The 53,804-nt window shown below is 68.7% G+C and carries 63 protein-coding genes and 1 other RNA gene (2 of these 64 only partly in view); 49 read left to right on the forward strand and 15 right to left on the reverse strand.

Annotation, left to right across the window (positions count from 1 at the left end):
- The 9 genes in view from rplD to rpsQ are tightly spaced (at most 33 nt apart) and all read left to right on the forward strand, a layout consistent with a single transcriptional unit that may run on beyond the window.
- Nucleotides 1-619 carry the 3' portion of a 50S ribosomal protein L4 gene (gene rplD, locus H5399_RS07460; RefSeq protein WP_182782371.1) on the forward strand. Its footprint begins 122 nt before the window's first position, so 619 of the gene's 741 nt are visible here — the last part of the coding sequence; its start codon lies off the left edge, out of view; the stop codon is at nt 617-619.
- Nucleotides 616-927, forward strand: a complete 312-nt coding sequence (gene rplW, locus H5399_RS07465) for a 50S ribosomal protein L23 (RefSeq protein ID WP_370585710.1) — start codon at nt 616-618, stop codon at nt 925-927. The genes rplD and rplW overlap by 4 nt, the downstream gene beginning before the upstream one ends.
- 33 nt (nt 928-960) lie before the next feature.
- Nucleotides 961-1,797 carry a 50S ribosomal protein L2 gene (rplB, locus tag H5399_RS07470; protein WP_182782372.1) on the forward strand — a complete coding sequence of 279 codons (837 nt, stop codon included), beginning with the start codon at nt 961-963 and terminating at the stop codon, nt 1,795-1,797.
- Nucleotides 1,798-1,815: 18 nt separating this feature from the next.
- The gene (gene rpsS, locus H5399_RS07475; RefSeq protein WP_182782373.1) at nt 1,816-2,097 is read left to right on the forward strand and encodes a 30S ribosomal protein S19; all 282 of its coding nucleotides are present in this window, start codon (nt 1,816-1,818) and stop codon (nt 2,095-2,097) included.
- Between the two features lie 27 nt (nt 2,098-2,124).
- On the forward strand, nt 2,125-2,526 hold the full coding sequence (gene rplV, locus H5399_RS07480) for a 50S ribosomal protein L22 (RefSeq protein WP_182782374.1): 402 nt from the start codon (nt 2,125-2,127) through the stop codon (nt 2,524-2,526).
- Between the two features lie 2 nt (nt 2,527-2,528).
- On the forward strand, nt 2,529-3,344 hold the full coding sequence (gene rpsC / locus H5399_RS07485) for a 30S ribosomal protein S3 (RefSeq protein WP_182782375.1): 816 nt from the start codon (nt 2,529-2,531) through the stop codon (nt 3,342-3,344).
- 2 nt (nt 3,345-3,346) lie between these two features.
- Nucleotides 3,347-3,766 (forward strand): 50S ribosomal protein L16, encoded by a 420-nt coding sequence (gene rplP / locus H5399_RS07490; protein WP_182782376.1) that lies wholly within the window; start codon nt 3,347-3,349, stop codon nt 3,764-3,766.
- Nucleotides 3,766-3,999, forward strand: a complete 234-nt coding sequence (gene rpmC / locus H5399_RS07495) for a 50S ribosomal protein L29 (RefSeq protein ID WP_182782377.1) — start codon at nt 3,766-3,768, stop codon at nt 3,997-3,999. Before rplP ends, rpmC begins: the two co-directional genes overlap by 1 nt.
- A 2-nt stretch (nt 4,000-4,001) precedes the next feature.
- Entirely contained in the window at nt 4,002-4,280 is a 279-nt protein-coding gene (gene rpsQ / locus H5399_RS07500; RefSeq protein ID WP_182782378.1) for a 30S ribosomal protein S17, read from the forward strand.
- Nucleotides 4,281-4,354: 74 nt separating this feature from the next.
- Here rpsQ and H5399_RS07505 read toward each other — a convergent pair whose 3' ends face one another.
- Both H5399_RS07505 and H5399_RS07510 read right to left on the reverse strand, forming a co-directional pair.
- Nucleotides 4,355-6,178 (reverse strand): hypothetical protein, encoded by a 1,824-nt coding sequence (locus H5399_RS07505; protein ID WP_182782379.1) that lies wholly within the window; start codon nt 6,176-6,178, stop codon nt 4,355-4,357.
- Between the two features lie 143 nt (nt 6,179-6,321).
- Complete coding sequence (locus H5399_RS07510; RefSeq protein ID WP_182782380.1) at nt 6,322-7,089, reverse strand: NAD(P)-dependent oxidoreductase; 768 nt, start codon at nt 7,087-7,089, stop codon at nt 6,322-6,324.
- 357 nt (nt 7,090-7,446) lie between these two features.
- Between H5399_RS07510 and H5399_RS07515 the strand changes: the two genes are divergently transcribed.
- From H5399_RS07515 to H5399_RS07595, 17 genes are all read left to right on the forward strand, one after another.
- Nucleotides 7,447-8,862, forward strand: coding sequence for a DEAD/DEAH box helicase (locus H5399_RS07515; protein WP_182782381.1), 1,416 nt, complete (start codon nt 7,447-7,449; stop codon nt 8,860-8,862).
- 158 nt (nt 8,863-9,020) lie between these two features.
- Complete coding sequence (locus tag H5399_RS07520) at nt 9,021-12,686, forward strand: ABC transporter ATP-binding protein/permease (protein ID WP_182782382.1); 3,666 nt, start codon at nt 9,021-9,023, stop codon at nt 12,684-12,686.
- Between the two features lie 240 nt (nt 12,687-12,926).
- Entirely contained in the window at nt 12,927-13,295 is a 369-nt protein-coding gene (gene rplN, locus H5399_RS07525; RefSeq protein ID WP_068749476.1) for a 50S ribosomal protein L14, read from the forward strand.
- A 2-nt stretch (nt 13,296-13,297) separates the two neighbouring features.
- Nucleotides 13,298-13,669 (forward strand): 50S ribosomal protein L24, encoded by a 372-nt coding sequence (rplX, locus tag H5399_RS07530; protein WP_182782383.1) that lies wholly within the window; start codon nt 13,298-13,300, stop codon nt 13,667-13,669.
- Complete coding sequence (rplE, locus tag H5399_RS07535; RefSeq protein WP_182782384.1) at nt 13,669-14,298, forward strand: 50S ribosomal protein L5; 630 nt, start codon at nt 13,669-13,671, stop codon at nt 14,296-14,298. The genes rplX and rplE overlap by 1 nt, the downstream gene beginning before the upstream one ends.
- A gap of 8 nt (nt 14,299-14,306) precedes the next feature.
- Nucleotides 14,307-14,492, forward strand: a complete 186-nt coding sequence (locus H5399_RS07540) for a type Z 30S ribosomal protein S14 (protein WP_182782385.1) — start codon at nt 14,307-14,309, stop codon at nt 14,490-14,492.
- Nucleotides 14,493-14,575: 83 nt separating this feature from the next.
- Complete coding sequence (rpsH, locus tag H5399_RS07545) at nt 14,576-14,980, forward strand: 30S ribosomal protein S8 (protein WP_182782386.1); 405 nt, start codon at nt 14,576-14,578, stop codon at nt 14,978-14,980.
- 25 nt (nt 14,981-15,005) lie between these two features.
- Nucleotides 15,006-15,548: a 50S ribosomal protein L6 gene (gene rplF, locus H5399_RS07550; RefSeq protein WP_182782387.1), complete on the forward strand. Its 543-nt coding sequence runs from the start codon at nt 15,006-15,008 to the stop codon at nt 15,546-15,548.
- The gene (gene rplR, locus H5399_RS07555; protein ID WP_182782388.1) at nt 15,548-15,931 is read left to right on the forward strand and encodes a 50S ribosomal protein L18; all 384 of its coding nucleotides are present in this window, start codon (nt 15,548-15,550) and stop codon (nt 15,929-15,931) included. The genes rplF and rplR overlap by 1 nt, the downstream gene beginning before the upstream one ends.
- Before the next feature lie 26 nt (nt 15,932-15,957).
- The gene (gene rpsE / locus H5399_RS07560; protein ID WP_182782389.1) at nt 15,958-16,563 is read left to right on the forward strand and encodes a 30S ribosomal protein S5; all 606 of its coding nucleotides are present in this window, start codon (nt 15,958-15,960) and stop codon (nt 16,561-16,563) included.
- Nucleotides 16,563-16,745: a 50S ribosomal protein L30 gene (gene rpmD, locus H5399_RS07565; protein ID WP_182782390.1), complete on the forward strand. Its 183-nt coding sequence runs from the start codon at nt 16,563-16,565 to the stop codon at nt 16,743-16,745. Before rpsE ends, rpmD begins: the two co-directional genes overlap by 1 nt.
- A gap of 2 nt (nt 16,746-16,747) precedes the next feature.
- Nucleotides 16,748-17,188 carry a 50S ribosomal protein L15 gene (rplO, locus tag H5399_RS07570; RefSeq protein WP_182782391.1) on the forward strand — a complete coding sequence of 147 codons (441 nt, stop codon included), beginning with the start codon at nt 16,748-16,750 and terminating at the stop codon, nt 17,186-17,188.
- Nucleotides 17,189-17,381: 193 nt separating this feature from the next.
- Nucleotides 17,382-18,695: a preprotein translocase subunit SecY gene (gene secY / locus H5399_RS07575; protein ID WP_182782392.1), complete on the forward strand. Its 1,314-nt coding sequence runs from the start codon at nt 17,382-17,384 to the stop codon at nt 18,693-18,695.
- Nucleotides 18,692-19,273, forward strand: coding sequence for an adenylate kinase (locus H5399_RS07580; RefSeq protein WP_182782393.1), 582 nt, complete (start codon nt 18,692-18,694; stop codon nt 19,271-19,273). Before secY ends, H5399_RS07580 begins: the two co-directional genes overlap by 4 nt.
- A complete protein-coding gene (gene map, locus H5399_RS07585) occupies nt 19,273-20,088 on the forward strand; it encodes a type I methionyl aminopeptidase (protein WP_182782394.1) in 816 nt (271 codons plus the stop codon). The genes H5399_RS07580 and map overlap by 1 nt, the downstream gene beginning before the upstream one ends.
- 61 nt (nt 20,089-20,149) lie before the next feature.
- Nucleotides 20,150-20,512, forward strand: coding sequence for a DUF1707 domain-containing protein (locus tag H5399_RS07590; RefSeq protein WP_182782395.1), 363 nt, complete (start codon nt 20,150-20,152; stop codon nt 20,510-20,512).
- Nucleotides 20,513-20,551: 39 nt separating this feature from the next.
- Nucleotides 20,552-21,553, forward strand: coding sequence for a hypothetical protein (locus tag H5399_RS07595; RefSeq protein WP_182782396.1), 1,002 nt, complete (start codon nt 20,552-20,554; stop codon nt 21,551-21,553).
- Nucleotides 21,554-21,583: 30 nt separating this feature from the next.
- On the opposite strand, the gene H5399_RS07600 is transcribed toward H5399_RS07595, so the two are convergent.
- From H5399_RS07600 to H5399_RS07625, 6 genes are read right to left on the reverse strand one after another with little or no spacing between them, the layout of a single operon-like run.
- On the reverse strand, nt 21,584-22,009 hold the full coding sequence (locus tag H5399_RS07600; RefSeq protein ID WP_182782397.1) for a MerR family transcriptional regulator: 426 nt from the start codon (nt 22,007-22,009) through the stop codon (nt 21,584-21,586).
- A complete protein-coding gene (locus H5399_RS07605; protein ID WP_182782398.1) occupies nt 21,955-22,296 on the reverse strand; it encodes a hypothetical protein in 342 nt (113 codons plus the stop codon). Before H5399_RS07605 ends, H5399_RS07600 begins: the two co-directional genes overlap by 55 nt.
- A gap of 59 nt (nt 22,297-22,355) precedes the next feature.
- Complete coding sequence (locus H5399_RS07610; protein ID WP_182782399.1) at nt 22,356-23,516, reverse strand: carbohydrate kinase family protein; 1,161 nt, start codon at nt 23,514-23,516, stop codon at nt 22,356-22,358.
- Nucleotides 23,513-24,322, reverse strand: a complete 810-nt coding sequence (locus tag H5399_RS07615) for a carbohydrate ABC transporter permease (protein ID WP_182782400.1) — start codon at nt 24,320-24,322, stop codon at nt 23,513-23,515. Before H5399_RS07615 ends, H5399_RS07610 begins: the two co-directional genes overlap by 4 nt.
- Nucleotides 24,319-25,221: a carbohydrate ABC transporter permease gene (locus H5399_RS07620; protein WP_370585711.1), complete on the reverse strand. Its 903-nt coding sequence runs from the start codon at nt 25,219-25,221 to the stop codon at nt 24,319-24,321. Before H5399_RS07620 ends, H5399_RS07615 begins: the two co-directional genes overlap by 4 nt.
- Nucleotides 25,214-26,578, reverse strand: coding sequence for an extracellular solute-binding protein (locus H5399_RS07625; RefSeq protein WP_220490880.1), 1,365 nt, complete (start codon nt 26,576-26,578; stop codon nt 25,214-25,216). The genes H5399_RS07620 and H5399_RS07625 overlap by 8 nt, the downstream gene beginning before the upstream one ends.
- A gap of 112 nt (nt 26,579-26,690) precedes the next feature.
- Between H5399_RS07625 and H5399_RS07630 the strand changes: the two genes are divergently transcribed.
- Both H5399_RS07630 and H5399_RS07635 read left to right on the forward strand, forming a co-directional pair.
- The gene (locus H5399_RS07630; protein WP_182782402.1) at nt 26,691-27,461 is read left to right on the forward strand and encodes a DeoR/GlpR family DNA-binding transcription regulator; all 771 of its coding nucleotides are present in this window, start codon (nt 26,691-26,693) and stop codon (nt 27,459-27,461) included.
- Nucleotides 27,458-28,837 carry a 6-phospho-beta-glucosidase gene (locus tag H5399_RS07635; RefSeq protein ID WP_182782403.1) on the forward strand — a complete coding sequence of 460 codons (1,380 nt, stop codon included), beginning with the start codon at nt 27,458-27,460 and terminating at the stop codon, nt 28,835-28,837. The genes H5399_RS07630 and H5399_RS07635 overlap by 4 nt, the downstream gene beginning before the upstream one ends.
- A 13-nt stretch (nt 28,838-28,850) precedes the next feature.
- Here H5399_RS07635 and H5399_RS07640 read toward each other — a convergent pair whose 3' ends face one another.
- On the reverse strand, nt 28,851-29,132 hold the full coding sequence (locus H5399_RS07640; RefSeq protein ID WP_182782404.1) for a YciI family protein: 282 nt from the start codon (nt 29,130-29,132) through the stop codon (nt 28,851-28,853).
- A gap of 121 nt (nt 29,133-29,253) precedes the next feature.
- Between H5399_RS07640 and infA the strand changes: the two genes are divergently transcribed.
- From infA to H5399_RS07695, 11 genes are all read left to right on the forward strand, one after another.
- Nucleotides 29,254-29,475: a translation initiation factor IF-1 gene (infA, locus tag H5399_RS07645; protein ID WP_068749455.1), complete on the forward strand. Its 222-nt coding sequence runs from the start codon at nt 29,254-29,256 to the stop codon at nt 29,473-29,475.
- Between the two features lie 260 nt (nt 29,476-29,735).
- Nucleotides 29,736-29,849: a 50S ribosomal protein L36 gene (gene rpmJ, locus H5399_RS07650; RefSeq protein ID WP_020575560.1), complete on the forward strand. Its 114-nt coding sequence runs from the start codon at nt 29,736-29,738 to the stop codon at nt 29,847-29,849.
- A 250-nt stretch (nt 29,850-30,099) separates the two neighbouring features.
- Nucleotides 30,100-30,474: a 30S ribosomal protein S13 gene (gene rpsM, locus H5399_RS07655; protein ID WP_182782405.1), complete on the forward strand. Its 375-nt coding sequence runs from the start codon at nt 30,100-30,102 to the stop codon at nt 30,472-30,474.
- Nucleotides 30,475-30,510: 36 nt separating this feature from the next.
- Nucleotides 30,511-30,921: a 30S ribosomal protein S11 gene (gene rpsK / locus H5399_RS07660; RefSeq protein WP_182782406.1), complete on the forward strand. Its 411-nt coding sequence runs from the start codon at nt 30,511-30,513 to the stop codon at nt 30,919-30,921.
- Nucleotides 30,922-30,949: 28 nt separating this feature from the next.
- Nucleotides 30,950-31,555 carry a 30S ribosomal protein S4 gene (rpsD, locus tag H5399_RS07665; protein ID WP_182782407.1) on the forward strand — a complete coding sequence of 202 codons (606 nt, stop codon included), beginning with the start codon at nt 30,950-30,952 and terminating at the stop codon, nt 31,553-31,555.
- A 102-nt stretch (nt 31,556-31,657) separates the two neighbouring features.
- On the forward strand, nt 31,658-32,680 hold the full coding sequence (locus tag H5399_RS07670; RefSeq protein WP_182782408.1) for a DNA-directed RNA polymerase subunit alpha: 1,023 nt from the start codon (nt 31,658-31,660) through the stop codon (nt 32,678-32,680).
- 26 nt (nt 32,681-32,706) lie between these two features.
- Nucleotides 32,707-33,249 carry a 50S ribosomal protein L17 gene (rplQ, locus tag H5399_RS07675; RefSeq protein WP_182782409.1) on the forward strand — a complete coding sequence of 181 codons (543 nt, stop codon included), beginning with the start codon at nt 32,707-32,709 and terminating at the stop codon, nt 33,247-33,249.
- Nucleotides 33,250-33,378: 129 nt separating this feature from the next.
- The gene (locus H5399_RS07680; protein WP_182782410.1) at nt 33,379-34,395 is read left to right on the forward strand and encodes an ABC transporter substrate-binding protein; all 1,017 of its coding nucleotides are present in this window, start codon (nt 33,379-33,381) and stop codon (nt 34,393-34,395) included.
- Between the two features lie 89 nt (nt 34,396-34,484).
- Nucleotides 34,485-35,510, forward strand: coding sequence for an ABC transporter substrate-binding protein (locus H5399_RS07685; RefSeq protein WP_182782411.1), 1,026 nt, complete (start codon nt 34,485-34,487; stop codon nt 35,508-35,510).
- 20 nt (nt 35,511-35,530) lie between these two features.
- Nucleotides 35,531-36,436, forward strand: coding sequence for an ABC transporter permease (locus H5399_RS07690; RefSeq protein WP_182782412.1), 906 nt, complete (start codon nt 35,531-35,533; stop codon nt 36,434-36,436).
- On the forward strand, nt 36,436-37,227 hold the full coding sequence (locus tag H5399_RS07695; protein WP_182782413.1) for an ABC transporter ATP-binding protein: 792 nt from the start codon (nt 36,436-36,438) through the stop codon (nt 37,225-37,227). Before H5399_RS07690 ends, H5399_RS07695 begins: the two co-directional genes overlap by 1 nt.
- A gap of 60 nt (nt 37,228-37,287) precedes the next feature.
- Here the strand turns inward: H5399_RS07695 and H5399_RS07700 are convergent, their stop codons facing one another.
- The 4 genes from H5399_RS07700 to trmB all read right to left on the reverse strand — a co-directional run bounded on the left by H5399_RS07700 (nt 37,288) and on the right by trmB (nt 40,216).
- Complete coding sequence (locus H5399_RS07700) at nt 37,288-37,902, reverse strand: superoxide dismutase (protein WP_182782414.1); 615 nt, start codon at nt 37,900-37,902, stop codon at nt 37,288-37,290.
- Between the two features lie 166 nt (nt 37,903-38,068).
- Nucleotides 38,069-38,671 (reverse strand): class I SAM-dependent methyltransferase, encoded by a 603-nt coding sequence (locus tag H5399_RS07705; RefSeq protein ID WP_370585712.1) that lies wholly within the window; start codon nt 38,669-38,671, stop codon nt 38,069-38,071.
- Complete coding sequence (locus H5399_RS07710) at nt 38,668-39,501, reverse strand: tRNA pseudouridine(38-40) synthase TruA (RefSeq protein ID WP_182782415.1); 834 nt, start codon at nt 39,499-39,501, stop codon at nt 38,668-38,670. The genes H5399_RS07705 and H5399_RS07710 overlap by 4 nt, the downstream gene beginning before the upstream one ends.
- On the reverse strand, nt 39,485-40,216 hold the full coding sequence (gene trmB, locus H5399_RS07715) for a tRNA (guanosine(46)-N7)-methyltransferase TrmB (RefSeq protein ID WP_370585713.1): 732 nt from the start codon (nt 40,214-40,216) through the stop codon (nt 39,485-39,487). The genes H5399_RS07710 and trmB overlap by 17 nt, the downstream gene beginning before the upstream one ends.
- A gap of 120 nt (nt 40,217-40,336) precedes the next feature.
- On the opposite strand from trmB, the gene H5399_RS07720 reads away from it, so the two are divergent.
- The gene (locus H5399_RS07720; RefSeq protein WP_182782416.1) at nt 40,337-40,720 is read left to right on the forward strand and encodes a YccF domain-containing protein; all 384 of its coding nucleotides are present in this window, start codon (nt 40,337-40,339) and stop codon (nt 40,718-40,720) included.
- Nucleotides 40,721-40,727: 7 nt separating this feature from the next.
- Here the strand turns inward: H5399_RS07720 and H5399_RS07725 are convergent, their stop codons facing one another.
- On the reverse strand, nt 40,728-41,432 hold the full coding sequence (locus tag H5399_RS07725; RefSeq protein ID WP_182782417.1) for an NRDE family protein: 705 nt from the start codon (nt 41,430-41,432) through the stop codon (nt 40,728-40,730).
- Nucleotides 41,433-41,500: 68 nt separating this feature from the next.
- On the opposite strand from H5399_RS07725, the gene coaBC reads away from it, so the two are divergent.
- A complete protein-coding gene (coaBC, locus tag H5399_RS07730) occupies nt 41,501-42,727 on the forward strand; it encodes a bifunctional phosphopantothenoylcysteine decarboxylase/phosphopantothenate--cysteine ligase CoaBC (RefSeq protein WP_182782418.1) in 1,227 nt (408 codons plus the stop codon).
- 31 nt (nt 42,728-42,758) lie between these two features.
- Here coaBC and H5399_RS07735 read toward each other — a convergent pair whose 3' ends face one another.
- Nucleotides 42,759-44,840, reverse strand: a complete 2,082-nt coding sequence (locus H5399_RS07735; RefSeq protein ID WP_182782419.1) for an elongation factor G-like protein EF-G2 — start codon at nt 44,838-44,840, stop codon at nt 42,759-42,761.
- Nucleotides 44,841-45,087: 247 nt separating this feature from the next.
- On the opposite strand from H5399_RS07735, the gene rplM reads away from it, so the two are divergent.
- From rplM to H5399_RS07775, 8 genes are all read left to right on the forward strand, one after another.
- Nucleotides 45,088-45,531 (forward strand): 50S ribosomal protein L13, encoded by a 444-nt coding sequence (rplM, locus tag H5399_RS07740; protein ID WP_182782420.1) that lies wholly within the window; start codon nt 45,088-45,090, stop codon nt 45,529-45,531.
- Nucleotides 45,532-45,551: 20 nt separating this feature from the next.
- Nucleotides 45,552-46,079, forward strand: coding sequence for a 30S ribosomal protein S9 (gene rpsI, locus H5399_RS07745; protein ID WP_182782421.1), 528 nt, complete (start codon nt 45,552-45,554; stop codon nt 46,077-46,079).
- Between the two features lie 104 nt (nt 46,080-46,183).
- On the forward strand, nt 46,184-47,536 hold the full coding sequence (gene glmM / locus H5399_RS07750) for a phosphoglucosamine mutase (RefSeq protein WP_182782422.1): 1,353 nt from the start codon (nt 46,184-46,186) through the stop codon (nt 47,534-47,536).
- 63 nt (nt 47,537-47,599) lie between these two features.
- Nucleotides 47,600-48,340, forward strand: a complete 741-nt coding sequence (locus tag H5399_RS07755; protein ID WP_182782423.1) for a zinc ribbon domain-containing protein — start codon at nt 47,600-47,602, stop codon at nt 48,338-48,340.
- On the forward strand, nt 48,340-49,773 hold the full coding sequence (locus H5399_RS07760; protein ID WP_182782424.1) for an RNB domain-containing ribonuclease: 1,434 nt from the start codon (nt 48,340-48,342) through the stop codon (nt 49,771-49,773). The genes H5399_RS07755 and H5399_RS07760 overlap by 1 nt, the downstream gene beginning before the upstream one ends.
- 34 nt (nt 49,774-49,807) lie before the next feature.
- An RNA gene (gene rnpB, locus H5399_RS07765) (RNase P RNA component class A) lies at nt 49,808-50,175 on the forward strand.
- Nucleotides 50,176-51,170: 995 nt separating this feature from the next.
- The gene (locus H5399_RS07770) at nt 51,171-53,675 is read left to right on the forward strand and encodes a circularly permuted type 2 ATP-grasp protein (RefSeq protein WP_182782425.1); all 2,505 of its coding nucleotides are present in this window, start codon (nt 51,171-51,173) and stop codon (nt 53,673-53,675) included.
- On the forward strand, nt 53,672-53,804 hold the 5' end (the start) of the coding sequence (locus tag H5399_RS07775) for a transglutaminase family protein (RefSeq protein ID WP_182782426.1). 830 nt of this gene lie beyond the right edge of the window; only the first 133 of its 963 coding nucleotides appear in the window; its start codon is at nt 53,672-53,674; its stop codon lies off the right edge, out of view. The genes H5399_RS07770 and H5399_RS07775 overlap by 4 nt, the downstream gene beginning before the upstream one ends.

Below are 53,804 nucleotides of genomic sequence, written 5' to 3' on the forward strand. Positions count from 1 at the left end.
CCAGCTGGCCGCGGCCCGTCAGGGCACGCACTCCACCAAGACCCGCGGTGAAGTCCGCGGCGGTGGCATCAAGCCGTGGCGCCAGAAGGGCACCGGCCGCGCCCGTCAGGGTTCGCGCCGCGCCCCCCAGTGGGCCGGTGGCGGCGTCGTGCACGGCCCGCAGCCGCGCGACTACTCGCAGCGCACCCCCAAGAAGATGATCGCCGCCGCACTGCGCGGCGCGCTGTCGGACCGGGCCCGCGAGGGCGGCGTGTTCGTCATCTCCGAGATCGTGGCGGGGGAGAAGCCCTCCACCAAGTCGGCCATCGAGGCATTGACGAGCGTGGCCGGGGATCTGAGCAAGGTGCTGGTCGTGCTGGACCGCTTTGAGGACGTGGCCTGGCTGAGCCTGCGCAACGTCCCCACGGTGCACGCGCTCGCCGTCGATCAGCTCAACACCTACGACGTGCTGGTCAACGACAAGGTGGTCTTCACCTCGGCTGCACTGGCCGCGTTCTCGGCCGGTCCCGCGGTGGGCAAGTCGGCCAAGGCCGTCGCCACCGAATCCGAGGCCGCCGCCGAGGAGACCGCTGTCGAGGCCCCCAAGGCCGAGAAGAAGACTGAGGAGAAGGACAAGTGACCACTGCGCTGAAGATCCGCGATCACCGCGACGTCATCCTGCGCCCCGTGGTGAGCGAGAAGAGCTACAACCTGCTCGATGACGGCAAGTACACCTTCATCGTCTCCCCGGACGCCAACAAGACCGAGATCAAGATCGCCATTGAGGCCATCTTCGATGTCAAGGTCACCTCCGTGAACACCCTCAACCGCACGGGTAAGCGCCGCCGCACCAAGTACGGGTACGGCAAGAAGGTCGACACCAAGCGTGCGATCGTCACCGTGGCCGAGGGCCAGAGCATCGACATCTTCGGAGGCCCGGTCAACTGACCGGCGAGCCGCTGAGAGAAGGAACTTAGACTCATGGGTATCCGTAAGTACAAGCCGACCACGCCGGGCCGTCGCGGCTCCAGCGTGTCCGACTTCGTTGAACTCACGCGCTCCACGCCGGAGAAGTCGCTGCTCGCGCCGAAGTCGAAGACCGGTGGCCGCAACAACACCGGGCGCATCACGACGCGTCACATCGGTGGAGGCCACAAGCAGGCCTACCGCATCATCGACTTCAAGCGCTACGACAAGGACGGCGTGCCGGCCAAGGTCGCTCACATCGAGTACGACCCCAACCGCACCGCCCGCATCGCGCTGCTGCACTACGCCGACGGCGAGAAGCGCTACATCATCGCGCCGAACGGCCTGGCTCAGGGCACTGTGGTCACCGCCGGCGAGGGCTCGGACATCAAGCCGGGCAACAACCTCGAGCTGCGCCAGATCCCCGTCGGCACCACGGTGCACGCGGTGGAGATGCGCCCGGGCGGCGGAGCCAAGCTCGGCCGTTCGGCCGGCGCGGCCATCCAGCTGGTTGCACGCGAGGGCAAGTACGCCACGCTGCGCATGCCGTCTGGTGAAATGCGCCTGGTCGACGTCCGCTGCCGCGCCTCGATCGGCACGGTCGGCAACGCCGAGCAGTCCAACATCAACTGGGGCAAGGCCGGCCGCAACCGCTGGAAGGGCATCCGCCCGACCGTCCGCGGCGTCGTGATGAACCCCGTCGACCACCCCCACGGTGGTGGCGAGGGCCGCACGTCGGGTGGCCGCCACCCTGTGTCGCCCTGGGGCAAGCCCGAGGGACGCACCCGTGACAAGAACAAGGCGAGCAGTCGACTCATCGTCCGCCGTCGCAAGACCGGCAAGAAGCGCTGATAGGGAGCCTGAGGAAATATGCCACGCAGCCTGAAGAAGGGCCCCTTCGTCGACGACCACCTGCAGAAGAAGGTGGACGTTCAGAACGACAAGGGCACCAAGAATGTCATCAAGACCTGGTCGCGACGCTCGATGATCATCCCCGACATGCTGGGGCACACCATCGCAGTGCACGACGGCCGCAAGCACGTCCCGGTGTTCGTCACCGAGTCGATGATCGGTCACAAGTTGGGCGAGTTCGCTCCCACGCGCACCTTCAAGGGTCACGTGAAGGACGACAAAAAGGCCCGTCGCCGCTGAGGCGCGAGATAAGGAACTGAATCAACTATGAGCAACGAAAACGGCAACAGCCGTCGTCGCGAGAACCTGCTCGGTGATCGTCCTGGCTCGTTCGCCATCGCGCGCCACGTCCGGATGAGCCCCACCAAGGTCCGTCGAGTCGTCGACCTGGTCCGCGGCATGGACGTCAAGGACGCCCTTGTCGCCCTGAAGTTCGCCCCGCAGGCCGCGTCCGAGCCCGTGTACAAGGTTGTGGCCTCGGCCGTGGCCAACGCGGAGTCGGCCGAGGCCCTGCGCTCCGGCGACCTGTACATCTCCAAGGCGTTCGTCGACGAGGGCGTGACGCTGCGTCGAATCCGGCCCCGTGCGAAGGGGTCGGCCAGCCGCATCCTCAAGCGCGGCGCCCACATCACAGTGGTCGTCGAACCCCGCGAGACGAAGGGAGCCTGATTATGGGCCAAAAGATCAACCCGATTGGCTTCCGCCTCGGCATCACCACCGATCACAACTCCCGCTGGTACAGCGACAAGCAGTACTCGGAGTTCGTCGGCGAGGACGTCAAGATCCGCCAGTACCTGACCAAGACTCTTGAGCGCGCCGGCGTTTCGTCGATCGAGATCGAGCGTCGCTCGGAGCGGGTGACCATCTTCCTCCACGCCGCACGTCCGGGCATCGTCATCGGCCGCAACGGCGCCGAGGCGGAGCGCGTCCGCGCCGAGCTGGAGAAGCTGACCGGCAAGCAGGTGCAGCTGAACATCCTCGAGGTCAAGAACCCCGAGATCGATGCGCAGCTCGTGGCTCAGGGAGTCGCCGAGCAGCTCGGCGCCCGTGTCGCCTTCCGTCGCGCCATGCGCAAGGCCCAGCAGACGGCCATGCGTTCCGGCGCCGTGGGCATCAAGATCAAGTGCTCGGGTCGTCTCGGTGGCGCCGAAATGTCGCGCTCCGAGGGTTACCGCGAAGGCCGTGTGCCGCTGCACACGCTGCGCGCCGACATCGACTACGGCTTCTTCGAGGCCCGCACCACGTTCGGCCGGATCGGCGTCAAGGTGTGGATCTACAAGGGCGACGTCACCGGCACCCGCGCTGAGCGCGCTGCCCAGAAGGCCGCCCGCAACAACGCCCCCGGTGGCCGTCAGCAGCGTCCGGGCCGTCGTCCCGCCCGCGGCGAGGCTCGTGGGGATCGTCCCGAGCGCGGCGGTCGCCGTCGCGCCGACGCAGCCCAGGCTGAGGCCCCGGCTGCGCCCGCAACCGAGAACGCAGGAGCCTGATCATGCTGATTCCTCGTCGCGTGAAGTTCCGTAAGCAGCACCACCCCACGCGTGACGGTGCGGCCAAGGGCGGCACCAAGCTCGCCTTCGGTGAGTACGGCATCCAGGCGCTCGAGTCGTCCTACCTGACCAACCGTCAGATCGAGGCCGCTCGTATCGCCATGACCCGTCACATCAAGCGTGGCGGCAAGGTCTGGATCAACGTGTATCCGGACCGCCCCCTGACCAAGAAGCCGGCCGAGACCCGCATGGGCTCCGGCAAGGGTTCCCCCGAGTGGTGGATCGCCAACATCAAGCCCGGACGCGTGCTGTTCGAGCTGTCCGGCGTCCCGGAGGACGTGGCCCGCGAGGCCATGCGTCTGGCCATCCACAAGCTGCCCTTCAAGGCACGCTTCATCAAGCGCGAAGCAGGTGATATCTGATGAGTAACTCTCTCGCCGCACACGATCTTCGTGGTCTGTCGCGTGATCAGCTCAACGCCAAGGTCGTTGAGCTGAAGGAGGAACTGTTCGGCCTTCGTTTCCAGGCTGCCACCGGCCAGCTGGAGTCGAGCAGCCGCATGCGCAACGTCCGTAAGGACATTGCACGCATCTACACCGTGCTGCAGGAGCGCAACCTCGGCATCGTCGACGAGCCGGTTGTTGAGGAGAAGTGAATATGAGCGAAGACACCACCACCACTGAACAGCGCGGCGCCCGCAAGGTGCTGCAGGGCGTTGTCGTGTCCGACAAGATGGACAAGACGATCGTGGTCCTCGTCGAGGACCGCGTCAAGCACCCGCTGTACGGCAAGGTCATGACCAAGTCGTCCCGCCTCAAGGCGCACGACGAGGAGAACTCGGCCGGCATCGGCGACCGCGTTCGCGTCATGGAGACCCGTCCGCTGTCCGCGCAGAAGCGCTGGCGCCTGGTCGAGATCATCGAGCGCGCCAAGTAAGGCAGACTCACCAGCAGAAGGCCCGCACCCCCTCTTGGGGAGCGGGCTTTCTGCATGTCCGGCGACTGGCCTGGCTACCGGCCGGTGGAGGGGAGACCGGGACGGGCGAGTTCAGGCGCGGGCGCCTTGCTGGGCTTTTGCGTCGGCGTCGGCGTCGGAGCCTGAGTCGGGGTGGGCGTGGGGGAGGGGGATGGCCGTGGTTCCTCGGTGATCAACACGGTCTGCGACGGGTGGCCCAGCTCGTGGCGCGCGATGATGGGGGCACGGCTGGGGTGCTCGATGGTGACGGTAGCCTCAGCCGAGTAGCACCCCGGCAGGGCCAGCCGGGTCCGGGCCAGCCCCGTGGCCCCGAAGCCGGCGCCCGAACCAGGCAGCAACACATCGTCATAGCGCCCGACGGTTGCTCCCCCGGACCAGTCCACGCCCTCGCAGGTGGGCCCGCCGTCGGTCTGCTGCGGACTGACGGGCCCGATGATGCGTCCTGAGGCGCTCACGGCCAGCTCCGTCGAATCGGGCACCGCCACCCCGGGCACGCCGTCGAGGCTCAGTGCGTCAGAGGCCTCGACCCCGGCACGAGCCGTGCCGTGCGGGCTCAGGCGGGTGGTGATCATGGGGGCGAGCACCAGGCTTGTCTCGGGCAGCTGGGGCCAGGTGGGCGCGGCCGGGGGAGTGACGAACTCAGCCGGCGCAAGGGCCTCCACCCAGTGGTAGTACCCGGGGCCGGGGAACCTCAGCGAGGTGGACGCGGCCTCGGCCGAGCCGTCGGGGCCGTAGCGTCCGGAGAAGACCGCCTCGCCCACGGGCCGGGTGTCGGCCGCGGATGCGGCAGCGAGGTCCTCGAGGGAGGCGAAGGGACCGTAGAGGGTGGTGGTGCCGGAGAAGCGCGCTCCGGGCCTGCCGCCGACCACGGTCACCAGATCCACCGCCGGCTCGCCGGCCACGGCCACCAGGTCCCGGGTGCGCGTGGTGACGGCGGGGGTGAAGTGGGGGGCGAGCGAGGCCTCCACGGTGGCGACGACCGATCCAGGCCTGGGCGCCGCGAGCAGCCGCTGGACAGTCCGCTCGGCGGGCACGAAGACCCGGGGTGCCGATCCCGCCAGCCCAGCGAAGGTGACTGACACATTGCCGACCGAGGGTTCGGATCCTGGGCGCGCCATCGTCACGCGGATGTCGGCCACGCCGGAGGTCCCCGTCGTGGAGGGCGCCGACTCGACGGTGGAGGCCCCCGTTGGCGCGACCGAGAGCGTGACCCCTGGCACGGCGATGCCCGCCCTCGAGGTCACCGAGGCGCGAAGCTGGCCTGAGGGCGCCGCCAGGGTGGGGCGGGAGACCCACTCGAGCCGGGCCGTGTACGGCCCCGCGAATCTGGCCGCCGCGCGGGTGAGGCGGTCGAACTCCGTCCCCGTCGAAGGCTGCGCGGCGACCACGGCCGCCCATCGGGCGGACTCGCGGGCCTGCTGCTGCGCCCCGTGGACCGTCCGCAGGCGGACGAAGTGCTCGACGGCGGCGCCGGTGTCGGCTGAGGGACTCTGGCCGGTGTGCGTAAGGACCCAGGCGAGGTCCGCCGTCTCAGCCTCGGAGACGGTCGCGGTGCCGTTGCCGTGCGGGAGTGCGCCGTCGTCGGCCAGACCCGACTGCTTGACCAGTGGCGTCCCCGCGGGAACCTCCTCCCAGTCCGTGGCGCGCCTGGGCGGTGCGGACATCAGGTCCGCGCAGTACGCGGTGACCGGGCCCATCCGGTAGGCGCCGTACCAGTCCCGCCCGGTGCGAGGCATTGCCACCGTGTGCCCGGCGCCGGCCAGCGGGCCGTCCTGGGGCCGGGCGTCGGCGGGAACAGGCGCGACGAGGAGGGTCAGTATCACGGTGATGAGCAGGGCGATGGCGGGGCGTGGTCTCATGATCAGGGGCTTCCTGGTTGCGGTCGGGTTCGCACCACTCTTGGTGAGAACCCCACCGCTTTCCCAGGTCACGTGCGGCCTGTGGAGAACGTGTCAGCCGCGCCGACCTCGTGCTGTGGAGGGAAGGGCGCCGCCCGGCAGGCTCAGGAGCCCTCGGGCCAGGAGTCCGGCGTGGGTTCCGCTGTGTCCTCCTCGGCCTCGGAATGGTCGGTCCACGAGTCCTTCGGCCGGTAGCCGAGCTCCAGCATGGTGTTGGTGAGGTCCCAACGACGATTGGGGTTGTCCGAGACGGCGTAGTAGAGCCCGAACCGCACCTCCGCCTCGATGGCGCAGCGCACCACCTCGACGGTGTCGTCCTCGCTCAGCCACATCGCCCGCAGCAGGTCGAGGTCGGTGTCGTGGGTGGTCTTCGAGCTCCAGCCGATCCTCAACGCGATGAAGTCCATGCCGTGCTGGTCGTGGTAGAACCGGCCGAGCGCCTCGCCGAACACCTTTGACACCCCGTAGAGCGAATCCGGGCGGGGGAGCATGTGCGGATACACCGGCCACTGCTCGTCGCGGTCGTACATCCCCATCGCGTGATTGGAGGAGGCGAAGACGAAGCGCCGCACCCCCGCCTCGCGGGCGGCCTCCAGCGCGTTGCGCAGGCCCACGATGTTGGCGCTCAGCACGGCGTCCCACGTCGACTCGGGCGATGCCGCGCCCGCCATGTGGACGACGGTGTCCACCCCCTCCATGAGGGCGAGGGTGTCGTCGTAGTCCGTGAGGTCCGCGATGCGGATGGTGTCCGGGTCGTCATCGTCGGGGTGACGCCCCTGGAGGACGAGGTCGTACTCGTCGCGCAACCGGCGCGCCAGGAGTGCTCCGATGCCGCCTGTGGCGCCCGTGATGAGGATTCTGCGCTGTGCCATGACGCCCATCCTGCCAGCGGCGACGAGGCACGATGCGGCCTCCGTCGAACGCGTGGGGTAGAGTACCGCCCAGCACTCGGATCGTTCTGCTCTGAGTTCCTCTAGCTTCTTTCTCCGATGCCATCGCGCTGCGGACACCTAGGAGCCTGCTGAACAATCACGCCTCGGCTGCGGCGCACCGGATCGGGCGATCTGGCACCCCTCCATCTGGATATGGACGTCAAGTACACGCACCAGATGTAGTGGCACCACCTCATCCCGCCCGGCACGTCCTCGCCGGAGACAGCATTGTTCAGCACACTCCTAGTCCGCGCCGGGCAGAACCGCTGCATCACCCCCACACGGGAGTCTTTCCTCATGTCTTCACTGTCCTTCGGCGCGCTCGGCGTGCCCGCACCCCTCGCCTCCATCCTCGCTGAGCGAGACATCACCCTCCCCACGCCCATCCAGGCCGCGACGCTGCCGGACTCGCTCAGCGGCCGCGACGTGCTGGGCCGGGGCCGCACAGGCTCGGGCAAGACCTACGCCTTCCTGCTGCCGCTGGTGGCACGCCTCTCCTCCTCCGGCACCCGTCGCGCCGCCAAGCGGCCGCGCGCCATGATCCTCGCCCCCACCCGGGAGCTCGCGATCCAGATCGACGAGGCGCTCGCGCCGCTGGCGGCCTCCGCCGGGCTCACGTCGCGCACCATCTTCGGCGGCGTCAACCAGAAGCCGCAGGCGGCAGCCCTCACCAGGGGCGTTGACGTGATCGTCGCGTGCCCGGGCCGCCTGGAGGACCTGATCGCCCAGGGCGTCGCCTCCCTGGCCGGCGTCGAGATCACCATCATCGACGAGGCCGACCACATGGCGGACCTCGGGTTCCTGCCGTCCGTGCGCCGGCTGCTGTCCCAGACCCCGAAGGCCGGGCAGCGCATGCTGTTCTCCGCCACCCTGGACAAGGCCGTGGGGACCCTGGTGAACCAGTTCATGACCAACCCCGTCGTGCACGAGGCGGACTCGGCCGAGTCGCCCGTCGCCACGATGACCCACCACGTGCTGCACGTGGCAGACGACCACCACCTCCCGGTCCTCATCGACCTCGCGGCCGCTCCGGGCCGGTCGGTGGTGTTCACCCGCACCAAGCACCGCGCCAAGAAGATCGCCCGCCAGCTCAATGCCGCCGGGATCCCGGCCGTCGAGCTGCAGGGCAACATGAGCCAGAACGCGCGCGAGCGCTCCATGGCGGCCTTCCATGCAGGCACGGCCCAGACGCTCGTGGCCACCGACGTCGCGGCTCGCGGCATCCACGTCGACGATGTCGGCCTCGTCATCCACGCGGACCCGCCGGTTGAACACAAGGCCTACACACACCGCTCGGGCCGCACCGCCCGCGCCGGGGCCGAGGGCACCGTCGTCACGCTCATGCTCGACGGGCAGCGCTCGGACGTGCGCGACCTCACCCGCAAGGCGGGCGTCAATCCCACCATCACCCGCGCCGACGCGCGACACCCGGTGCTGCGCGAGATCGCGCCCGGGGAGCGCTCCTTCCCGGGCGGCCTCATCAAGCCCGAACCCCAGGAGGGGCAGGGCGGTGGCGGCCGTCGCGGTGGGGCGTCAGCGCGACCGCGCATTGGGTCCGACCGTCCGCAGGGTGGTCGCGGCCAGCGTCCCCAGGTCCAGCGCGGCGAGCGTCCCGCCGAGGGCCGCTCCCGACGGCCCGCCGCGGCGGCCGCCGCCTCGGCGGGTGGAGTCGCCCGGTTCTCGGCCGAGAGCGGTCGTCGCAGGAGCCGCTAGCGGGACACTCATCCTCGGCTGCCACAAGTCGCCCGGTCCGCACCACGCGGCCCGGGCGACTCGCACGTCCGGCGAACCGGCTCTGGTCTGTTGGATGCAGTGACGTATCCTGGAAGGCTCACGGCCCAGAAGCCGCGACATCCTGTCACCGAGGCCCCATGCTGCAGCTTGAGAAAGTCCGCAAGTCGTACACCACAGGCGACTTCACCCAGGTGGCACTGGACGACGTCTCCATCGCCTTCCGCGACAACGAGTTCGTCGCGATCCTCGGTCCCTCAGGTTCCGGCAAGACCACCCTGCTCAACGTCGTCGGCGGTCTCGACCACTACGACTCGGGCAACCTCGTCATCGACGGCATCCCCACCGACGAGTACCGCGACCGTGACTGGGACACCTACCGCAACAATCGCATCGGGTTCGTCTTCCAGGCGTACAACCTCATCCCGCACCAGAGCGTCCTCTCCAATGTCGAGCTGGCCCTCACGCTGGCAGGCGTCTCGCCCTCCGGGCGGAAGCGACGAGCCATGGCGGCGCTGTCCGAGGTGGGCCTGGCCGACCACGTGCACAAGCGCCCCAACCAGCTCTCCGGCGGCCAGATGCAGCGCGTCGCCATTGCCCGCGCGCTGATCAACGACCCGGACATCCTGCTGGCAGACGAGCCCACCGGCGCCCTCGACACGGCCACCAGCGTCCAGATCATGGCCCTGCTGACAGACATCGCCCGCGACCGTCTGGTCATCATGGTCACGCACAACCCCGAGCTGGCCAAGGAGTACGCCACCCGCACCGTCCAGCTCCGCGACGGGGTCGTCTTCTCCGACACCGATCCCTACCAGCCCGGGCAGCAGCAGGAGAGCGGACGCCCGGCGCGGCGCACCGCCATGAGCTTCCTCACCGCCATCGCGTTGTCGTTCAACAACCTGATGACGAAGAAGGGCCGCACCCTGATGACGTCGTTCGCGGGCAGCATCGGCATCATCGGCATCGCCGCGATCCTCGCGCTCGCCAACGGCGTCGGCCTCTACATCAAGGGTGTCGAGGAGGACACGCTGTCGATGTATCCGCTGTCCATCGAGCGGCAGGGCTTCGACCTCACCTCCCTACTGGCGGGGTCGCCAGACGGACGCGACGACGATGCTCCGGAGCCCGTCGAGGGTGAGGTGCCGGAGGCCCAGCGCGTCTCCAGGATGCTCGGCGGGGTCGGCACCAACGACCTCGCCTCCCTGAAGAGATACTTCGACGACGGCGACAGCGGGATCGACGACTTCGTCAACTCCATCGAGTACAGCTACGACGTCACCCCGCGGATCTACTCCGAGACGCGGGAAGGGCCCCGCCAGGTCAACCCCGACACCACCTTCAACTCCGTCGGGTTGGACCCTACCTCCACCGTCAACTCGCTCCTTGGCCCCGGCGCGGGATCCGGGGTGTTCAGCGAGCTGGTCGAGGACCTGTCGCTGGTGGAGACCCACTACGAGGTGCTCGCCGGAGACTGGCCCGACGACGCCCTCGAGACCGTCGTCGTGCTCAGCCCCAGCGGCAGGGTGAGCGACCTCACGCTCTATGCCATGGGGCTGCGCGACCCGGCTGAGCTCGACGTGATGGTCACCCAACTCGCGAACGAGGAACCCATCACCGAGCCCGGTGCCGCGATCACCGTCACCTACGACGACCTGCTGGCCGCGACATTCCGGCTCGTCAACGTGCCCGACCTCTACAGCTACGACGCCGAGTTCGGCGTGTGGACCGACCGGAGCTCCGACGAGAGCCACGTGGCGAGCGTCGTCGACGCGGCCGAGACGTTGGAGGTGGTCGGCGTCGTGCAGGCCGTGGAGGACAGCACGATCCTGCAGTCTGGCATCTACTACACCCCCGCGCTCACCAGGCACGTCATCGAGAAGGCGGCGGGCAGCGAGATCGTCGCCGACCAGCTGGCCCGTAGCGACACCAACGTGCTCACCGGCCGCAGTTTCGCCGACGACCGGGCCGCCGCCGAGGAGATGGACCTCTCGCAGCTCATCAGCTTCGACCAGGATGCCATCGCTGGGGCCTTCACCTTCGACGCGGACGCCCTCGAGATCGACACCTCAGCACTGGAGAATCTCAGCCTGCCGGAGTTCGCTCTGGACCCCTCGTCCCTGCCGGAGCTGGATCTCGCCGCACTCCTGGGGGAGCTCGACCTGGCCTCCGTCGTCGCGGCGCCAGACATGGGCGCCGAGGCCGGTCAGGTGGTCAGCTGGACCACCTCGCTGGCCACCTCGTTCGCGGTCTTCGTCACTGAGAACAAGCTCGATCCGGCCGACACGGAGGCCAACTTCCGGCTCTTCCTCCAATCGCCGACCGGGCAACAGCTCCTCGTCGGCACCGTGCAGGAACCTCGTCCGCTCGACGCCGAGACTCTCGCAGGACTGCTGGAGGCCCTCCTCGGTTTCGCCGCGACGCCCCTTCAACCGCCGTCCGACGCCACCGAGCAGCCCGCCCCCGCGCCGAGCGCCCCGTCGCCCGGCGCTGAGGCGAGGGTCGAGGCGTTCCTGAGTTCGGAGCAGGGTCAGGCGGCGCTGGCGGCCACCGGCGGGCTCATCGACCCGGAGGCGCTGGTGGCGGCCGCTCAGGCCTATGACCGGTTCGTCGAGCAGGTGCAGCCGGCCACGGACGAGCAGCCGGACGTCGCGGCGCTGGTGCGGGCCTTCCTGGACTCGCCGCAGGGCCTGGACCTGCTGACGCGCCTGGGGGCGGCGCCCGCCGGGCAGGCGCCGGCTGCCGAGGCACCGGGGGAGGAGGCCGGGTTGCTCACGCAGCTGGTGCGCGGCTACCTGGCCTACACCGTCGACAACGGCCTGCCCATCGACGGCGTGGAGGCTAACCTCGACGGCTTCCTCGCCTCGCCTCAAGGCGCGGACCTCCTCGCCGAGGCCAGTGGCCTGATCGACACCGACGCCCTCACCGCGCAGCTGCAGGGCGCGATGGGCTCCTACATCGCGGATGTGATGGGAGAGCTGACCGGCGCCCTGTCCACGCAGCTGGCGGACGCGCTCGGCACCCAGGTCTCCGCCGCCATCGAGGGCTCGATGGGCCGGTTGAGCGAGAACATGGCCGACGCCATGAGCATCGACGAGGCGGTCTTCGCCGACGCGTTCCAGCTCAACCGCAACCAGGACGAGCTGACCCAGCTGTTGATGGCGATGACCACGCGGCAGCTGAGCTCCTACGAGGGCAACCTGCGTACGCTCGGCTTCGCCGATCTCACCGACCCGTCCACCATCCAGATCTTTCCCAAGGACTTCGAGTCCAAGGAGCGCGTGCTGGACATCCTCGACGCCTACAACGCCAGCGCCAAGGAGGCCGGCGACGAGGATCGCGTCATCACCTTCACCGACATCGTCGGGGCGCTGATGGGCTCGGTCACCGACATCATCAACACCATCAGCTACGTGCTGGTGGCCTTCGTGGCGATCTCCCTGGTGGTCAGCTCCATCATGATCGGCGTCATCACCTACATCTCGGTGCTGGAGCGCAAGAAGGAGATCGGAATCCTGCGCTCCATCGGTGCGAGCAAGCGCGACATCAGGCGCGTGTTCAACGCCGAGACCCTCATTGTCGGGTTCGTGGCGGGCCTGCTCGGCGTGGTGGTCACGTTCCTGCTGACCATTCCCGCCAACGCCATCGTCGAGGCCAACTTCGACGTGCCGAACGTGGCTCAGCTGCCGCTGCAGGCGGCTGTGATCCTGGTGCTGGTCAGCATGGGGTTGACGGCGCTGGCGGGCCTGATCCCGGCGTCGGCCGCGTCGCGCAAGGACCCGGTCCAGGCGCTGCGCAGCGAATGACGGCAGAGGCGCGTGGAGACGGGAGAGGGCCTCGTCGGGGCTGATTTCTTCCCCGGGTCCACTACGGGCTAGACTGTCCCAGTTGCCTTGGGACTGTGCCCTTTCGAGGGGACCTTTCCCGGGTTCACACCACGCTCCCTCTCTCTCGGGCTGGGGGCTGCCGCCTGGCAAAATCCAGGGGGTTCATTTCTAGTTTCACAAGGCCCCATGCATGGGAACCGGTGGATCAAGGAGAAGTAGATGATCCAGCAGGAGTCGCGACTGAAAGTCGCCGACAACACTGGTGCCAAGGAGATCTTGTGCATCCGTGTGCTCGGTGGCTCTAAGCGCCGCTACGCCTACCTCGGCGACACCATCGTCGCCACCGTCAAGGACGCGATCCCTGGCGGCAACGTCAAGAAGGGCGACGTGGTCAAGGCCGTCGTCGTCCGCACCGTCAAGGAGCGTCGCCGCGCCGACGGGTCCTACATCAAGTTCGACGAGAACGCCGCCGTCATCCTGAAGAACGACGGGGAGCCCCGCGGCACCCGCATCTTCGGCCCGGTTGCGCGCGAACTCCGCGAGAAGAAGTTCATGCGCATCGTCTCGCTCGCCCCGGAGGTGATCTGATCATGGCATCGCTCAACATCAAGAAGGGTGACCGCGTCAAGGTCATCTCGGGCAAGGACAGGGGTGTCGTCGCCGAAGTCATCGCCGTGAACCCCGAAACGAAGCGCGTCACCGTGCAGGGTGTCAACCTCGTCAAGAAGCACCGTCGCGAGTCCCAGACCGCGGCCGGCCGCAAGGTCGAGGGCGGTGTGATCACCGTCGAGGCCCCCATCCATGTGTCCAACGTGCAGCTCGTGGTCAAGGTCGACGGCAAGGAGGTCGTCACGCGCATCGGTCACAAGCGCGTCGACGTCACCAAGCGCCGCCCCGACGGCTCCGAGTACACCGCGCAGCGCTCCGTGCGCATCGCCCGCAAGACCGGGGAGGAGATCTGATGACCGCCACCGCAGCCCCCACCGCGATTCCGCGGCTGAAGGCCAAGTACCGCGAGAGCATCGTCCCGGCACTGCAGGACGAGTTCAACTACGACAACGTCATGCAGATCCCCGGTCTGGTCAAGATCGTGGTCAACATGGGCGTCGGCGAGGCCGCGCGCGACTCGAAGATCATCGAGGGCGCCATCAAGGACCTCACCGCCATCACCGGCCAGAAGCCGTCGGTGACGAAGGCCCGCAAGTCGATCGCCCAGTTCAAGCTTCGTGAGGGTCAGCCCATCGGCTGCCACGTCACGCTGCGCGGCGACCGCATGTGGGAGTTCGCAGACCGGCTTTTGACGCTCGCGCTGCCCCGTATCCGCGACTTCCGCGGACTCAACGGCAACCAGTTCGACGGCAACGGCAACTACACCTTCGGCCTCTCGGAGCAGGTCATGTTCCTCGAGATCGATCAGGACAAGGTGGATCGTGTCCGTGGCATGGACATCACCTTCGTGACCACGGCGGCCAACGACGCGGAAGGCCTGGCGCTGCTCAAGCTCCTCGGCTTCCCCTTCAAAGCCGTCGATGACGCCAAGAAGCAGAAGTCGAAGCGCGGCCCCGCGTTCTACGCCAAGAAGAAGAAGTGAGCTGACCCATGGCAAAGACAGCACTCAAGGTCAAGCAGGCCCGGAAGCCGAAGTTCGGCGTGCGCGCCTACACCCGTTGCCAGAAGTGCGGCAGGCCCCACTCGGTCTACCGCAAGTTCGGCCTCTGCCGCATCTGCCTGCGCGACATGGCGCACGCCGGCGAACTGCCCGGTGTGACCAAGTCGTCCTGGTGATCCGGAACCACTGTTCCTAAGGAATTCAAGTTGCGACAGGTCCGGGTCCCCCGGAAACCGGCGCGAGAAAGAGGCAACAAGTCATGACAATGACTGATCCGATTGCAGACATGCTGACACGTCTGCGGAACGCCAACCAGGCGTTCCTGGACTCGACGACCATGCCGTCGTCGAAGATCAAGGTGGGCATCGCCGAGATCCTCAAGGCCAACGGTTACATCTCGGATTTCGAGTTGACCGAGGTTGAGGGGCAGGTTGGCAAGGTCCTCAAGGTCACTCTGAAGTACGGCGACTCGCGCGTGCGCTCCATCGTGGGCATTCGTCGCATCAGCAAGCCGGGGCTCCGCGTCTACGCGAAGTCCACGGAGTTGCCGAAGGTGCTGGGCGGTCTCGGCATCGCCATCATTTCGACGTCCCAGGGTCTGTTGACCGACAGGGACGCCAAAGCCAAGTCCGTGGGCGGCGAAGTACTCGCCTACGTCTGGTGACCGGCGAAGGTAAGGAGAAAAACTAATGTCGCGTATTGGCAGGCTCCCCATCGCCATCCCATCCGGCGTCGACGTGTTGCTCGACGGCCGACAGGTTGACGTCAAGGGACCCAAGGGGTCGTTGACGCTCACCGTCGCCGAGCCCATCACCATCGAGAAGCAGGAAGACGGCCAGCTCGCCGTCGCCCGTCCCAACGACGAGCGTCAGAGCAGGTCCCTCCATGGCCTCACCCGCACCCTGATCAGCAACATGATCCAGGGCGTGACCGAGGGCTATGAAAAGAAGCTTGAGATCGTCGGCGTTGGTTACCGCGTGATCTTCAAGGGCCCGCAGCAGCTGGAATTTGCGCTCGGATTCTCCCACCCCGTGATCGTGAACGCCCCCGAGGGCATCACCTTCGTGGTGGAAGCGCCCACCAGGTTCAGCGTCCACGGCATCGACAAGCAGCTTGTCGGCGAGACCGCGGCCAACATCCGCAAGATCCGCAAGCCCGAGCCCTACAAGGGCAAGGGTGTCCGTTACGCGGGCGAACAAGTCCGCCGCAAGGCCGGAAAGGCTGGCAAGTGATGGCCATTTCGCTCAGCAACCGCAAGTCGCTGGCTCCCAAGACGGCGTCCCGCGCCCGTCGGCAGCTCCGTGGCCGCAAGAAGATCAACGGCTCGGCCGATCGTCCCCGTCTGGTGGTCAACCGGTCCTCCCGGCACCTGTTCGTTCAGGTGATCGACGATGTCCAGGGCAAGACGCTGGCGTCCGCGTCCACCATGGAGGCCGACCTGCGCGGCACCGAGGCGGACAAGTCCGAGAAGGCACGCAAGGTCGGTGTCCTGATCGCCGAGCGCGCGAAGGCTGCCGGCGTCGAGCAGGTCGTCTTCGACCGTGCGGGTAACAAGTACCACGGGCGGATCGCTGCTCTGGCGGATGCAGCCCGCGAGGCCGGGCTCGGCTTCTAACACGACGAAAGGAAAGGTTTTTCACGATGAGTGAAACCCAACAGCGCCGAGGTTCTGGCGCTACAGGTGAGCGTCGTGGCCGTGACGATCGTCGTGGCCAGGCTCCGAAGGAAGAAAGCAAGTACCTCGAGCGCGTGGTGACCATCAACCGCGTCGCCAAGGTGGTCAAGGGTGGTCGTCGCTTCAGCTTCACCGCTCTGGTCGTCGTCGGCGACGGCGAGGGCATGGTGGGCGTCGGCTACGGCAAGGCGAAGGAGGTGCCGGCCGCGATCGCCAAGGGTGTTGAAGAGGCCAAGAAGCACTTCTTCCGCGTGCCGTTGATCCAGCGCACGATTCCACACCCGGTTCAGGGTGAGAAGGCCGCGGGCGTGGTCATGCTGCGCCCCGCGTCCCCGGGTACCGGCGTCATCGCCGGTGGGTCGGCTCGCGCCGTCCTCGAGTGCGCCGGCGTGCACGACGTGCTCGCCAAGTCGCTCGGCTCGTCCAATGCCATCAACGTGGTGCACGCCACGGTGGATGCGCTTCAGCAGCTCGAAGAGCCCCAGGCCGTGGCCAAGCGTCGCGGCATGGCGATCGAGGACGTCGCTCCGGCGGCGCTCATCCGCGCCTCGAAGGAAGAGGTGGCTCACTGATGGCCGAGCTGAAGATCACCCAGGCAAAGTCTGGGGTGGGTGGAAAGCAGAACCAGCGTGAGACGCTGCGGACGCTCGGTCTGGGTCGCATCGGCTCCTCGGTGGTCCGTGAGGACCGCCCCGAGGTGCTCGGGATGATCCGCACCGTCGCCCATCTGGTTACCGTGGAAGAGGTGAAGTGACGATGACGCTCAAGCTGCATCATCTGCGCCCCGCCCCCGGCGCCAAGACGGCTAAGACCCGTGTTGGCCGTGGTGAGGGTTCGAAGGGTAAGACCGCTGGTCGCGGTACGAAGGGCACCGGGGCGCGTAAGAACGTTCCCCAGAACTTCGAGGGCGGCCAGATGCCGTTGCACATGCGGATCCCGAAGCTCAAGGGCTTCAAGAACCCGTTCCGGGTTGAGTACCAGGTGGTCAACGTCGGCCGTCTCTCCGAGCTGTTCCCCGAGGGCGGTTCCGTGGGCGTCGAGGAACTCGTGGATGCAGGCGCTGTGCGCTCCGGCAACCTCGTCAAGATCCTCGGCAACGGCGACGTCACCGTGGCGCTCGACGTGACCGCCCACGCGTTCTCCATCTCCGCCAAGGCGAAGCTTGAAGGCGCCGGCGGATCCGTGACCGAACTCTGAGTCGGTCGCGCACCAGCTACACCACCGTCGGGGTGGGCCCGGGGTCTCCCGGGTCCACCCCGTCGGCGTTTCCGGCGCGCCCCTCGGGTGCTCCGGCGTTTTGGTGCCAGTACGTGCCTTGATAGGCTTCCCTGGTTGCCGTGCCGACACTGCACGGCGCCGTGTTGTACAACGAAACCGAAAGTAGGGTCGGATGATCTCCGCCTTGGCTAATGCGTTGAAGACACCTGATCTTCGCAGGAAGATCTTCTTCACGCTGGGCATCATTGCCGTGTTCCGCCTGGGATCCACGATCCCCTCACCCAACGTGAGCATCTCGCGGATCGACCAGTGTATGGCGCTCGCCGCGCAGGGCGACTCGGCCGGCCTCTACTCGATGATCAACCTGTTCTCGGGTGGGGCGCTGCTCCAGTTGACGATCTTCGCGCTCGGGATCATGCCCTACATCACGGCCTCGATCATCCTCCAGCTGCTCACCGTCGTGATCCCGAAGCTGGAGGCCCTCAAGAAGGAGGGCGGCACGGGCCAGCAGAAGATCACCGAGTACACGCGCTACCTCACCCTGGTGCTCGCGGTCCTCAACGCCACGGCCTTCGTCACCCTGGCCCGCACCGGTCAGCTCTTCACGGACTGCGACGGCATTCTGTACAGCGACGAGCTGCTGCCCCTGATCACCATGGTGATGATCATGACGGCTGGCACCGCTGTCATCATGTGGATGGGCGAGCTCATCACCGAGCGCGGCATCGGCAACGGGATGTCGATCATGATCTTCACGCAGATCGCGGCCAGCTTCCCCGCCGGCCTGTGGTCCATCAAGCAGAGCCACGAGGGCGTGACGGGCTGGTTCCTGTTCTTCCTCGTGATCGGTATCGGCCTGCTCGTGATGCTGGGCATCATCTGGGTCGAGCAGGGCCAGCGCCGGATCCCCGTGCAGTACGCCAAGCGCATGGTGGGCCGACGCCTCGTCGGCGGATCCACCACCTACATCCCGCTCAAGGTCAACCAGTCCGGCGTCATCCCAGTGATCTTCGCCTCCTCCATGCTGTACCTCCCGGTGCTCTACTCGACCTTCCGGCCGGACGGCGCCATCTCGCAGTGGATCCAGGCGAACTTCACGGGCCAGGGCGGTCAGTCGTGGGTGTACAACCTGGTGCAGTTCGTGCTGATCATCGCCTTCTGTTACTTCTACGTGTCCATCACCTTCAACCCGGAGGAGGTCTCGGACAACATGAAGAAGTACGGCGGCTTCATCCCCGGCATCCGCGCGGGCAAGCCCACCGAGCGCTACCTGGCCTACGTGCTGTCGCGGCTGACCGCTCCCGGGTCGCTGTACCTCGCCATCATCGCGCTCATCCCCACCATCGCCTTCATGGCCGTTGGCGCCCAGCAGAACTTCCCCTTCGGCGGCACCTCCATCCTCATCATCGTCGGCGTCGCGCTGGACACCGTCAAGAAGATCGAGAGCCAGCTTCAGCAGCGCAACTATGAGGGCTTCCTGCGATGAAGCTGCTGATCATGGGTGCGCCGGGGGCGGGGAAGGGAACACAGGCCACCGCGCTCGCCGAGCGTTACGGTGTGCCGGCGATCTCCACAGGGGACATCTTCAGGAGCAACATCAAGAACCAGACCCCCCTCGGTGTCAAGGTCAAGGAGATGATCGACGCGGGCGAGTACGTGCCCGACGACGTCACCGAGGAGATCGTCGCCGACCGCCTGGCGGCCCCGGACTGCGAGGCAGGCTTCCTGCTGGACGGATTCCCGCGCACCATGCACCAGGTGTACTTCCTCGACCGCTACCTCGCCTCGCAGGGCCAGCAGCTCGACGCCGTCGTCTCGCTGCACGTGGAGCCGGAGGCCCTCGTCGAACGGCTGCTCGCGCGCGCCGCGAAGGAGGGACGGGCAGACGACAACGCCGACACCATCCGTCGCCGGATGGAGGTCTACGCCGGCCAGACCGCGCCCCTCCTCTTCCACTACGAGAGCAAGGGCCTCCTGGTTGATCTCGACGGCACCGGCACCGTGGACGAGGTGCGCCAGCGCATGTTCGACATGGTCGACGCGCACACCGATCGCACACCGTGATGATCGAGGTGAAGTCGGCCGACGAGCTCCGGCTGATGCGCAAGGCCGGTCTCGTCGTCGCTGAGGGCCTCGACGCCATGTGCGGCGCCGCCGCGGTGGGCATCACGACAGGCGAACTCGACGCCATCGGGCGCGAGGTCCTCGCCCGCCACGGCGCCGAGTCCTCCTTCCTGGACTACGGCTCGATGTGGGGCGTCGGCTTCCCGGGAGTGGCCTGCATCTCCGTCAACGACGAACTCGTCCACGGCGTGCCGGGGGAGCGGGTCCTGCGCGACGGCGACCTCGTCTCGATCGACTTCGGCGCGATCGTGCAGGGCTGGCACGGCGATGCCGCCCGCACCATCATCGTCGGGACCCCCGTGCCGGAGGACGTGGCGATGATCGACGCCACCCGTGAGGCCATGTGGGCCGGTGCGCGCGCGATGCGCGCAGGTGGGCGCGTCGGTGATGTGTCGCGGGCCATCGAGGACTACGTGAAGTCGCTGCCGGTCCGCTACGCCACCCTCCGCGAATACACAGGGCACGGCATCGGCTCCGAGATGCACATGGAGCCGGACGTGCCGAACTGGTACCGGCGGCGCCCCACCCCGAAGCTCGCGGTGGGCATGGCCCTGGCCATCGAGCCCATGCTCACCACAGGCCTCCATCAGACGATCGAGCTCGACGACGGCTGGACCGTGGTGAGCAGGGATTCATCGCGCGGGTCCCACTGGGAGAACACCGTCGCCCTCACCGCGAAGGGCCTGTGGGTCCTCACCGAGCACGACGGGGGCGCCGAGAGGCTGGGAGACCTCTTCGGCCCCTTGGCCGACTGACGACAGGGCGTCGCTGGTGAGCGAGGATCAGGGGCTTGCCGGCCCAGCCTAAGATGGGGCCATGGCGCTCCCACCGTCCTCCAAATACCTCCAACGCGCAGCCGACCCGGTTGACGAGACTGAGCGCGAGTCTCTCACCACCAGGCTGAACTCGGCGTTCGCCGACGGGCGGATCACCCACGACGAGTACGCCGGCTCCATGGATGTCGTCTACGCGGCGCGGACGCTGGGGGACCTGGTCCCCGTCATCGAGCGGCTGCCCGCCGCCGCCACCGAAGTTCCCGCCATCGTCCAGCAGGGCGGTCCTCCGGCCGGCAGGGTGTCAGAACCCCGCAACCTGGTGCCGATCGCCCTCGGTGTGGGAGTCGTCGGCGTGGCGCTGGTGGCCGTCCTGCTTCTCCTTCTGGTGATCACCTTTCTCTGAGCCGCTGCCGCTGGGTTCCCGAGGCCGAGGAGGTCGTTGATGCAGGACTGGTACTCGCAGCACCGCGTCTGGGTCCAGCCGCCGCCGCGCCGCTCGCGTGGGGGCGCAGGCGTCGTGCTCCTGGTTCTGCTTGTGCTCGGGGGAGTGGGCCTGATCGTCGCGGCCGCACTGTTCGGCGCGCTGGTGGGGATGACCTCCCGCGAGCCGCAGATCGTCCTGCCGGACCCATCCTCTGCAGCCCCGGAGCCCACCGAGGCACAGGATCCCGAGACGACGGCGCCGGCCGCGTCGGAGCCCGTGGCGCCCATCCTCGAGCCTGAAACCGTCGGCCTGCCGGCCCGGGAGTGGCCTCCGCTCCCCGGACCCACCTCCGCCCACCCGGACTGGATCACGCTGCAGCAGAGCGCGCTCTACGGCCCCGTCCTGCCCACGCTCGACGGATGTCCGACACCGGCGGCGGTGTTCTCGCTGGAGGAGCTCGAAGGCGCCGCCCGGGCGCAGATGGCCTGTCTCCAGGAGGCGTGGAAGCCCACGCTGGCCTCGCTGGGCTACAGCACCGAGGACATCCCGGTCTTCTTCTACGCAGGCGACCGGGTGGAGACGCCGTGTGGCGAGGTGGTCGCGCCGGCGCTGTACTGCTCGGCGCAGGGGGGCGCCATCTACTTCGGGGAGACCACACTCAACGGCGCCTCCTGGCACGACTTCGGCGTCAAGGACATGGCCGGGCACGAATACGGGCACCACCTCCAGTCAGAGGCGGGCATGTTCATGGCGGAGTACAACGTGGGCGGGGACAACGAGTCGGCTCGCCGACTGGAGCTTCAGGCCACCTGCTTCTCCTACGCGATGATGGCCCACGACCGGTCGTTCGAGATGACCCGCGAGGTGTACGACTCCTTCGAGCCCTATCTGCGGGCGGTCATCGAGGACGGGATCCACGGCTCACAGGACTCGGTGGCCACCTGGGGCATGCGCGGGCTGTACTCCGCCACGCTCGCCAACTGCAACACCTGGACGGCGGACCCCGCCGACGTGGACTGAATGCCTGAGAGCGGCCCGATCACACCTCGGTCAGCCCTGGTCCCGCACCAGGTGTTCGACGTCGCCGCCCGCCGCGATCGCATCGCGGGCTGCGCTGAGGTCATGCTGCCAACCGCGGCACAGCGCACGTGCGGCGTCGAGCGCGGACTGACGGGCGTCGAGGCGCTCGGTGAGTTCGGCCAGCACCTCGAGGGCGGCGCTGATCCGCTGCTCGGGGGTGTCCTCAGCCCTCTTCGCGCCGATGACCTGCTCAATGTCTCGGATCCCGAACCCCGCTTGACGCAGCGCGGTGATGACCTTGACCGCATCGAGATCCACCTGTGCGTAGCGACGGTGTCCTGACTGGTCGCGCTGAGGGCTGAGCAGGCCTTCGGTCTCGTAGTAACGGACGGCCTCGACGCTCAGGCCGACGGCGCGGGCGACGGCGCCGATGCTGAGCGCTTGATCAGGTGCCATGCCACAAGCATGCCGCCGAGAACGGCGAGCCGGAGGAGGTGGTGCAGGATCTCGAACGGCTCGATTCCCGTCAGCCCGATCAGCAGGGGCGCGGCAAGCGCGAGGATCGAACCGACGAGGAAGTTGCGCGAACAACCGCGGACTGCGCCACGTGCGAACAGGGCAGCGGCTCCGAGGAAGATGAGAGCGATCCCCCAGGCGCGGGTGAAGACGGCCACGGCCAGGACCACCTGGAGCAGTGCGGCGGCGGCGTAGAGCGTGCGGACGGTGCCAGTGAGGACGTTCATGTCATCGACGCTAGGACCTGAAGTGCGCTTGAGGTCAAGGCTTGGTCAAGAAACCGCCGTCAGCCGCGGGAAGGGGCGTGGCGGGCACCGGCGTCCGACGCCATCGCGAAGGTGCCCTGCGCCCGACGCACCCCGAGGACCGGATGATCCGGAAGCAGGTCCCGGATGAAGCCGTAGTCCCGAAGGACATAGGAGGCCTTGAGGTCGCCCCCGGCGGCACGGGCGGAGGTGGACCGCCACCAGTCCGCCACGTCGCCCCAGCCGGGCGCCGCGAGCGAGCCTCCGAACTGCCGCACCGCGAGCGAGGACGTCAGCGCAGCGAAGTGCAGGCGGTGCTGCAGCGGCCAACCGGCCAGCGTCCCCAACAGGATCGACGCGGCGAACACGTCTCCGGCGCCGGTGGGGTCGATCGCCGCGACGGGGACCGCCGGGCAGTAGGCCTCCTCGCCGGTTGCCTGGTCGATGGCGAAGGACCCGTGGACGCCGTCGGTCACGACCGCCAGCGGGACCAGTTCCGCGAGCTTGCGGACCGCGTCGGTAGGCCTGTCCGTGCGGGTGTAGTGCATGGCCTCGAGCGCGTTGGGAGTGAAGGCGTGGCAGTCCTCCAGCAGATGAAGGACGGACTGGTCCCAGCGACCGGTCTCGTCGAAGCCCACATCGGCGAAGAGCAGCGTGCCCCGCGCCTTGAGCGTGTGCCACCAGGGCGCCCCCTCCTTCAGGTCCACCGCGGCAGCGCGTGAGGCCGGGGCGGCAAGCAGGTCAGGCTCCAACGACTCGGGGAGGGGGTGCATGTGGGTGACCATGCCCCTGTCGTCGTGAAACGCCATGGACACGGTGAGGGCGGAGTGGAAGTTGGAGAATCGGCGTGACGCGCTGAGATCGATCTTCTCCTGCCCGCTGAGCGTGTCCCACATCCAGTCGCCGTAGGCGTCATCGCCGAATCCCGCCACCAGGCCGGTGCGGAGCCCCAGCCGGGCAGCCGCCGTCGCGAGGTTCGCGATTCCGCCGGGGCAGGAGCCCATGCCCGCGCTGTACAGCTCCTCGCCAGGCTCAGGCAGCCTGGGGAGGCCGGTGAAGATGAGGTCGAAGAAGATCGTGCCGGTGGTGAGCACGTCCAGCGGCGGATCCTCCGGCGTTCGCTGCGCCTCCAGCGGATCCCACGGCGAGCACTCCTCACACACGGTGGCCTCGTCGATCGGGCTGTGATCGTGCTCTGTCATTCCTTGGCCGCCCCTTCCAGCATCCCGGAGATGAAGTAACGCTGAAGGAGGAGGAAGACGATCACGATCGGCGCGGCGATGATCACGCCGGCTGAGGCGATCAGCGCGTAGTCCGCCGTGTACTGGCCCTTGAACACCGCGAGCCCGAGCGGTGCCGTGCGCCACTGGGCGCCGGGGCTCATGACCAGCGGGATGAGGAACTCGTTCCACGTCCACATGAACATCAGGACGGTGACGGTGGCGATCGAGGGCAGCGACGGTGGCACGACGATCCGCCACAGGGTCTGCATGCCGCTGACGCCGTCGATGGCGGCGGCCTCGACCAGGTTGGGCGGCAGGGCCCTGAACTGGGCGCGCATCCAGAAGGTGCCGAACGCGATGGATTGCGCGATCTGGGGGAGCGCGACCGCCCAGATGGTGTCGGTGAGGTTGAGCGATCGCAAGTCGAAGAAGAGCGGGATGACGATGGCCTCTGCCGGCACCATGAGGCCGAGAAGGAACAGGTAGAACAGTGCGGTGGATCCGCGGAACCGCATGGTGCCGAAGGCGTAGCCCGCCAGGATCGACAGGCTCAAGGCGGCGGACACCACCACGACGGCCACCATCAGCGAGCGCGTCAGCGCGCCACCGAACTGGCCGATGTTCCAGGCGTCGACGAGGTTCTCGAAGTGGAGTGCCCCCCCGGTGATGCCGGACTGCGGGCTGAGCGCCGTGACCACGATGGTGAGGATCGGGAGCAGGGCGTAGAGGGAGAAGGCGATGAGGATGATGTAGTTGAGGACCTTCTCCGTGGTCGAGACTCTCATCGCCGCACCACCTTCTCCTCGCCGATCCGCGAGATGGCGACGTTGATGACGAAGACCAGGATGGTGAGAACGATGGCCACGGCTGAGGCGGATCCCACCATCTTGAGATTGAAGGCGCGGTTGTAGACCTCGTAGCTGGGCACCGTCGTGGCGGTGCCCGGCCCGCCGGAGGTGGTCACGTAGACCAGGTCGAAGGTCTTGAGGGCGGCGATGATGGTCAGGACCAGCGCGGTGGTGATCTCGCCGCGCACGCTGGGGAGGGTGATGGCGAAGAACTCGCTCACCGGCCCGGCGCCGTCGAGGCGCGCGGCCTCGAACAGGTCGCCCGGGATGCGTCCCATGCCGGCCAGTAGGAGCAGCATCACGAGCCCGGTCTGCAGCCAGAAGCCGATCATGCCGACGGCGGGGAGGGCGAGATTGGGATCGCCCAGCCATCCGCGGGCGAGGTGCCCGAGCCCGATCGCGGCGAGTCCGTCGTTGAGGATGCCCCGCGGTGAGTAGATCTGATGCCACGCCACCGCCACCACCACCAGCGCGATGACCTGCGGCATGAAGATCGCCACCCTGAAGAAGCCCAGCCCCCGGACCTGGCCGCGGCGGAGGATGGCCGCCAGGACCAGGCCGACGATCAGCGGCAGGATCGAGTAGAAGATGATCAGGATCAGGGCATGCTGGATGGCGGCGAGGAATCGCTCGTCACCCAGCAGGTCAACGTAGTTGCCGAGCCCCACGAAGGTCGAGGGTCCGAACCCGGGCCAGTCGTACAGGGAGAACTGCGCGGCCCTGATCAGGGGGAACAGCATGAACGCGCCGTAGACCAGGAACGCGGGAAGAAGGTAGAGGTACGGCGTCGCCCGGTGACGGACGACGGGCGACGGCCGTCCCCACCCGTTAGCCACCGATGAAGGCCTGGTAGTCCGCCTCGAAGTCCTGCAGCACCTCGGCTGCAGACTTCTGCCCACCCAGCACCTCCTGCAGCCCCTGGCCGGCCGTATCGCTGAACGTCGGGGTCGCGTAGTCCAGGTAGGGCAGCAGGGTGCCGGTGGTCGAGACGGTGTCGAAGGCCTCGTAGATCTCCTTCTGCACGCCGGAGGCGGGAGCCAGCTCCTTGGTGCGGAGCACGGGCATGCCGCCGTTGTCCGCAATGGTCTCCATCGCCGACTCGCTGGTGATGAAGTCGATGTAGGCCGCGGCCGCTGCGGCGTTGGCTGCCTTCGCGGGAATGGAGAACGGGATCCCGGTGCCACCGGTGGTGGCGGGCTTGCCGTCAACGGCGGGCGGAGGAGCCATGAAGTGGAGATCCTCGCCCATGATCGCCTCCATGTCAGTCCCGAGCCACGAGCCGCCCGGCAGGAAAACGCCGGTGCCGGTGGTGAAGTCGTTCCAGGCCGGGTCGTAGTCCAAGCCGTTGGGCGAGGTGCCGAAGTACTGCTTCTCGCCCCACTCCTGGAACTTCTCCATGGCGGCAGTGTTGGGCTCGTCGACCCACGAGGCTCCCTCGTTGCCCATCCCGAGCTTCACGACTTCGACCGGCTCCACGAAGTGGGCCTGGAGGGGGCCGAACACGTGCAGCGCGGGCCACTTCTCGATGTTGCCGAGCGCCATCGGCTGCTCGCCGGCGGCCTTCGCGGCATCGAGGAGCGCGAAGTACTCCTCCCACGTGGTGGGCGCGGCTCCGCCGAGCGCGTCGAGCTTCTTCTGCGAGTAGAAGATCCCGACCACTTCGCCGGTCTGGGGGAGGCCGTACAGGTTGCCCTCGCCGAAGGTCGTGCCGTCGGCGGAGTACCGGACCTTGGACAGGACCGAATCCGAGAAGCGGTCCGCCCACCCGTACTGGTCCGCGTAGGGCGTCAGGTCCAGCAGTTGGCCGGCCTTGACGAACTGGCCCATGTCGCCGCGGGCGTTGTTGACCTGTACCACATCCGGCACGTCGTTGCCCGAGAGCGCCAACGACACCTGGGTCTTCAGGTCGTCGAAGGATTGGCTGGTGCGCTTGATCGTGATGTTGGGGTACTTCTCCTGGAAGGCGGCATTGAGCGCCACCAGGGAGTCGTTCTGGCTGCCGCGGACCTCCTGGTCCCACACCACGAGCTCGATGTCTCCCAGCTGTGCGGGGTCCGTCACCTCGGGCGTGGCAGCGCCGCTCGAGTCCGTGGTGACAGGGGCCTCCCCTGGGGCGCAGGCCGACAACACGGCGGCACTGGCCAGGCCGGCCCCGTAGAGGAAGTAGCGACGGGTGAGTGGGCGAAGCGTCATGAATAGTCCCTCCTCGGACATCGGTATGCAAGATTCTGCCACCATCTGCTCGATGATGATTGGTCCCTAGTAAAGTTGATGCGGAATTGAAACATCGGCGAAGGGCCATGCCATGTTGACGGACGTTCGCCACCACGAGGTGGTCAGCCTCATCCGCCGCAGCGGCGCGCTCTCGGTTCCGGAACTGGCGTCGCGGTTCGGCGTCTCTGAGGCCACCGCTCGGCGTGACCTCGATCAGCTGGCGGCCCGCGGGCTGGTGGAGCGGGTCCGCGGCGGGGCCAGGATTCCGCGCAGTCCCATCCGCCCGGAGGCGGATGCGGCCGCCTTCGAGGTGGTCGCCGCCCGGGAGACACGCGAGAAGCGGGCCATCGCGCGCCGCGCCGCCGCCCTCGTGGCAGACGGGGACGTCGTGGCACTCGACATCGGGACCACGGTATTCGCCATGTGCGAGCACCTCCGTGAGCGGGACCTCACCGTGGTCACGGCCTCCCTGGCGGTGGTGAGGGCGCTGGCAGGAGCGCCCGGCATCGATCTCGTCGTGATGGGCGGGGTGCTGCGGCCCAACTACGAATCGCTGGTGGGTGTGCTCACCGAGTCCTGTCTGCGGCAGGTGCGCGTCGACGTCGCGTTCATGGGCGCCTCAGGGATCCGTCCCGACGGTGCGGTACTGGACTCCACGCCCAGCGAGGTGCCGGTCAAGCGCGCCATGATCGACATCGCCAACCGGGCGTGGCTCCTGGCGGATCACAAGAAGTTCCCCGGCATCGGATTCCTGGAGGTGGTGCCCGTGGCGAGCTTCACCGGCCTCATCACCGACCAACCGCTGACGCCGTCCCAGCTGACCCTCCCCCCCGACTCGTCCCTGGAGGTCCTCACCCCATGAAGCTCGTGATCCTTGGCGGAGGCGGCTTCCGCGTGCCGCTGGTCTACGACGCCGTCGCCACCAACGCGCTGTCCGCCTCGGGACGTCCCGCGGTAGACATCACCGAGGTGGTCCTCCACGACACCTCGGCCTCAAGGCTCGAAGCGATCGGACGGGTGATCGGCGAACGGGCCCGCCAGCTCGTCGATCCACCCAGCCTGCGCGTCACCACGGACCTGCGCGACGCCCTCGTCGGCGCCCACTTCGTCTTCGCCGCCATCCGGGTCGGCGGCGCCGAGGGGCGGATCGCCGACGAGCGGGTCGCCCTCAACCTGGGCCTCCTGGGCCAGGAGACAGTCGGCCCCGGAGGGTTGGCCTACGCGCTGCGCACGGTGCCTGTCATGAGGCAGGTGGCCGAGACCATCGCTGAGGTCGCACCCGAGGCCTGGACCATCAACTTCACCAACCCGGCGGGGATCGTCACCCAGGCGATGCGCACGGTCCTCGGCGACCGCGTCGTGGGGATCTGCGACACCCCCATCGGCCTGGTGCGGCGCGTGTCGCGGCTGCTCGGGGTCTCCCTCGAGCACGACCGCGATCGCGTCGACTACGACTACGTGGGCCTCAACCACCTCGGCTGGCTGAGGTCGGTGAGCGTGGACGGCGTGGACCTGCTCCCAGGCCTCCTCGCCTCGGACGACGCGCTGGAGCACGTCGAGGAGGCGCGGCTCCTGGAGAAGCCGTGGGTCAGGGCGATGGGCGCGCTGCCCAACGAATACCTCTACTACTACTGGAAGACCGACGAGGCGATCCGCAACATCCGTCGCGCGGCGCAGACGCGCGGCCAGTACCTGGGCGACCAGCAGGGCCGCTTCTACGATGCGGTCGCCTGCTGCGAGTCGCCGCTAGGGCTCTGGCACGATGCCCTCCACGAACGCGAGGCCACCTACATGGCCGAGGCCCGCGAGGGCGACGAGGCCCGCAACGACGAGGATGTCGCCGGTGGCGGTTACCAGGAGGTGGCGCTGCGGCTCATGACCGCGCTGGCCACCGGAGCTCCGGAACGCATGATCCTCGACGTGGGCAACCGGAGCTCAGCCAGGCGGATCGTGCCGGAGCTGCCCGACGACGTCGTGGTGGAGGTGGGCTGCCTCGCGGACGGGACGGGGGTTCACCCGCAGCCGGTCGCGCCGTTGACGCTGCAGCAGTTGGGTCAGATGAGCACCCTCCGGGCCGCCGAGCAGGCGATCGCCGAGGCGGCGCTCACGGGCAACCGCGAGAAGGCGTGGGAGGGCTTCTCCATCCATCCCCTGGTGGCCTCGCCGCGCCTGGGCAAGGAGCTGCTCGACGGCTACGCGGCTGCCCATCCGTCGATCGCCGAGTTGTTCCAGCGCTGAATTCTCCCCTGGATCAGGCCAGCGAACCGAGGACCGGGTTCCATTCCTCGATCGAGCGCTCGGCGATCAGGTTCGCCGCCCAGAAGGGGTCGCGGTCCAGGAGGTCCTCGACTTCGGCGGCGGAATCGGCGGTGAAGATCAGCAGTGCCCCAGGGAGGTCGCTTCCCACATATGGACCGCTTGTCACCAGCGTGTCGTCCAGCAGGGACGTGAGGTAGGCGCGATGGTGGGGGCGCTCGGCGTCGAGGGCCCGCGGGTCGTCTGTGTAGGTGTACTGGACCACGAAGTAGCTCATGGCCCCAGGCTAGCCCCACGGGTGGGGTCAGTGTTTGGCCTTGCCGGGCGGGGCAGCGTAGAATAGCCGATTGGTACTAACCGGCGCGCAGTGGGCGGGCCGGGGCAACGAGAGAGAATACATGGCGAAGAAAGAAGGAGCCCTCGAGCTCGAGGGCACCGTGGTCGAGGCCCTGCCCAACGCGATGTTCCGCGTGGAGTTGGCCAACGGACACAAGGTCCTCACGACCATCAGCGGCAAGATGCGCCAGCACTACATCCGCATCCTCCCCGCGGACCGCGTCGTGGTGGAGCTGTCTCCCTACGACCTGACGCGCGGACGCATCGTCTACCGTCACAAGTGAGCGCGGCACACCCGTCGCACGCCACAGAGAAGGGCCTCGCCGATCGACGGCGGGGGCCCTTTTTGCTTTTCCCGTCGCGCCACCGCCACCCCAGCCCAGGGGAGCCTCCTCGTTTTGGCAACTCGAGCCCTCGTCACGTAGAGTGGTGCGTCGGTCGTCTATGACCGGACATGTCTGCATGCCCGGCATGTCGATCAAGCTATCCACCACAAGATTGGGCGCGTCCGCGCTCCCAGTCGCCGATTGAAAAGGTTGCTCGAATGAAGGTTCAGCCGAGCGTCAAGAAGATCTGCGACAAGTGCAAGGTCATCCGCCGGCACGGTCGTGTGATGGTGATCTGCGAAAACCCTCGCCACAAGCAGCGGCAGGGCTGACCCGGGGCCACTGGCCCCTGGCATGCAGAACACCGCGGGACGGGTCGATCGCCCACTCCGCCGACAACTGAAAGCAACGTGAACGCAAGGACCCCTCTCGGGGTCCCCACCCCTGGGCGAAGGCCAGGGCCCCGTCGGTGCATGAGTGCACCACAGGCGGCGGGGACGCTTCACGCCACACACCTTCGCGGTCCGCGACCGGGCTCCTCATCGAGTCAGGATCGACATGTTTGAGAAAGGTAACCGCCTGATGGCACGCCTCGTTGGTGTTGACCTCCCGCGCGAAAAGCGTCTGGAAGTCGCACTCACCTACATCTTCGGCGTCGGGAAGACCCGCGCCGCCGAGACCCTCTCCGCCACTGGTATCAGCGGAGATGTCCGAGTCCACCAGCTCACGGAGGACCAGCTCGTCGCCCTGCGCGACCACATCGAAGGCAAGTACGAGATCGAGGGCGACCTCCGCCGTACGGTTGCCGCCGACATCCGCCGCAAGGTTGAGATCGGTAACTACCAGGGCCGTCGCCACCGCAGTGGTCTGCCGGTTCGTGGTCAGCGCACGCGCACCAATGCGCGCACCCGCAAGGGCAAGAAGAAGGCCGTCGCTGGCAAGAAGAAGGCGCGCTAACCCGCGCCCCTCTGCAGGACTTAGGAGAAGGACTCAATGGCTACTGCAAGCCGCAAGGCGGCCGCCACCAAAACCAAGGTGCGCCGCAAGGAAAAGAAGAACGTGCTCGCCGGTCAGGCGCATATCAAGAGCACCTTCAACAACACCATCATCTCGATCACCGATCCCACCGGGGCTGTGATTGCGTGGGCCTCAGCCGGAACCGTCGGCTTCAAGGGCTCCCGCAAGTCGACGCCGTTCGCTGCGCAGATGGCCGCCGAGGCCGCTGGCCGTCGTGCCATGGAGCACGGCATGAAGCGCATCGACGTGTTCGTCAAGGGCCCCGGCTCCGGCCGTGAGACCGCGATCCGCTCCCTGGGGGCCGTCGGCCTCGAGGTCGGCGCCATCTCGGACGTGACCCCGACGCCGCACAACGGCTGCCGCCCGCCCAAGCGCCGTCGCGTCTGATCGCCCGAGAGAAAAGGACTAGAAGAAAATGGCTCGTTACACCGGCCCTTTGACCAAGAAGTCTCGTCGTCTCGGGACAGACCTGGTTGGCAACGACAAGGCCTTCGAGCGCCGTCCGTACCCCCCGGGTGTGCACGGTCGCGGCCGCACGAAGGATTCCGAGTACTCGCTGCAGCTCAAGGAGAAGCAGAAGGCGCGCTACGCCTACGGCGTCCTGGAGAAGCAGTTCCGCCGCTACTACCAGGAAGCTGATCGTCACCCGGGTAAGACCGGTGACCGTCTGCTGCAGATCCTCGAGTCGCGCCTGGACAACGTGGTTTACCGCGCAGGCTTCGCCACCACCCGTCGGCAGGCCCGCCAGCTCGTGGTCCACGGCCACTTCCTGGTCAACGGTCAGCGCGTGAACATCCCGTCGTACCGCGTCCGCGCGCACGACATCATCGACGTCGCGGAGAAGTCGCTGACCATGGCCCCGTTGGTCATCGCCCGCGAGACCCACGGCGACCGCGCGGTCCCCGCGTGGCTCGAGGCCCGTCCCAACCGGATGCGGATCCTCGTGCACCAGCTCCCCGTCCGCGAGCAGATCGTCGTGGATGTCCAGGAGCAGATGATCGTCGAGCTCTACTCGAAGTAATGCTGAAGGGCCGGCCGGGAGTTCCGGTCGGCCCGTATCACCCTCAGGCCTCGCGGCCGCATTCGCACCATCAGATATCGGTTGGTGCGGGAAGGAACACCCATGCTTATCGCACAGCGCCCCAGCCTCTCCGAGGACGTCGTCTCCGAGTTCCGTTCACGGTTCATGATCGAACCGCTGGAGCCCGGCTTCGGCTACACGCTCGGCAACTCACTGCGCCGTACCCTGCTGTCCTCGATCCCTGGCGCCGCGGTGACCAGCATCAAGGTGGAGGGCAACCAGCACGAGTTCTCCACCCTTGAGGGCGTCGTCGAAGACGTCACCGAGATCATCCTCAACCTGAAGAGCCTCGTGCTCTCCTCCGAGGAGGACGAGCCGGTGGTCATGTACCTCCGGAAGGCCGGCGCAGGCACCGTCACCGCTGGTGACATCCAGCCCCCCGCGGGCGTCGAGATCCACAACCCGGAGCTGCACATCGCCACGCTCAACGACAACGGGAAGATCGAGATGGAGCTGGTGGTCGAGCGAGGCCGCGGCTACGTGTCCAGCGTGCAGAACAAGAACCCCGACGCCGAGATCAGCCGGATCCCCGTGGATTCGATCTACTCGCCGGTCCTGAAGGTGACCTACAAGGTGGAGGCCACCCGCGTGGCCCAGCGCACCGACTTCGATCGCCTCATCATCGACGTGGAGACCAAGCCATCGATCGCCCCCCGCGATGCCATGGCCTCGGCCGGCCGCACCCTGGTGGAGCTCTTCGGCCTCGCCCGGGAGCTCAACGCAGATGCCGAGGGCATCGAGATCGGCCCGTCGCCCGTCGACGAGCAGATCGCCGAGTCGCTCAACCTCCCCGTCGAGGATCTTGAGCTGTCGGTGCGTTCCTACAACTGCCTCAAGCGCGAGGGCATCCACACCGTGGGCGAGCTCGTGGCCCGCAGCGAAGAGGACCTGCTCGACATCCGCAACTTCGGATCGAAGTCCATCGACGAGGTCAAGGAGACGCTGGCCGGTCTGGGTCTCGCGCTGCGTGACTCGCACCCCGGCTTCGACCCGTTGCAGGCCATCGAGCGCTACGACGAGGACAACGACGAGGACGCTGACTTCGCCGAGACCGAGCAGTACTGACCGCCCACTAGTTCTGGAGAATAGACATGCCCAAGCCAACCAAGGGCGCTCGTCTGGGCGGCAGCCCGGCCCACGAGCGCCTCATCCTGCGCAACCTCGCCACCCAGCTCTTCGAGCATGGAAGCATCACCACCACCGAGACGCGTGCCCGGCGCGTCCAGCCGCTGGCTGAGAAGCTGCTGACGAAGGCCAAGCGGGGGGACCTGCACGCGCGTCGCCTCGTGCTCACCTCCGTCACGGACAAGGACGTCGTGCGTCGCCTGTTCGAGGAGATCGCGCCGTCGCTCGAGGGTCGTGAAGGCGGGTACACCCGCATCACGAAGATCGGCAACCGCAAGGGCGACAACGCCCCGCTCGCGGTGATCGAGATCATCACCGAGCCCGTCGTGTCGAAGCCGAAGGCCGCGAAGAAGGCCGACAAGGTCGAGGAGACCCCGGTCGTCGACGAGGCCCCGGTCGTCGAGGAGTCCGCTGCCGACGAGACTGTGGAGGCTGACCTCGTCGACGAGGCCCCGGCCGCCGCTGACGAGGCTGACGAGGCTGAGGTCGAGGAGACCGACGCCAAGTAGCACGCACACTACAGAGAGGGGGCCTTCGAGGGCCCCCTCTTTGCGTTCCCGGACACCACTGGTGGGCCCGGTTTCGGTGGCGACGCCCGTCGTAGATAAGGTTGGGCGACGCCGAAGGAGGAGACTGTGATGACGCGACGCGAAGTGTGGGCTGTTGCTCTGGCCGGTGCACTGCTGGTGGCCGGGTGCGGAACAGGCGCCACCGCCCCAGGGGGCTCCGAGGCCGCGCCCGGAGACGGCGGTTCCGGCGCCCCCGAGAAGGCGACCGTGTCGATCGGGGCGGTGACCATCGTGTCCCACCCGTCACTGGACGCAGTGTTCGAGGGCATCAGGGAGGGCCTGGCGCAGGCCGGCTACGTGGAGGGCGAGAACCTGACGCTCGAGTTCCAGAACCCGCAGGGGGACCAGGCGACGCTCACCAGCATCGCCAACACCTACGCAGCCTCGGACCACGACCTGTTCGTCGCGCTGGCCACGCCGCCGGCGCAGGCCCTGGCACAAGTGGTCCAGGACAGGCCCATCGTGTTCGCCTCTGTGACGGACCCCGTTGCCGCGGGGCTCGTCGAATCCATGGACAACCCCGGCGGCAACGTGACCGGAACCAGCGACCAGCTGCCCACCGACGAACAGCTCACCGTCATCCAGCGCATCATGCCGGAGGTGAAGACCGTCGGGATCGTCTACTCGTCGGCCGAAGTCAACGCCCAGGTGCAGGCGGAGGCCGCCATCGAGGCCGGCGCCGAGCTGGGCATCGAGGTCAAGACAGCCACCATCACCAACTCCTCCGAGGTGCAGCAGGCCGCGGAGTCTCTGGACGTCGACGCCTACTTCGTGCTGGTGGACAACACGGTGGTCTCGGCGATGGAATCCATGATCCAGGTGGCGGAGCAGCGCCAGCGCCTCCTCGTCACCTCCGATCCTGATTCCGTGGAGCGGGGCGCCGCCGCGGCGCTGGCCACCGACTACAAGGCCCAGGGTCTGCAGACCGCGGCCATGATCGCCCGCATCATCGAGGGCGCTGACCCCGCCGAGACGCCCGTGGAGCTGGCGGAGGCGCTCGATCTTGTGATCAACCCGGCGGCCGCGGAGCGGATGGGCGTCACCATCCCGGACGACGTGGCTGAAGACGCGGCCACCACCTACTGATGTGGACGGGCTCGTTGCGACCCCCGCCCTGAAACTACGCTGAGCCATCAGCGAGACACCGAATCAGCGGAACCCCTTCTAGGAGAATCATGAAGCTCAAGGCCCTCGCGATCGGCGCAGCCAGCGCCCTCGCACTCACCGCCTGCGGCGGCACCACCAGCCCCGCCACCAGCCCCGCCGAGTCCACCGTCGCCGCCTCAAGCTCGGCCGCCGAGTCCCAGGCTGCGCCCGAGTCGATCAGCGTCGGCATCGCCACGATCGTGTCCCACCCCGCGCTCGACGCCGCCCAGCAGGGCTTCATCGACGCGCTGGCCGAGGCCGGCTACGTGGAAGGCGAGAACGCGGAGTTCGACCTCCAGAACGCCCAGGGCGACCAGTCCACGCTCACCAACATCGCCAACACGTTCGCCTCGTCGGACTACGACGGCTTCCTCGCCATCGCTACGCCCACGGCGCAGTCGCTGGCCAACGTCATCACGGACCGCCCCATCGTGTTCGCGGCCGTCACCGACCCGGTTGAGGCCGGGCTGGTGTCGTCGTGGGACGCCCCGGACGCCAATATCACGGGCGTCTCGGACCTCAACCCGATGAAGGAGCAGCTCGAGCTGATCAAGGAGGCGCTGCCCGAGGTGGCGACCGTCGGCATCGTCTACTCCTCCGGCGAGGTCAACTCCGAGGTCCAGGTCACGGAGGCCGAGGAGGCCGCCGGCGAGATGGGCATCGAGATCGTGTCGGCCACCGTCACGAACTCGTCTGAGGTCCAGCAGGCCGCCGAGTCCCTCGACGTCGACGCCTACCTCATCCCCACCGACAACACCGTGGTCTCCGCCGCAGAGTCGCTCATCCAGGTCGCCGAACAGAAGCAGAAGCCCGTGTTCGCCTCGGACGAGTCGACGATGGAGCGCGGCGCGGCCGCCGGCCTGTCGGTGAACTACACCCAGCAGGGCAAGGACGCCGCAGCGGTGTTCCTCAAGCTGCTGGAGGGCACCCCGGCCTCCGAGATCGCGGTGGAGACGCAGAAGGAGTTCGACCTCTTCGTCAACGTGGAGGGCGCCGCGAAGCAGGGCCTGACGCTGCCCGAGGCCATCGTCTCCCGCGCCACCAAGCAGTTCTGACCGACGAGTAGACACACACCATGATCATCGCGCTCGAGATCGGACTCCTCTACGCCGTCATGGCGCTGGGGGTGTATCTCACCTACCGGGTCCTGGACTTCCCGGACCTCACGGTGGATGGCTCCTTCACGACGGGGGCGGCCACCTGCGCCATCCTCATCGTGAACGGGGCCCCGATCCCGCTCGCGATGGTGGCCGGGGTGGTGGCCGGCATGATCGCCGGCGCCGTTACCGGCCTGCTGCACGTGTGGGGTGGGATCAACCCGCTGTTGGCGGGCATCCTGACCCAGATCGCCCTGTATTCGATCAACCTGCGGATCATGGGCAACAAGGCCAACGTCCCGCTGCTGCGCCAGGAGACGCTGTTCTCCGGCCTGCGGGCGGACAAGGTGCTGGGCACCTGGACGTCGGTGGGCCTCTTCGCGGTCGTGGTGATCGTGATCGGCGTGCTGGTGTACTGGTTCCTCGGCACCAGCTACGGCGTCGGGATGCGCGCCACGGGCGACAACGAGCTGATGGCCCAGTCGCAGGGCATCAACACCGGGTCCACCAAGATCGTCGGCCTCATGATCTCCAACGGCCTGGTGGCGCTCTGCGGGACGCTCGTGGCCCAGTATCAGGGCTTCTCCGACATCTCCATGGGCATCGGCCTCATCGTCGCCGGGCTGGCGTCGGTGATCGTGGGCCAGGCGATCTTCGGACTGACCTCGGTGTGGCAGGCCGTCATGGCCGCCGCGCTCGGCTCCGTGATCTACCGTGGCGTCATCCAGGTGGCGCTCAGCAACGGGTTCAACCCCAACGACATGAAACTCGTCTCCGCGGTGCTCGTCGTCCTCGCCCTCGTCCTGCCTGCGTGGGACCCGATCCGGAGGCTGCGCTCGCAGCGCAGGCGCGCCAAGGCGATCACCGAAGGGGCGGCTGCCTGATGCTCAAGCTCGTCAACGTCACCAAGCGGTTCTTCCCCGGTACCGTCAACGAGCGGCTCGCGCTCGACAGCCTGACCCTCACCCTGCACGAGGGCGACTTCGTCACGGTCATCGGCTCCAACGGCGCCGGCAAGTCCACGATGCTCAACGTGGTGGCGGGTCGCTATCTCGCCGAGGGCGGACAGGTGCTGATCGACGAACGCGAGGTCACGAGGATGCCCGAGCACCGCCGCGCGAAGTGGGTGGCGCGCGTGTTCCAGGACCCCATGGCCGGGACATCGCCGCACCTCACCATCGAGGAGAACCTGTCCATCGCCTTCGAGCGCGGCAAGCGCCGGGGCCTGGGGATGGCGGTCACCAAGCCGAAGCGGGCGCTGTACCGCGAGGCGCTGGCCACGCTGGAACTCGGCCTGGAGGACCGGCTCCAGATGCGCGTGGGCATGCTGTCGGGCGGTCAGAGGCAGGCGCTCAGCCTGCTCATGGCCACCTATGCCCAGCCGTCGATCCTGTTGCTCGACGAGCACACCGCGGCCCTGGACCCGTCGCGGGCGGAGCTGATCACCCGGCTGACCGGGGAGGCCGTCGCCCGCCACCGCCTCACCACCCTCATGGTCACCCACAACATGCACCAGGCCATCGAGCTGGGCAACCGGCTCATCATGATGCACGAGGGCAAGGTGGTCCTCGAGGTCGACGAGGCGGCCAAGAAGCACATCACCGCCGAGCACCTGCTGGAGGAGTTCTCGAAGATCAAGGGAGCCAGCCTGGCGGACCGCACCCTCCTCGACTGACTCGATCACGTTGAAGGGCCCCGGGGAATCCCCGGGGCCCTTCAACGTGTCGGCGTCGGATCAGGCGAGGGCGGCCGAGGCGGCCTTGGCCTTCGTGAAGCGCTCGGCGACGTCGGCCCAGTTGACCACGTTCCACCAGGCGTTGACGTAATCGCCCTTGACGTTCTTGTACTGCAGGTAGAAGGCGTGCTCCCACATGTCGAGCTGCAGCAGCGGGATCTGGCCGGCCGGCAGGTTGCCCTGCTGATCGAACAGCTGGTTGATGTTCATCCGCTGGCCCAGGGTGTCCCACACGAGCATCGACCAGCCGGAGCCCTGGATGCCGTTGGCCACGGCGTTGAAATGCTTCTGGAAGCCTTCGAAGCCGCCGAAGTACTCGTCGATCGCCGAGGCGAGCTCGCCGTCGGGGCGGTCCCCGCCGTCGGGGGACATGTTCTTCCAGAACACGGAGTGGTTGATGTGCCCGCCGAGGTGGAAGGCGGCGTCCTTGCTCAGCTTGTTGACGGCGCCCAGGTCGCCCTTCTCGCGCGCGGCGGCGAGCTGCTCGAGCGCGTCGTTGATGCCCTTGACGTAGGCGGCATGGTGCTTGCTGTGGTGCAGCTCCATGATCTCGGGGGCGATGTGGGGCGCAAGCGCGCTGTAGTCGTAGTCGAGGTCGGGGAGGGTGTAGGTCATGCTCACTCCTTGTGGAAAGACTCGCGCCCGGGGGCGCGCTGACTCTCCCATCCTAGGGGCGAAAAATAGTTCGTGCTTCAACTATGGCGCTTCGAGACGTCAGTCTAGGCAGAACCCGCTGTCCTTCGAGTCGCGGATCACCGCGTCGCCACCCTCAGGGGCGCGATCACTCGGGCGACGGGCCCGGGGACACCTCGAGGATCCGGAAGCCCTTGGCGGAGGCGACCCGCTCGGTGGGATAGCCCTGCTCGATGAGCCAGCGCTGGAGCGAGTCACCGCCAAGGTTCTTGTTCACCACGAGGCGCGCCACGCCGCCCGGCTCAAGGCGGGGGAGCCAGGTGAGCAGGAGCTGGTGCAGGGCCACCTTGCCGATCCGGATGGGCGGGTTTGACCAGATCTCGCGGTAGCGGACCTCCGCCGCGACGCCGTCGGGGGCCGTGGCCCGCACCCGCTCCGCGACCCCGGCAGCAGCGGCGTTGAGACCGGTGAGCTCGACGGCGAGGGCGTTGACGTCGACGGCGTCGACGGTGACCGCGGGGGAGGCCGCAGCCAGAGCCACCGCGATGGGTCCGAAGCCGCACCCCAGGTCCAGCAGGTGACCCTCCTCAGGCGGCAGCGATTCCCTCAGCAGGATCGCCGTGCCTGGGTCCAGGCGGGCCCCGGAGAACACGCCGCCGGCGGTGGTGAAGCTCAGCTCCATGCCCCAGATGTGCGCGGTGATCTGCCGGGTCGAGACCGGACCCTCCGGCGTGTGGAAGTAGTGGCTCACAGATCCTCCAGGGTGCGCGTGGCGCGGGCCTCGAGGGCGCGGGCCGCGAGGCGGTCGTCGGCGGGGTAGCCCACCTCTTCGAGGGTGAGCCCACGGGCGGGCATCACGAGCACCTCGCCGTGCCTGGCAGGGGTGGCGGCGACCCGCTCCAGCCAGGCGAGGTCGCGGCGGCCGGCGGCCACCGCAGTGACGGCGCCCACCAGTGAGCGGACCATGGAGTGGCAGAACGCGTCGGCCAGAAGATGGATCTCGATCAGGCCGTCGCTGCGCCGGGTGGCGCTGAACTCCCGCAGCTCGCGGATGGTGGTGGCACCGTCGCGGGGCTTGCAGAACGGCGCGAACTCCCTCAAACCGATGAGGGTCGCGGCCGCGGCGTTGAAGCGGTCGAAGTCGACGGTGTGTCGCAGCGACACCACGTGGCTCCGCACCAACGGGTCCGGCGGGGAGTCGGCGCTCAGGACCCGGTAGCAGTACCGCCGCCAGATGGCGGAATAGCGGGCGTGGAATCCCGCCGGGGCGGGGGAGACGGACTTGACGACCACGTCGGCGGGGAGGGCGCGGCGGAGGCGGCGGTAGAGATAGGCCGCGCCGTCCGGCTGGTGCGCGGCGGGTGCACCCTCAGGGAGGACGAGATCGAGGTGGCAGACCTGACCGCGGGCGTGGACGCCCGCGTCGGTGCGCCCGGCGGCCACCAGCGTGGGCCTCACCGGCAGACTCAGCAGCTGCCCGATCCGCTCCTCCACCACCTCCTGCACGGTACGCAACCCTGGCTGGGTGGCCCAGCCGTGGAACGCGGTGCCGTCGTAGGCCAGATCAAGCCTGAGCCGCATCGATCCTCCGATACGTGAGGTCGTAGACGCGGCGGCCCGCGGCGAGCCCTTTGGCCTCGTACTTGGTCACGGGCCGCTCCGCGAGGCGCGGCGCCCAACCGTCGTGCTCGTTGACCAGGCCCGGCGCGGCATCGAGGTGATCCCTCATCCAGAGCGCGTAGTCCTCCCAGTCGGTGGCCAGCCGCCACAGTCCCCCGGGGGCGAGCTTGGCCGTCACCACATCCGCGAAGTCCGGCCCCACCAGCCGCCGCTTGTGGTGGCGCTTCTTGTGCCAGGGATCAGCGAAGAACGTCCACAGCTCGCTGACCGTGCCGTCGCCGAAGAGCCTGTCCAGGCCCTGCGCGCCATCGGCGATGACGATGCGGACGTTGAGCACCCCGGCACGGGCCAGCCGCCCCACCGTGGAGGCGATGGCAGGCTCGAAGACCTCGAATGCCACCACGTCCGACTCCGGCCGCCCGGCGGCCATCGGCGCCAACGAGTCTCCCGTGCCGGAGCCGATCTCCACGATCAGCGGCGCCTCGCGCCCGAACTCCGCAGCCCAGTCCACGGAGGCATCGTCGGCGATGGACGTGGACAACGGCCCCCGGGGCAGGTCGACCACGTAGGTGTCGCGGTGGCGCTCCCAGGACCTCGCCTGGGACTCGTTCATGCGCGCGCTGCGTCGGACGAAGCTCACAACGTCGCGGTGCAGTCTGGGGGGCAGCGGATCCACCGGACCAGCCTAGTGGGGATCGCCGTCGGCCTCACCGGGGGCCCTACCCCGCAGGGCCGGCCCGGAGCCCGCTGCGCAGCGCATACGCTTGTGCATGTCGGCCGCGCCACAAGGAGAGACATGCGCACACTGCTCAACATCATCTGGGTCGTCTTCGGCGGGTTCTGGCTCGCCCTCGGCTACTTCGTCGCCGGCGTGATCGCCTGCATCTTCATCATCACCATCCCGGCCGGCGTCGCGTCGTTCCGGATGGCGAACTACGTCCTCTGGCCCTTCGGGCGGAGCGTGATCAGGCGGCCGGAAGCCGGGGCCGGATCCGCGATCATGAACGTGATCTGGTTCCTCATCGCCGGCTGGTGGCTGGCCCTGGCGCACGTCGCCGCGGCGTTGGCGCAGACCCTCACGATCATCGGCATCGCGAACGCCTACGTCAGCCTCAAGATGATCCCCGTGACCTGCTTCCCCTTCGGCAAGCAGATCGTGGACAACGGCTCCATCTTCTGAACGCCCGTCAGAGGCGCGGACGGTTCCATTGACCGGGTCGAGCCAGCGCGTCGGTGGCCACCCGGATGCCCGAGGCATCGAGCGACGCGACGGCCACCAGCAGGCTGAGCGTCGGGTAGCCGTGAGGCCGGTTGTCGCGGATGATCGCCCTGTCGTCGGCGGCCTCGAGCCGGGCGGACTCCTCCAGCACCCGTAGCCAAGCCTCCCACCAGCGGCCGTCGCCCCGGTCGTCGGTGGCGGTGGTCGCGAAGCGGCCCAACCACTGCGCGATCCTCGGGGTGGTGGGATCATCGACGTCCTCGTGGGCCACCATGTGCGTGCCGGGCGCCAGGTCCGTGACACTGGGGCGCCCGCCCTCCCACGACGTGACGCGCGCGCCCTCGGCGTGGGCCTCCACCAGGTTGAAGCCCAGGGTGGTCAGCGGCTCGGGCAGCGGCCGCCCCGCCACCGCGTCCAACACCAGCGATCCCCTCGAGGTGGGCACCGGCACGTCCGCGCCGCCCGCGCGATTGAGCAGCACGGCGAGCCGCGACCCGTCGGCGGCGAGCCAGGCCCCGCCGGCAAGCTCGTCCCGGACCCCGCGTACCGACGGCCGATCCGGCCACCAGGCGCCCCACGGCAGCCAGGGACGCTCCGGGTCCTCGTCTCGGACCGCCAGCACCCGGACCGGACCCTCACCCGGCTCCGGCACCCGGATCACCACAGTGCACATGCCGCGACAGTACCGGGCCCCGGTCTCCGTACCCGCGCAACGCGGATGCCTCTGGAAGAATCGTCGGCATGGTCATCGTCGTGGGAGTCACGGGCGGCATCGCCGCCTACAAGGCCGTCCAGCTCGTCCGCCTGTTCGTGCTCGACGGGCACGAGGTGCACGTCGTCCCCACCGAGGATGCCCTGCGGTTCGTCGGGCTTCCCACGTGGGAGGCGATCTCCCGCAACCGGGTCACCACCTCCGTCCACGACGACGTGCCCGAGGTGCGGCACGTGGCGCTCGGCCAGCGGGCCGACCTGGTGGTGGTCGCGCCGGCCACCGCCAACACGATCGCGTCGATGGCGGCCGGCCTCGCCTCCGACCTGCTCGGCACCACCCTGCTCACCACCCGCGCACCGGTGCTCATCGCGCCGGCGATGCACACCGAGATGTGGCAGCACCCGGCGACGGTGGCGAACATGGCCACGCTCATCTCCAGGGGCGTGCACGTCATCGGGCCCGCGGACGGACCCCTCACCGGCGGCGACACCGGGCCGGGCCGGATGAGCGAACCCGACGAGATCCACGCGGCGGCGCGGCGGGTCCTCGCCCCCGACAGGCGGGATCTCGCCGGGCTCACCGTCGTGGTGTCGGCCGGCGGGACCCGCGAGCCCATCGATCCCGTCCGTTACCTCGGCAACCGATCCAGCGGCCGGCAGGGGGTGGCGCTGGCGGTGGCGGCGGCCGAGCGCGGCGCGAGGGTCTACCTCGCGGCCTGCAACATCGACGCCGACGTGCTGCGCCCCGCCCAGCGGCCCGGGATCGAGACGCGCACCGCCGGGTCAGCCTCCGAGCTGTCGGCCGTGATGGGAGAGCTGACGCGGACGGCCGACGTCGTCATCATGGCGGCCGCCGTCGCGGACTACCGGGTGGCTGAAACCTCCGAAGGGAAGCTCACCAAGGAGGCGGGGGCCCCGCCGGTGCTGACGCTGGTGGAGAACGAGGACATCGTCGCCGGCCTGGCCGCCCGGCGCCGCCCCGGGCAGCTGATCGTCGCCTTCGCGGCGGAGACCTCCACCGGCGACGAACTGCTGCGCCGCGCCGTCGCCAAGCGTCGCGGCAAGGGCGTCGACCTGCTGGCCGTCAACGAGGTGGGCTGGCACAAGGGCTTCGAGGCGGCGGACAACAGGGTGCTGATCCTGGGCGCCGACGATGCGGTGATCGCCGAGTCGGCAGGCACCAAACGTGAGGTCGCCGACGCGCTCCTCGACGCCGTCGTGGGGCATCCCGGACGCGGCGCGGCCGCGCGCCCCTGACGGGAACACGCGGCCGCGACTCTGCCTGGAACTACTGCTTCGGCCAGAGCTCCTCGGGCATCAACTCGTAGCCGTGGAACTCGCGGGTGAAGCTGCCGGTGCCCTGCGCGACGCCGCGCAGGTCGATCGGGTAGGTCACGAGCTCGCTCTGCGGAACCAGTGCCTCGATGGTGGCGTGGCCCTGGCCGTCGAGGTCGCTGCCCTGCACCTGCGCCCTGCGGCCGGCGAGGTCCGTGAGCACCGAGCCCATGAACGAGTCGCCGGTGGTGACGCGCACCCGGTCGATGGGCTCCAGCAGGCCCACCTTCCCGGGGCCGGCGGCGTCCCGGAGCGCGAGTTGGCCGGCCACCTGGAACGCCATGTCCGAGGAGTCCACCGAGTGGGACTTGCCGTCGTAGAGGGTCACCCGAACGTCCACCATGGGCATCCCGAAGGTGGTGCCGTGCGCAAGCTGCTGCTCGAGGCCCTTCTGGACGGAGCCGATGTAGGCGCGCGGCACCGAGCCGCCCACCACCTTGTCCACGAACTCGAAACCGCCGCCACGGGGGAGGGGTTCCACCTCGACGTCGCAGACCGCGAACTGACCATGCCCGCCGGACTGCTTGACGTGGCGGCCCTTGCCCTTCGACGGTGCCACGAACGTCTCCCGCAACGCCACCCGCACAGGCTCCTCCTTGAAGCCCACCTGGTAGCGGTCCCTGAGCCGCGCCAACAGCAGCTCCTTGTGGGCCTGGCCCATCACCCACAGCAGCTGCTGCTCGGTGCCCGCGTTGCGCTCCAGGTGCACCGTGGGGTCCTCCAGCGCGAGACGGTGGAGGGCGGAGGCGAGCTTGTCCTCATCGCCGCGGCTGGCCGCGTGGATGGCGACAGGCAGCTGAGGCGAGGGTAGAGACCAGGGCGGAAGCAGCGCGGGGCGGGCGGGATCCGACAGCGTGTCCCCGGTCTCGGCCTTCGAGAGCCGGGTCACCGCGACAATCTCGCCCGCGACAGCCACCGGCTTGGCGACGATCTCGCCGCCGAGGGTGACGCTCATCGGGCCGATCCGCTCGTCGTCGTCGTGGTCCGGATGCATCGGGTCGGCCTCCGCGCCGAAGAGCTCGCGGTGCCCCGAGACGTGGACGACGTCGTCTACCCTCAGCGACCCGCTGAAGATCCGCACCAGGCTGGTGCGGCCGGCGAAGTTGTCCGACGTGGTGCGGATGACCTGCGCGACGAGCGGGCCGTCAGGCTCGCACGACGCAGGCGGCAGCGTGGCGCCGTTGGGTGTGGTGATCGGTGGGATGTGGTGCGACGCCGGGGCCGGGAAGCCGCGTTCGATCCAGCGCATCAGCTCCTCGGTGCCCTTGTCCGAGGTGGTGTGGGCAGGCAGCACAGGGAAGAACCGTCCCGACTCCACCGCCGCCAGCAGCGCGGTGTGCACCTCTTCGGCGGCCAGCTCCTCGCCCTCGAGGTAGCGCTCCATGAGGTCCTCGTCCTGCACCTCGGTGATGATGGCCTCCAGCAGGGGGGCGCGGCGCTCGTCGATGAGCGCCAACTCCTCCTCCGTGGCATCCCGCGACACCCGGACTCCCGACGAGTAGTCGTGCGCGCGCTTGTTCAGCAGAGAGAGGTTGCCCACGTTCTCCCCGTCGACCTCGAGCGGGATGAGGGCAGGGATGATGTTGTCGCCGAACGTGTCCTGCACGACCGAGACCATCAGCTCGAAGTCCGCGCGCCCCTGGTCCAGCTTGGTGATGGCGAGGATGCGGGGCATCTGGACGTCCTGGCATTCGTGCCACAGCGCGACGGTGCCGGCGTCGATGTCCTCGCCGGCGGCGATGACGAAGATCGCCGCGTCGGCAGCCCGAAGGCCCGCCCGCAGCTCGCCGACATACTCCGCATGCCCGGGGGCGTCGAGGAGGTTGATCTGCACATTGTTGGACGGGATCGAGGCCAGCGTCAGCGATGCCCCCCGCTCGGGGGTGTCTTTCTCGCCGCGGTAGCCCTCGATGCGGGCGCGCAGAAGATGTTCGAACAGTGTTGTCTTGCCCGAGCCGCTGGCTCCCACGAGGACGACGTTGCGGACGTCGATGGGGGTCGAGACGGCGATCTGGGGACTCGTCTTTGAGGCCATGGCCTAACGTTAGACCCCTCGTGAGGGCGCAATGAGGCAACCCCCGCAAATCGGTGGGGGAGCGCCTCCCGGGCGGGCGCCGTCGAGGTGGCGCTCCGATTTGCCCCGCCGCCCTCCGGCCACGTAAGCTTGGCAGCTGTTGCGCGCCGAGAGGCCTGTGCGACTTACTGGGGTCGGCTGCGGCTCCGCGAGTCGACGCCGCCAGTGCGATCCGCAGTTTGTTTGGAAACGAATGGAAGTTGGTCTCGTGTCTACGTACACCCCAAAGCCGGGCGAAATCGCCCGGAACTGGCATGTGATTGATGCCGAGGACGTCATCCTCGGGCGTCTCGCCGTGGCCGCTGCCACCCTGTTGCGCGGCAAGCACAAGGCCACCTTCGCCCCGCACGTCGACGGCGGAGATTTCGTCGTCGTCGTCAACGCCTCGAAGATCGCCGTCTCCGGCAACAAGCGCACGGATTCGATGCGCTACTCGCACTCCGGCCGACCGGGCGGCCTCAAGGCCGTCTCCATCGGAGAGATGCTGAACAAGGATCCCCGTAAGGCGGTTGAGCTCGCTGTGTGGGGCATGCTGCCCAAGAACAAGCTGAGCCGTCAGCTGATCGGGAAGCTCAAGGTCTACGCCGGCCCGGAGCACCCGCACGCCGCGCAACAGCCGCAGGCCTACCAGATCACCCAGATCGCCCAGTGAGCGAGAGCGAGACGCATCCCATGACCCAGACTGCTGACATCGAAGAGACCGTCGCGGACGAGATCACCCCGTTCGTCGACGATCAGAACCGCGAGATCGCCTACCGCTCGGACGCCAACCCGGCTGCCGCCGCCGGCTCCGACGTGCGTCCCGCCGTCGTCGCCCCCATGGGCGCCACCGGCCGCCGCAAGGAGGCGGTCGCCCGCGTCCGCATCGCTCCCGGCTCCGGCTCCTGGACCATCAACGGCCGCACCCTTGAGGACTACTTCCCCAACAAGGTGCACCAGCAGCTCGTCAGCGACCCGTTCGTGGTGGCCGGCGTGTCCGGCTCCTATGACGTGATCGCCCGCATCCACGGCGGCGGCATCACCGGCCAGGCCGGCGCCCTCCGCCTGGGCATCGCCCGCGCGCTGAACGCGGTGGACACCGAGGCTTCGCGTCCCGCCCTCAAGAAGGCCGGGATGCTGACGCGTGACTCCCGCATCATCGAGCGCAAGAAGGCCGGTCTCAAGAAGGCCCGCAAGGCCCCGCAGTACAGCAAGCGCTGATTCCAGCCGCTCCTCGAACGCCCATCCCTGCGCAGGGGGTGGGCGTTCGTCGCATTCGACGAGGAATTCGCCCGGCTGCGTCAGGCGGCGGTAGTCTCGCCTGCGTGGCACGACTCTTTGGTACCGACGGCGTCCGTGGCGTCGCGAACAGCGAACTGACCGCCGAGCTGGCGCTCGACCTTTCGGTCGCGGCGGCGCACATCCTGGGGGAGGCCGGCGCCTTCGCCGGGCATCGGCCCGTGGCCCTCGTCGGCCGAGACCCGCGAGCCAGCGGCGAGTTCCTCGAGGCGGCAGTCATCGCCGGGTTGGCCTCGGCGGGCGTGGACGTGCTGCGGCTCGGGGTGCTGCCCACGCCGGGCGTCGCCTTCCTGGTCAACAGCCTGCACGCTGATCTGGGCGTGATGATCTCCGCCTCGCACAATCCCATGCCGGACAACGGCATCAAGTTCTTCTCCAAGGGCGGCGTCAAGCTCGACGACTACCTGGAGGACGCCATCGAGACCCGGATGGGTGAAGGCTGGGAGCGTCCCATCGGGGACGCCGTCGGCCGCATCCGCAGCGATCTGGGCGCCGTCGAGGCCTACGTCGCTCACCTGGTGGGTTCGTTGGGCGAGGACGCCTCCCTGGAGGGCCTCACCGTGGTGATCGACTGCGCCAACGGCGCCGCCTCGGCCACCGCCCCGGAGGCGTTCGCGGCCCAGGGTGCGCGGGTGATCGCCATCCACGCCGATCCTGACGGGCTCAACATCAACCGCGACTGTGGCTCCACCCACCTCGGCGACCTGATCGCGCGCGTCAAGGCCGAGGGCGCGGATCTGGGCATCGCCCTCGACGGGGACGCGGACCGCTGCCTCGCCGTCGACCATGCCGGCAACGTGGTGGACGGCGACCACATCCTGGCCATCCTCGCCATCGCCATGAAGGAGGAGCACCGTCTGCACTCCGACACCGTCGTCGCAACCGTGATGAGCAACCTGGGGCTGATCAACGCGATGCGGGAGCACGGCATCCGCGTGGATCAGACGAAGGTGGGGGACCGCTACGTTCTGGAGTCCATGAACGCCAACGGTTTCGCCCTCGGCGGCGAGCAGTCCGGCCACGTCATCATCAACGAGTTCGCCAACACCGGAGACGGCACCCTCACAGGCCTGCACCTGGCGGCCCGCATGATCTCCACCGGCAGGTCCCTGAAGGAGCTCGCCTCCGTCATGACGGTGCTCCCGCAGGTGATCATCAACGTCCGCGGTGTGGACAAGCTGCGCGCCGGCATCGACACAGGGGTTCAGCAGGCGGTGGCGGCCGCGTCCCGGGAGCTGGGCGACGCGGGACGGGTGCTGCTTCGCCCCTCCGGCACGGAGCCGGTGGTGCGCGTGATGGTGGAGGCGCCCACGGACGAGGCGGCGCGCCGGATCGCCGACACCCTCGCTGAGAAGGTCAAGTCGCGTCTAGCGCTCTGAGTCTCCGGGCCAGGCCCGGCGGGTAGTCTGGGGCGCACCCCAAACTGGATAAAGGACGCCCCGATGCTCGCTGACCCCGCCGCCCAACGCTCGCTGCTCACGTTGGCCGACCTCGATTCGGAGGTGGCCAGGATTCAGCACGCGGCCCGGTCCCTTCCTCAGCACAAGGCCATCGCGGACCTCATCGCCGCCCGCCAGCGCGTCACCGACGAGCTGATCTTCTCCACCACCGAGGCCGACGACCTTCAGGTCGCCGTCAGCAAGGCTGAGGCGGACCTCGAGCCGGTGCGGGCCAGGCTGGCGCGGGACGAGAAGCGCATCGTCGACGGCTCCGTCACCGACGGCAAGATCCTGCGCTCGCTCCAGGACGAGGTCGCCCACCTCCAGCGCCGCATCTCGGATCTGGAGGACTCGGAGCTGGAGGTGATGGGCCGGCTGGAGGAGGCCGTCGCACACCGGGAGAAGATCGCGGCCCGCAAGATCGAGATCGAGGCCCGGCTGCACGAAGAGGTGGCCGTGCGCGACGAGGCGGTTGCCAAGCTGAGCCAAGAGGCGAAGGACCTGAGCGTGGCCCGCGCGCCCATCGCCGCCCGCATCCCGGTCGCCGTTCTGGCGCTCTACGAGAAGATGCGGGCCTCGTCCGGGCTGGGGGCGGCCCTCCTGAAGGCCGGGCGCTGTGGCGGCTGCCAGCTGCAGCTGACCGTCTCGGACCTGGATCTCTACCGTCGGGCGCCCGCGGAGCAGGTGGTGCGCTGCGTGGAGTGTGACCGCATCCTGGTGCGCACGGCGGAGTCCGGCCTCTGATGCCGTCGACGCATCTGGACATCCGCAATATCCCGGCTGAGGTCCACCACGGCCTCCTGGATCTCCAGCGACGCCTAGAGCTGCCCACGTCCTTCCCGGCGGAGGTGCTGGCCGAGGCCGAGCTGGCGGCGCAGCTGCCGCCCAGTGGGCATGTGGACCGCACCGACATCGAGTTCGTCACCATCGACCCGGAGTCCTCCACGGACCTGGATCAGGCGCTGCAGATCGAGCGCGACGGCGACGGTTACCTGGTGCGCTACGCCATCTCCGACGTGGCCCACTTCGTGCGGCCCGGCACCGCCCTGGAGGAGGAGACCCATCGCCGGGGCCAGACGTTCTACGCCCCCAGCGCGCGCGTCCCGCTCCACCCCTCCGTGTTGGCGGAGGGTGCGGCCTCCCTCCTGGCCGACGGCGTGCCACGCCCCGCGATGCTGTGGGAGCACCGGCTCGACTCCGCGGGGGAGCTCCGCGGGGTCTCTCTGACCAGGGCCCTGGTGCTGAGCCGCGCGAAGCTCAACTACGACGGCGTCCAGCGCGACCTCGATCGCGACGAGCCGTATCCCAGCATCGCGCTCCTGCCGGAGGTGGGGGAGTTGCGTCGCCAGCTGGAGATCCAGCGGGGAGGCGTCTCGCTCAATCTGCCGGAGCAGGAGATCCTCGAGCACGACGGGACCTGGCAGCTGGAGTTCCGGAGCCTGGTGCCGGTCGAGGACCACAACGCGCAGATCTCCCTGCTCACCGGTTTCGCCGCGGCCCGCACCATGCTCGACGGCGGGGTGGGCATCCTTCGCACGCTGCCGCCCGCCGAACAGTGGTCGCTGGAGAAGCTCCGCCGGGCGGCCGCGACGCTGGGCGTCGCCTGGCCGAAATCCATGAGCTATCCCGAGTTCGTGCGCTCGCTGTCCCCGGACAATCCCCGCGAGCTGGCGGTGCTCACCCGGTGCACCATGCTGTTCCGCGGGGCCGGCTACCTTGCCTTCGACGGCGAGGTCCCCGACGAGAACCTGGAGCACTCCGCCCTCGCCGCGCCCTACGCGCACACCACGGCGCCGCTGCGCCGCCTCGTCGACCGCTACGTCCTCGAGGTGTGCCACGCGCTGCTCAACCAGCTGGAGGTACCGCAGTGGGCCCGCGACGGCCTGGATGCCCTGCCGGCGGAGATGGCCGACTCCGGGCGGGTGGCCCGAGCCTACGAGAACGGGGTGCTCGACCTGGCCGAGGCGCTCGTCCTGCGCGGCGCGCTGGGCCGCGTGCTGACGGGCGTTGTCACCGACGTTCACCCCAAGACCGGAATGGGCACCCTGCAGGTACCGGACCCCGCCGTCGAGCTGCACCTCAAGGCCACGCAGAAGGAGGTGGGCTCGGAGATCCGCGTCCGCGTCGACAAGGTGGACGTGCGGTCGGGTCGGGTCACTCTGTCGCGGCCGAACTGAGCACACCCTCCCAACGGGTAGGATGGTCCGCGGACGAGTCGGCCAGATGATCGCGGCCACTTCGGTGGCTGAGGAAAGTCCGGACTCCACAGAGCAGGGTGGTGGGTAACGCCCACCCGGGGTGACCCGCGGGACAGTGCCACAGAAAACAGACCGCCTGGCAACAGGTAAGGGTGAAACGGTGGTGTAAGAGACCACCAGCGTGCCGGGTGACCGGCGCGGCTCGGTAAACCCCACCCGGAGCAAGACCAAGAAGGTCGGCCTTCGGGCCGGCTGCGGACGCCACTTGAGCGCTGCTCGCGCGAGGCGTCCGGGTAGGTTGCAGGAGCCCGGCGGCAACGTCGGGCCTCAGATAGATGATCATCTGCGAAACAGAATCCGGCTTACCGGCCGGCTCGTCCACCATCGACACCCCTCACAGGCTTGTGGGGGGGGGTTCTGCTTGTTGGGCTGCCCGGTCCCCGAACAGGTGGGTCCCAAGTCCGCGGAGGGGGGGCGCCAGTACGGGGCTCCACGCTCAGGGGGCCGACCAGAGGGTGCCACTACGGGCACGATTCCGCGCCCAAACCTTCCTGAGGTCCGAGACAGCCGCGAGTTCGCCGAGGAGACCTGTGGGCCGTAGCTCTCAGATCCGCTGGGGGTGGGGTGCTCCCTTCCGCGGAAACGTGCCCGTAGTGCCGGTCACCCTGCCCTCGGTTGAGCGTGAGGGGCGGCACTGGCGTCCCGCCTCCGCGGGGGAGCGTCGGTCGAGACACCGGAGCCAGCGCCAGGGGCTTCGACGCGGGTGCGGCGCTTCGCGCGCGCCCGGCTCACCCAGCGGGGTGGGCCGGGTTTGCTTCGACGCGGGCTGCGCCGCTCACCCAGCGGCGGGCGGGCCACGTTCGATCACAGAGGGTCCCGCTCCTGACAACGAGGGTGGTGGACGGCAGGGCGGCACTGCGCAGCGGTGCCCAACCCGAGGATCACCCAGCTGGCATCCCGCCCGAGCAGACCCAACCCCCGACGCCGCCCTGCCGGCCCACGCCCGGGACCAGGCAACGCCACAGGGAAGACGAGTGCGGTGAGTCGAGAGTCGAGGCCCGGGCGGCCTCACCACCCGACCACACACTGACCGGCAGCCAGAAACCAGACCCTGGACAACGGCCGCCCGGGCATCGACTCACGGCTTCCCACACCCGACCACCAGAACTGCGTGAAGGTGGTAGTCACGACCCTTCGAGACGGGCCACGCCGCTCCGCGGGCGGCCCTCCTCAGGGAGCGGGGAAGGGGCGGCCCTCCTCAGGGAGCGATGGACGGCCCACGCCGCGCCGCGGGCCGCCGTAGGGAGCGGGCCGCTCGTCGTCCACCGCCGCCGACGGCAGCGCCCCCCGCCGGGAGCACCACTAAGGTGGCGGGTGTGACAGCCCCGGCAGCCCCGACCAGCCATCTGGCGGCCTACCGTGGGCGGCTGGGCACGGGCTGGGACGAGCTCACCTCCGGGGCTGAAGCCACGCCCGGGAAGTCGTTCCTCGAGGGCGCCATCGGAACGCTCGGCCTGCGGGGGCTGCAGTCGGCCCGTGAGGAGTTGGACCGCCTGGTCCAGGACGAGGGAATCCACTACGGCGGCGAACTGCGCCTCGCCTGGATGATCGACCCGCTTCCCCTCGTCATCGGGGCCGACGAATGGGACGCGCTGGAGGCCGGCCTCAAGCAGCGGGCCCGCCTGCTCGGCCTGGTGTTGCGGGACCTGTACGGCGAGCAGCGGCTCCTTTCCTCGGGCGCGCTGCCCGCGGAGATCGTGTGGGGCCACCACGGGTTCCTGCACCGCGCGAGCGGCATCGAGGCGCCGAGCCATGCCTGGCTGCCGCTGGCCGCCGCGGACCTGGGCCGCGACGCCGGGGGAGCGTGGACGGTGCTGGCCGACCGCACCGATGCTCCTTCGGGCATGGGCTACGCGATGGCGAACCGCAGGCTCACCTCCCGCGTGATGGCAGACCTGCACCACGACGCCCGCCCGGCGCGGCTGCGCAGCTACTTCTCGGCGATGCGGGCCGGGCTGCAGCAGCTCGCGCCCCGCACCGGACACACCCCCAAGGGGGTCCTCCTCTGGTCCGGGGCCGGCGCGGAGACCGCCTACGAGCAGGGCTTCCTCGCCACGCTGCTGGGCTATGCGCTCGTGGAGGCCGAGGACCTGGTGCTCCGCGACGGGCAGGTGTGGGTGAACTCCCCTGAGGGTCGGGCCCTGGTCGACGTCATCCTCCGCCGCGTGGACTCGGATCTGTGTGACCCGCTCGAGTTCCGCAGCGACTCCCAGCTCGGCGTGGCCGGCCTCGTCGAATCCGCGCGCCTCGGCAACGTCGCCTCCCTCAACCCGCTGGGAAGCGGGGTGTTGGAGAACCCGGCCCTGCTCGGCCTGCTCCCGGGGCTGGCTGTCCAGCTCCTCGGGGAGGAGCTCCTCCTGCCGTCGGCCCAGACGTGGTGGTGCGGCGACGACGCGCAGCGCAGCCACGTCCTGACGCACCTGGACAGCCTGCTTCTCAAGCCCATCAACCGAGGCTTCGGAGGCTCGACGCTGGCCGGGTGGGAGCTCACCGCTGCCGAGAAGACGGAGCTGGTGGCCCGCATCGAGGCGGAGCCGTGGGCGTGGTGCGGGCAGGACAACGTCGAACTCTCCACCACCCCGGTGGTCACCGCCGACGGCGTGGAGCCGCGACGCGTGGTGCTGCGCTGCTTCGCCGCCCAGGTGGACCACTCGCACGAGATCCTGGCCGGTGGCCTGGCGCGGGTCGCGCCCGACGACCGGTTCCGGATCACCACGATGAACGGCGCCCTGACCAAGGACGTCTGGGTGCTGGACCCGGACGATGTCCAGGAGACGTGGACCCCCACCTTCGAGGGGGGACCGATCGCCATCCAGCGGGTGGCCACGCTCGCGCCCCGCATCGCGGACAACCTGTTCTGGTTCGGTCGCTACGCGGAACGCGCCGACGGCACGGTGCGGCTGCTGCGTCTGGCCGTGGACCTCGCCCACGACCATGGCCGGAGCCCGGTCTCACGCGGCGGCCAGGTGCTCGGCGCCGTCCTCGTCGCCGGAGAGCGGATCACCGGCCTGGACCTGTCCGCGGGCGACGTCGGCGCCGCTCTGAAGCGGCTGCGCCCCGCCGTCGTCGACGGGAGTTCCACCGGCTCCGTGGCGCACGCGATCAGGCGCCTCACGGAGGCCGCCAACCAGGTGCCCGACATCATGTCCAGCGACCTCTGGCACATCCTCAGCCAGCTCAACCGGCTGCTCGTCGACGCGGGCAGGCGCCGCGACCTGGCGGGCATCCTGGACGACCTCGTCGCGGGCACCCTGGCCGTGGCCGGCCTGAACAATGAGAGCCTGACCCGTGACGTGACGTGGGCGTTCATCGACGCCGGGGTGCGGATCGAGCGCTCGCAGCGCACGCTCGCCGTGGTGCTGCACACCCTCGGAGACGACCGTGCGGCCGTGGTGGAGAACCAGCTCGCAGACGCGATCCTCGAGATGGGGGAGTCGCTCATCACGCAGCGCCGCCGCTCCGCCTCCGGTGAGGGGCCCCGTCGCCCGGCCCTGGCGGCCACCCAGCTGCTGCTGTGCGACAGGTCCAACCCCCGATCCGTGGCCTACCAGCTGGACAGGCTCGTCGAGGACCTCAAGCTCATCGGCGACGACGAGGTGGCGGCGCGGGCCTCGGAGCTGGTGGCGGCGTTCGCCAACGCGGACCTGGTGCGGCTCTTCACCGGCCCGAGGGCGCTGGTGACCGGGTTCGCGGCCGCCGAGCTGTCCGAGCTTCGCGCGATCTCCGATGAGCTCAGCCGCAGGCACCTGACCCGGTCCGCGCCGCGCCGGGCCACGCTCAGCGAGTGGAGCGCCGGGGCGCTCCTGGGGGAGGACGCGTGAGGCAGCTTCCCGAGAACCTGACGCCGCGCCGCTACTTCGTCAAGCATCGCACCAGCTACGAGTATCCGGAGCCCGTGACGCTGTGCTACGAGCGGGGATTCCTCACCCCCCGCGACACCGCCACCCAGC

The organism is Tessaracoccus sp. MC1627 (genome assembly GCF_014164725.1).
Lineage (GTDB): Bacteria > Actinomycetota > Actinomycetes > Propionibacteriales > Propionibacteriaceae > Arachnia.

Coding starts and splice junctions, on each gene's coding strand:
- rpsE (WP_182782389.1), top strand. CDS start 15,958: ATGAGTGAAACCCAACAGCGCCGAGGTTCTGGCGCTACAGGTGAGCGT.
- H5399_RS07755 (WP_182782423.1), top strand. CDS start 47,600: ATGCTCGCTGACCCCGCCGCCCAACGCTCGCTGCTCACGTTGGCCGAC.
- H5399_RS07725 (WP_182782417.1), bottom strand. CDS start 41,432: ATGTGCACTGTGGTGATCCGGGTGCCGGAGCCGGGTGAGGGTCCGGTC.
- rpmJ (WP_020575560.1), top strand. CDS start 29,736: ATGAAGGTTCAGCCGAGCGTCAAGAAGATCTGCGACAAGTGCAAGGTC.
- H5399_RS07505 (WP_182782379.1), bottom strand. CDS start 6,178: ATGAGACCACGCCCCGCCATCGCCCTGCTCATCACCGTGATACTGACC.
- H5399_RS07735 (WP_182782419.1), bottom strand. CDS start 44,840: ATGGCCTCAAAGACGAGTCCCCAGATCGCCGTCTCGACCCCCATCGAC.
- rpmC (WP_182782377.1), top strand. CDS start 3,766: ATGAGTAACTCTCTCGCCGCACACGATCTTCGTGGTCTGTCGCGTGAT.
- infA (WP_068749455.1), top strand. CDS start 29,254: ATGGCGAAGAAAGAAGGAGCCCTCGAGCTCGAGGGCACCGTGGTCGAG.
- H5399_RS07520 (WP_182782382.1), top strand. CDS start 9,021: ATGCTGCAGCTTGAGAAAGTCCGCAAGTCGTACACCACAGGCGACTTC.
- map (WP_182782394.1), top strand. CDS start 19,273: ATGATCGAGGTGAAGTCGGCCGACGAGCTCCGGCTGATGCGCAAGGCC.
- H5399_RS07720 (WP_182782416.1), top strand. CDS start 40,337: ATGCGCACACTGCTCAACATCATCTGGGTCGTCTTCGGCGGGTTCTGG.
- rplN (WP_068749476.1), top strand. CDS start 12,927: ATGATCCAGCAGGAGTCGCGACTGAAAGTCGCCGACAACACTGGTGCC.
- rplR (WP_182782388.1), top strand. CDS start 15,548: ATGGCCATTTCGCTCAGCAACCGCAAGTCGCTGGCTCCCAAGACGGCG.
- H5399_RS07690 (WP_182782412.1), top strand. CDS start 35,531: ATGATCATCGCGCTCGAGATCGGACTCCTCTACGCCGTCATGGCGCTG.
- H5399_RS07640 (WP_182782404.1), bottom strand. CDS start 29,132: ATGAGCTACTTCGTGGTCCAGTACACCTACACAGACGACCCGCGGGCC.
- H5399_RS07515 (WP_182782381.1), top strand. CDS start 7,447: ATGTCTTCACTGTCCTTCGGCGCGCTCGGCGTGCCCGCACCCCTCGCC.
- H5399_RS07600 (WP_182782397.1), bottom strand. CDS start 22,009: ATGGCACCTGATCAAGCGCTCAGCATCGGCGCCGTCGCCCGCGCCGTC.
- H5399_RS07710 (WP_182782415.1), bottom strand. CDS start 39,501: ATGCGGCTCAGGCTTGATCTGGCCTACGACGGCACCGCGTTCCACGGC.
- H5399_RS07670 (WP_182782408.1), top strand. CDS start 31,658: ATGCTTATCGCACAGCGCCCCAGCCTCTCCGAGGACGTCGTCTCCGAG.
- rpsK (WP_182782406.1), top strand. CDS start 30,511: ATGGCTACTGCAAGCCGCAAGGCGGCCGCCACCAAAACCAAGGTGCGC.
- rpsM (WP_182782405.1), top strand. CDS start 30,100: ATGGCACGCCTCGTTGGTGTTGACCTCCCGCGCGAAAAGCGTCTGGAA.
- rpsC (WP_182782375.1), top strand. CDS start 2,529: ATGGGCCAAAAGATCAACCCGATTGGCTTCCGCCTCGGCATCACCACC.
- rplO (WP_182782391.1), top strand. CDS start 16,748: ATGACGCTCAAGCTGCATCATCTGCGCCCCGCCCCCGGCGCCAAGACG.
- rpsH (WP_182782386.1), top strand. CDS start 14,576: ATGACAATGACTGATCCGATTGCAGACATGCTGACACGTCTGCGGAAC.
- H5399_RS07510 (WP_182782380.1), bottom strand. CDS start 7,089: ATGGCACAGCGCAGAATCCTCATCACGGGCGCCACAGGCGGCATCGGA.
- rplB (WP_182782372.1), top strand. CDS start 961: ATGGGTATCCGTAAGTACAAGCCGACCACGCCGGGCCGTCGCGGCTCC.
- H5399_RS07580 (WP_182782393.1), top strand. CDS start 18,692: ATGAAGCTGCTGATCATGGGTGCGCCGGGGGCGGGGAAGGGAACACAG.
- H5399_RS07760 (WP_182782424.1), top strand. CDS start 48,340: ATGCCGTCGACGCATCTGGACATCCGCAATATCCCGGCTGAGGTCCAC.
- rplX (WP_182782383.1), top strand. CDS start 13,298: ATGGCATCGCTCAACATCAAGAAGGGTGACCGCGTCAAGGTCATCTCG.
- H5399_RS07630 (WP_182782402.1), top strand. CDS start 26,691: ATGTTGACGGACGTTCGCCACCACGAGGTGGTCAGCCTCATCCGCCGC.
- secY (WP_182782392.1), top strand. CDS start 17,382: ATGATCTCCGCCTTGGCTAATGCGTTGAAGACACCTGATCTTCGCAGG.
- coaBC (WP_182782418.1), top strand. CDS start 41,501: ATGGTCATCGTCGTGGGAGTCACGGGCGGCATCGCCGCCTACAAGGCC.
- rpmD (WP_182782390.1), top strand. CDS start 16,563: ATGGCCGAGCTGAAGATCACCCAGGCAAAGTCTGGGGTGGGTGGAAAG.
- rpsI (WP_182782421.1), top strand. CDS start 45,552: ATGACCCAGACTGCTGACATCGAAGAGACCGTCGCGGACGAGATCACC.
- H5399_RS07540 (WP_182782385.1), top strand. CDS start 14,307: ATGGCAAAGACAGCACTCAAGGTCAAGCAGGCCCGGAAGCCGAAGTTC.
- H5399_RS07680 (WP_182782410.1), top strand. CDS start 33,379: ATGACGCGACGCGAAGTGTGGGCTGTTGCTCTGGCCGGTGCACTGCTG.
- H5399_RS07590 (WP_182782395.1), top strand. CDS start 20,150: ATGGCGCTCCCACCGTCCTCCAAATACCTCCAACGCGCAGCCGACCCG.
- H5399_RS07615 (WP_182782400.1), bottom strand. CDS start 24,322: ATGAGAGTCTCGACCACGGAGAAGGTCCTCAACTACATCATCCTCATC.
- rplQ (WP_182782409.1), top strand. CDS start 32,707: ATGCCCAAGCCAACCAAGGGCGCTCGTCTGGGCGGCAGCCCGGCCCAC.
- H5399_RS07685 (WP_182782411.1), top strand. CDS start 34,485: ATGAAGCTCAAGGCCCTCGCGATCGGCGCAGCCAGCGCCCTCGCACTC.
- rplP (WP_182782376.1), top strand. CDS start 3,347: ATGCTGATTCCTCGTCGCGTGAAGTTCCGTAAGCAGCACCACCCCACG.
- rplV (WP_182782374.1), top strand. CDS start 2,125: ATGAGCAACGAAAACGGCAACAGCCGTCGTCGCGAGAACCTGCTCGGT.
- H5399_RS07625 (WP_220490880.1), bottom strand. CDS start 26,578: ATGACGCTTCGCCCACTCACCCGTCGCTACTTCCTCTACGGGGCCGGC.
- H5399_RS07635 (WP_182782403.1), top strand. CDS start 27,458: ATGAAGCTCGTGATCCTTGGCGGAGGCGGCTTCCGCGTGCCGCTGGTC.
- H5399_RS07595 (WP_182782396.1), top strand. CDS start 20,552: ATGCAGGACTGGTACTCGCAGCACCGCGTCTGGGTCCAGCCGCCGCCG.
- rpsS (WP_182782373.1), top strand. CDS start 1,816: ATGCCACGCAGCCTGAAGAAGGGCCCCTTCGTCGACGACCACCTGCAG.
- H5399_RS07610 (WP_182782399.1), bottom strand. CDS start 23,516: ATGACAGAGCACGATCACAGCCCGATCGACGAGGCCACCGTGTGTGAG.
- rpsQ (WP_182782378.1), top strand. CDS start 4,002: ATGAGCGAAGACACCACCACCACTGAACAGCGCGGCGCCCGCAAGGTG.
- H5399_RS07700 (WP_182782414.1), bottom strand. CDS start 37,902: ATGACCTACACCCTCCCCGACCTCGACTACGACTACAGCGCGCTTGCG.
- rpsD (WP_182782407.1), top strand. CDS start 30,950: ATGGCTCGTTACACCGGCCCTTTGACCAAGAAGTCTCGTCGTCTCGGG.
- rplE (WP_182782384.1), top strand. CDS start 13,669: ATGACCGCCACCGCAGCCCCCACCGCGATTCCGCGGCTGAAGGCCAAG.
- rplF (WP_182782387.1), top strand. CDS start 15,006: ATGTCGCGTATTGGCAGGCTCCCCATCGCCATCCCATCCGGCGTCGAC.
- H5399_RS07605 (WP_182782398.1), bottom strand. CDS start 22,296: ATGAACGTCCTCACTGGCACCGTCCGCACGCTCTACGCCGCCGCCGCA.
- H5399_RS07695 (WP_182782413.1), top strand. CDS start 36,436: ATGCTCAAGCTCGTCAACGTCACCAAGCGGTTCTTCCCCGGTACCGTC.